General features: G+C 44.4%; 51 protein-coding genes and 6 tRNA genes (2 of these 57 running past the window's edge). 50 read left to right on the forward strand and 7 right to left on the reverse strand.

Annotated features, from left to right (window positions below):
- The 28 genes from mobA to AWB54_RS04160 all read left to right on the forward strand — a co-directional run.
- Positions 1-66: the 3' end of a molybdenum cofactor guanylyltransferase gene (mobA, locus tag AWB54_RS04025; protein ID WP_061213333.1), read on the forward strand. Its footprint begins 564 nt before the window's first position; 66 of the gene's 630 nt are visible here — the last part of the coding sequence; the start codon falls outside the window, past its left edge; its stop codon occupies positions 64-66.
- Positions 66-1076 (forward strand): type 2 isopentenyl-diphosphate Delta-isomerase, encoded by a 1011-nt coding sequence (gene fni / locus AWB54_RS04030; protein WP_235811090.1) that lies wholly within the window; start codon positions 66-68, stop codon positions 1074-1076. The genes mobA and fni overlap by 1 nt, the downstream gene beginning before the upstream one ends.
- A 191-nt stretch (positions 1077-1267) precedes the next feature.
- Positions 1268-2017, forward strand: a complete 750-nt coding sequence (locus AWB54_RS04035; protein ID WP_061213335.1) for a DUF1614 domain-containing protein — start codon at positions 1268-1270, stop codon at positions 2015-2017.
- Positions 2010-3065: a stage II sporulation protein P gene (gene spoIIP, locus AWB54_RS04040; RefSeq protein ID WP_061213336.1), complete on the forward strand. Its 1056-nt coding sequence runs from the start codon at positions 2010-2012 to the stop codon at positions 3063-3065. Before AWB54_RS04035 ends, spoIIP begins: the two co-directional genes overlap by 8 nt.
- Complete coding sequence (locus AWB54_RS04045; protein WP_061213337.1) at positions 3066-3956, forward strand: YIEGIA family protein; 891 nt, start codon at positions 3066-3068, stop codon at positions 3954-3956.
- The gene (locus AWB54_RS04050; protein WP_061213338.1) at positions 3956-4150 is read left to right on the forward strand and encodes a capping complex subunit for YIEGIA; all 195 of its coding nucleotides are present in this window, start codon (positions 3956-3958) and stop codon (positions 4148-4150) included. Before AWB54_RS04045 ends, AWB54_RS04050 begins: the two co-directional genes overlap by 1 nt.
- Positions 4151-4328: 178 nt before the next feature.
- On the forward strand, positions 4329-4799 hold the full coding sequence (locus tag AWB54_RS04055; protein WP_235811084.1) for a DUF3189 family protein: 471 nt from the start codon (positions 4329-4331) through the stop codon (positions 4797-4799).
- A complete protein-coding gene (locus tag AWB54_RS04060; protein WP_061213339.1) occupies positions 4800-5228 on the forward strand; it encodes a DUF3189 family protein in 429 nt (142 codons plus the stop codon).
- Positions 5229-5441: 213 nt separating this feature from the next.
- Complete coding sequence (locus AWB54_RS04065) at positions 5442-6167, forward strand: TetR/AcrR family transcriptional regulator (protein WP_061213340.1); 726 nt, start codon at positions 5442-5444, stop codon at positions 6165-6167.
- A 50-nt stretch (positions 6168-6217) separates the two neighbouring features.
- Positions 6218-6571: a response regulator gene (locus tag AWB54_RS04070; protein WP_082736018.1), complete on the forward strand. Its 354-nt coding sequence runs from the start codon at positions 6218-6220 to the stop codon at positions 6569-6571.
- Between the two features lie 24 nt (positions 6572-6595).
- Positions 6596-8662, forward strand: a complete 2067-nt coding sequence (locus AWB54_RS04075; RefSeq protein WP_061213341.1) for a chemotaxis protein CheA — start codon at positions 6596-6598, stop codon at positions 8660-8662.
- 61 nt (positions 8663-8723) lie between these two features.
- Positions 8724-9221 carry a chemotaxis protein CheW gene (locus AWB54_RS04080; RefSeq protein ID WP_061213342.1) on the forward strand — a complete coding sequence of 166 codons (498 nt, stop codon included), beginning with the start codon at positions 8724-8726 and terminating at the stop codon, positions 9219-9221.
- Positions 9222-9286: 65 nt separating this feature from the next.
- The gene (locus AWB54_RS16225; RefSeq protein WP_235811085.1) at positions 9287-11587 is read left to right on the forward strand and encodes a methyl-accepting chemotaxis protein; all 2301 of its coding nucleotides are present in this window, start codon (positions 9287-9289) and stop codon (positions 11585-11587) included.
- Between the two features lie 70 nt (positions 11588-11657).
- Positions 11658-12470: a CheR family methyltransferase gene (locus AWB54_RS04090; protein WP_061213343.1), complete on the forward strand. Its 813-nt coding sequence runs from the start codon at positions 11658-11660 to the stop codon at positions 12468-12470.
- Positions 12471-12477: 7 nt separating this feature from the next.
- A complete protein-coding gene (locus AWB54_RS04095; RefSeq protein ID WP_061213344.1) occupies positions 12478-13503 on the forward strand; it encodes a protein-glutamate methylesterase/protein-glutamine glutaminase in 1026 nt (341 codons plus the stop codon).
- A 19-nt stretch (positions 13504-13522) separates the two neighbouring features.
- Positions 13523-15811, forward strand: coding sequence for a PAS domain-containing hybrid sensor histidine kinase/response regulator (locus tag AWB54_RS04100; protein ID WP_061213345.1), 2289 nt, complete (start codon positions 13523-13525; stop codon positions 15809-15811).
- A 36-nt stretch (positions 15812-15847) separates the two neighbouring features.
- Positions 15848-16243 carry a response regulator gene (locus AWB54_RS04105; protein ID WP_061213346.1) on the forward strand — a complete coding sequence of 132 codons (396 nt, stop codon included), beginning with the start codon at positions 15848-15850 and terminating at the stop codon, positions 16241-16243.
- A gap of 63 nt (positions 16244-16306) precedes the next feature.
- Entirely contained in the window at positions 16307-17662 is a 1356-nt protein-coding gene (locus tag AWB54_RS04110; RefSeq protein ID WP_061213347.1) for a DUF512 domain-containing protein, read from the forward strand.
- A gap of 57 nt (positions 17663-17719) precedes the next feature.
- Positions 17720-19042 (forward strand): ribosome biogenesis GTPase Der, encoded by a 1323-nt coding sequence (gene der / locus AWB54_RS04115; RefSeq protein WP_061213348.1) that lies wholly within the window; start codon positions 17720-17722, stop codon positions 19040-19042.
- Positions 19043-19215: 173 nt separating this feature from the next.
- Complete coding sequence (plsY, locus tag AWB54_RS04120) at positions 19216-19803, forward strand: glycerol-3-phosphate 1-O-acyltransferase PlsY (RefSeq protein WP_061213349.1); 588 nt, start codon at positions 19216-19218, stop codon at positions 19801-19803.
- A gap of 125 nt (positions 19804-19928) precedes the next feature.
- Positions 19929-20960, forward strand: coding sequence for an NAD(P)H-dependent glycerol-3-phosphate dehydrogenase (locus tag AWB54_RS04125; RefSeq protein WP_061213350.1), 1032 nt, complete (start codon positions 19929-19931; stop codon positions 20958-20960).
- Between the two features lie 158 nt (positions 20961-21118).
- Positions 21119-22597: a stage IV sporulation protein A gene (gene spoIVA, locus AWB54_RS04130; protein WP_061213351.1), complete on the forward strand. Its 1479-nt coding sequence runs from the start codon at positions 21119-21121 to the stop codon at positions 22595-22597.
- Positions 22598-22957: 360 nt separating this feature from the next.
- Positions 22958-25642, forward strand: coding sequence for a PAS domain S-box protein (locus AWB54_RS16130; RefSeq protein WP_061213352.1), 2685 nt, complete (start codon positions 22958-22960; stop codon positions 25640-25642).
- 181 nt (positions 25643-25823) lie between these two features.
- Positions 25824-27239 carry a PAS domain S-box protein gene (locus AWB54_RS04140; protein WP_061213353.1) on the forward strand — a complete coding sequence of 472 codons (1416 nt, stop codon included), beginning with the start codon at positions 25824-25826 and terminating at the stop codon, positions 27237-27239.
- Between the two features lie 173 nt (positions 27240-27412).
- Positions 27413-28711 carry a homoserine dehydrogenase gene (locus tag AWB54_RS04145; RefSeq protein WP_061213354.1) on the forward strand — a complete coding sequence of 433 codons (1299 nt, stop codon included), beginning with the start codon at positions 27413-27415 and terminating at the stop codon, positions 28709-28711.
- 21 nt (positions 28712-28732) lie between these two features.
- Entirely contained in the window at positions 28733-29635 is a 903-nt protein-coding gene (thrB, locus tag AWB54_RS04150; protein WP_061213355.1) for a homoserine kinase, read from the forward strand.
- Between the two features lie 30 nt (positions 29636-29665).
- Complete coding sequence (locus tag AWB54_RS04155) at positions 29666-30886, forward strand: aspartate kinase (protein WP_061213356.1); 1221 nt, start codon at positions 29666-29668, stop codon at positions 30884-30886.
- Positions 30887-30945: 59 nt separating this feature from the next.
- Positions 30946-31023: transfer RNA gene (locus AWB54_RS04160), tRNA-Pro, on the forward strand.
- A 219-nt stretch (positions 31024-31242) separates the two neighbouring features.
- Here the strand turns inward: AWB54_RS04160 and tnpC are convergent.
- The 3 genes from tnpC to tnpA all read right to left on the reverse strand — a co-directional run bounded on the left by tnpC (position 31243) and on the right by tnpA (position 33614).
- Entirely contained in the window at positions 31243-32841 is a 1599-nt protein-coding gene (gene tnpC, locus AWB54_RS04165; RefSeq protein ID WP_082736008.1) for an IS66 family transposase, read from the reverse strand.
- 114 nt (positions 32842-32955) lie between these two features.
- Positions 32956-33318, reverse strand: coding sequence for an IS66 family insertion sequence element accessory protein TnpB (tnpB, locus tag AWB54_RS04170; RefSeq protein WP_061213357.1), 363 nt, complete (start codon positions 33316-33318; stop codon positions 32956-32958).
- Positions 33312-33614, reverse strand: a complete 303-nt coding sequence (gene tnpA, locus AWB54_RS04175; RefSeq protein WP_061213358.1) for an IS66 family insertion sequence element accessory protein TnpA — start codon at positions 33612-33614, stop codon at positions 33312-33314. Before tnpA ends, tnpB begins: the two co-directional genes overlap by 7 nt.
- Before the next feature lie 387 nt (positions 33615-34001).
- Here tnpA and AWB54_RS04180 point away from each other — a divergent pair, with 387 nt between their 5' ends.
- The gene (locus AWB54_RS04180; protein WP_160328906.1) at positions 34002-34880 is read left to right on the forward strand and encodes an Rpn family recombination-promoting nuclease/putative transposase; all 879 of its coding nucleotides are present in this window, start codon (positions 34002-34004) and stop codon (positions 34878-34880) included.
- Positions 34881-35102: 222 nt separating this feature from the next.
- Here AWB54_RS04180 and AWB54_RS04185 read toward each other — a convergent pair whose 3' ends face one another.
- On the reverse strand, positions 35103-35645 hold the full coding sequence (locus AWB54_RS04185; RefSeq protein WP_061213360.1) for a DUF2726 domain-containing protein: 543 nt from the start codon (positions 35643-35645) through the stop codon (positions 35103-35105).
- A 500-nt stretch (positions 35646-36145) separates the two neighbouring features.
- Here AWB54_RS04185 and thrC point away from each other — a divergent pair, with 500 nt between their 5' ends.
- Positions 36146-37648 carry a threonine synthase gene (gene thrC / locus AWB54_RS04190; RefSeq protein WP_061213361.1) on the forward strand — a complete coding sequence of 501 codons (1503 nt, stop codon included), beginning with the start codon at positions 36146-36148 and terminating at the stop codon, positions 37646-37648.
- Positions 37649-37822: 174 nt separating this feature from the next.
- Here the strand turns inward: thrC and AWB54_RS04195 are convergent, their stop codons facing one another.
- On the reverse strand, positions 37823-39037 hold the full coding sequence (locus AWB54_RS04195; protein WP_061213362.1) for a cofactor-independent phosphoglycerate mutase: 1215 nt from the start codon (positions 39035-39037) through the stop codon (positions 37823-37825).
- Between the two features lie 218 nt (positions 39038-39255).
- Between AWB54_RS04195 and AWB54_RS04200 the strand changes: the two genes are divergently transcribed.
- The 9 genes from AWB54_RS04200 (at position 39256) to AWB54_RS04240 (ending at position 43890) form a co-directional block, all read left to right on the forward strand.
- Positions 39256-40119: an NAD(P)/FAD-dependent oxidoreductase gene (locus tag AWB54_RS04200; RefSeq protein ID WP_061213363.1), complete on the forward strand. Its 864-nt coding sequence runs from the start codon at positions 39256-39258 to the stop codon at positions 40117-40119.
- Between the two features lie 194 nt (positions 40120-40313).
- Positions 40314-40389 (forward strand) — tRNA-Asp (locus AWB54_RS04205).
- A 33-nt stretch (positions 40390-40422) separates the two neighbouring features.
- Positions 40423-40498: transfer RNA gene (locus tag AWB54_RS04210), tRNA-Phe, on the forward strand.
- An 8-nt stretch (positions 40499-40506) separates the two neighbouring features.
- A tRNA-Gly gene (locus AWB54_RS04215) sits at positions 40507-40581 on the forward strand.
- Positions 40582-40686: 105 nt separating this feature from the next.
- Positions 40687-40762, forward strand: a tRNA-Cys gene (locus AWB54_RS04220).
- A gap of 193 nt (positions 40763-40955) precedes the next feature.
- Positions 40956-41044 (forward strand) — tRNA-Leu (locus tag AWB54_RS04225).
- A gap of 161 nt (positions 41045-41205) precedes the next feature.
- Positions 41206-41619, forward strand: coding sequence for an RrF2 family transcriptional regulator (locus tag AWB54_RS04230; RefSeq protein WP_061213364.1), 414 nt, complete (start codon positions 41206-41208; stop codon positions 41617-41619).
- A gap of 85 nt (positions 41620-41704) precedes the next feature.
- Entirely contained in the window at positions 41705-43333 is a 1629-nt protein-coding gene (gene hcp / locus AWB54_RS04235; RefSeq protein WP_061213365.1) for a hydroxylamine reductase, read from the forward strand.
- Positions 43334-43371: 38 nt separating this feature from the next.
- Complete coding sequence (locus AWB54_RS04240) at positions 43372-43890, forward strand: CGGC domain-containing protein (protein WP_082736010.1); 519 nt, start codon at positions 43372-43374, stop codon at positions 43888-43890.
- A gap of 464 nt (positions 43891-44354) precedes the next feature.
- Here AWB54_RS04240 and AWB54_RS04245 read toward each other — a convergent pair whose 3' ends face one another.
- Together AWB54_RS04245 and AWB54_RS04250 are read right to left on the reverse strand one after the other, a co-directional pair.
- Entirely contained in the window at positions 44355-45359 is a 1005-nt protein-coding gene (locus AWB54_RS04245) for an ABC transporter ATP-binding protein (protein WP_061213366.1), read from the reverse strand.
- A gap of 11 nt (positions 45360-45370) precedes the next feature.
- Positions 45371-46159, reverse strand: coding sequence for an ABC transporter permease (locus AWB54_RS04250; RefSeq protein WP_061213367.1), 789 nt, complete (start codon positions 46157-46159; stop codon positions 45371-45373).
- Between the two features lie 412 nt (positions 46160-46571).
- Between AWB54_RS04250 and AWB54_RS04255 the strand changes: the two genes are divergently transcribed.
- The 11 genes from AWB54_RS04255 to carB form a co-directional block, all read left to right on the forward strand.
- A complete protein-coding gene (locus tag AWB54_RS04255; RefSeq protein WP_061213416.1) occupies positions 46572-47453 on the forward strand; it encodes an MBL fold metallo-hydrolase in 882 nt (293 codons plus the stop codon).
- Between the two features lie 521 nt (positions 47454-47974).
- Complete coding sequence (locus tag AWB54_RS04265; protein WP_061213369.1) at positions 47975-49381, forward strand: sensor histidine kinase; 1407 nt, start codon at positions 47975-47977, stop codon at positions 49379-49381.
- Entirely contained in the window at positions 49341-49979 is a 639-nt protein-coding gene (locus AWB54_RS04270; RefSeq protein ID WP_061213370.1) for an accessory gene regulator ArgB-like protein, read from the forward strand. The genes AWB54_RS04265 and AWB54_RS04270 overlap by 41 nt, the downstream gene beginning before the upstream one ends.
- Before the next feature lie 16 nt (positions 49980-49995).
- Positions 49996-50100 (forward strand): cyclic lactone autoinducer peptide, encoded by a 105-nt coding sequence (locus tag AWB54_RS16645; RefSeq protein ID WP_368664461.1) that lies wholly within the window; start codon positions 49996-49998, stop codon positions 50098-50100.
- A gap of 150 nt (positions 50101-50250) precedes the next feature.
- Positions 50251-50700: a signal peptidase II gene (lspA, locus tag AWB54_RS04275; RefSeq protein ID WP_061213371.1), complete on the forward strand. Its 450-nt coding sequence runs from the start codon at positions 50251-50253 to the stop codon at positions 50698-50700.
- Entirely contained in the window at positions 50693-51610 is a 918-nt protein-coding gene (locus AWB54_RS04280) for an RluA family pseudouridine synthase (protein ID WP_061213417.1), read from the forward strand. Before lspA ends, AWB54_RS04280 begins: the two co-directional genes overlap by 8 nt.
- Before the next feature lie 141 nt (positions 51611-51751).
- On the forward strand, positions 51752-52303 hold the full coding sequence (gene pyrR / locus AWB54_RS04285) for a bifunctional pyr operon transcriptional regulator/uracil phosphoribosyltransferase PyrR (protein WP_153014653.1): 552 nt from the start codon (positions 51752-51754) through the stop codon (positions 52301-52303).
- A gap of 298 nt (positions 52304-52601) precedes the next feature.
- The gene (locus tag AWB54_RS04290) at positions 52602-53540 is read left to right on the forward strand and encodes an aspartate carbamoyltransferase catalytic subunit (protein ID WP_061213372.1); all 939 of its coding nucleotides are present in this window, start codon (positions 52602-52604) and stop codon (positions 53538-53540) included.
- On the forward strand, positions 53524-54825 hold the full coding sequence (locus AWB54_RS04295; protein WP_061213373.1) for a dihydroorotase: 1302 nt from the start codon (positions 53524-53526) through the stop codon (positions 54823-54825). Before AWB54_RS04290 ends, AWB54_RS04295 begins: the two co-directional genes overlap by 17 nt.
- Positions 54826-54852: 27 nt before the next feature.
- Complete coding sequence (locus AWB54_RS04300; RefSeq protein WP_061213374.1) at positions 54853-55920, forward strand: carbamoyl phosphate synthase small subunit; 1068 nt, start codon at positions 54853-54855, stop codon at positions 55918-55920.
- A gap of 108 nt (positions 55921-56028) precedes the next feature.
- Positions 56029-57671, forward strand: the 5' portion of a protein-coding gene (gene carB / locus AWB54_RS04305; protein ID WP_061213375.1) for a carbamoyl-phosphate synthase large subunit. Its footprint extends 1582 nt past the window's final position; 1643 of the gene's 3225 nt are visible here — the first part of the coding sequence; the start codon lies at positions 56029-56031; its stop codon lies off the right edge, out of view.

Below are 57671 nucleotides of genomic sequence, written 5' to 3' on the forward strand. Positions count from 1 at the left end.
ATAGCCCGGGAAATGGCAGGGAGGCTGATTCCATTAGAAAGCAGCGAAAATCAGAACACCTGGTAATAGCCAATAGACTAAGCGATGGCCCGGTTAGCCCCGGATTTGAGGACATAAGATTAATAAATAATTCGCTACCGGAATTGAGCCTGGACGAAATCGACCTGAGTCTTAATTTCCTGGGTAAAGAACTGCAATATCCTCTCATGGTAAATGCTCTTACCGGTGGGACCAATCAGTCTTTGGCCATTAATCGGGCCCTGGCGCGGATGGCTCTCAAATACAGTCTGCCTATGGCTGTTGGTTCACAGAGTATTGCCCTGGAATCTCCGGAAGCTGGTCCATCTTTTAGCATAGTTCGAGATATTAATCCTAATGGGATAATACTGGCAAATATGAACGCAGCTACCAGGGTAGAAGAAGCTCTGGAAGCTGTTAGGATGATATCCGCTGATGCACTGCAGTTGCACTTTAATGTAGTACAGGAGCTGGCTATGGCCGAAGGAGACCGCAATTTCAAGGGCATAGTGGATAATGTTCGTCAGATTGTTCATGAATGTCCGGTGCCGGTTATTGCCAAGGAAGTTGGTTTTGGTTTTAGCCGGGAAGCAGCCCAGTGTCTATGGGAAGCCGGAATCGAAATCTTTGATTGTGGTGGGCAGGGAGGCACGAACTTCATTGTTATTGAAGACCAGAGAGGAGGAAATTTTGCCGGTGAATTGGATACCTGGGGTATTCCCACCGCCATAAGCCTAATGGAGATATTGCAGCTGCCCGTTAAGCAGGTAATAGCTTCCGGCGGAATCCGAAGCGCTCTTGATGCGACCAAGGCATTAGCATTGGGGGCGGATTTGGTGGGGATGGCTGCTCCCTTGCTTAAAGCTTTTGTTTCTGGTGGTTTGGAAGCCCTGGATCAAAGCCTGAGTGGATTTTTCTTCCGGCTAAAATCGGTCTTTCTCATGTGTGGCGCCCGGAATCTGCAAGAAATACGCCGGAAACCTCTGATAATTCTGGGAGAAACGGCTGAATACCTGCGATTGCGGGGAATTGATCCCAGCTGCTGGGCCAGGCGTTGAGCCGGCTCCAATAAAAATTATCCCGCTTTTATACCAAGGATAAATCCCTTCTATTTATCCCTATTCACACCATAACTCTACTTCTTTCTTTATGTAGAAAGCACATATATTTCAGCATATCATCCACATAATCCAAAACAGAAAGGGAAAGCTAATTAGAGCAAATTTTCTTTTAAGAAAGGGTGGAACTAATGGCAAATTTCCCTTTAGGGCTGATTGCTCTGGTGGTGGTATCCATATTAATTTATTTTGGGGTAGCGCACCGGGTTCTGGATCGTTTGCGCTTAAGTGATAGAGCAGCACTGGGGCTTATAGCCCTGATCATTGTAGGCAGCTTTATTGATATTCCCCTGAGTACCAGAGTAACAATAAATTTGGGTGGAATCATTGCAGTTGGCCTGGCCCTTTATGTAATTATCGGGGCGGGAACTGCCTTTGAAAAAATGAGAGCTGTTTTGGCAGCGGTGGTTACCGCCCTGGCTCTATTTTTGGCAGCCCGTTTCCTGGGAGCGGAACCGGAAAAAATATTCATTGACCCTATTTATATTTATCCCCTGGTGGCAGGAGTCGTGGGTTATCTGGCCGGGCGCTCCCGGCGAGGTGCCTTTTTTGCCGCCGTCATGGGGGTATTGGCTCTGGATGTAGGACAATATCTTTATTTGACCCGTAGTGGAATTCGTGGAGTAGTACATGTCGGTGGAGCCGGTGCTTTTGATTCACTGATTCTGGCAGGAATTATTGCTGTTCTCCTGGCCGAATTAATTGGGGAAACCCTGGAAAGGGTTCAAGGTGGGCCCGAAACGGAAGACAGGCCGCAAGAACTGGTAAAGAACTTGCAGGAACCTGAAGCAGCCCATAAACCTCTTCCCACTGAAGATTATGAGAAAAACGGAAAAAATGAGAAAAGTAGTGGTGAGAACGGAGGTGCTGAAGATGCTTAAACGCATGCTGATTCTTTTTTTAATGGTCCTAATAGGCAGCTGCGTTGGAGGAGGTACTTTCCTGGCTGCTTATGAGGAACAGCCATTGGATAAGTGTTTTACTTTGTTGGATGAAAACAACAATGTAATTCATCAGACGGGAAGTAAAGTATATACCGGTGATGAATACATCAGTGCCAGTAATGGCAGATATAAGGTGGTGGAAATAATAGGCAACACTGCGCGATGTAAATATCAGGGAGATGAAAAAATGCCGGTATTGAGCTATGACAAGAAGAGCAATGCCTGGAATTTTAACAGAAAAGAACAGCCGGTAGTTGCCGGAAAACGGCCTGCGATAGCAGTTTATCATACTCATAGCGATGAATCCTATGTTCCCAGCGATGGTAAAGAAAGCATTGAAGGAAATGGTGGTATCTATGATGTAGGTCAGGTTATGGTGAATAAATTACAAAAACTAGGATTTGAAGTGCAATATAACAAAAACAATCATAATCCTCACGATATCAATGCCTACAATCGTTCACGAAGAACTGCCGCCAGCCTGTTGAAAAAATCCCCTGATACAATAATAGATGTCCACCGGGATGCGGTCCCGGCCACGCAATACCAGGCTCAAGTTAAAGGGAAGGATGTAACCAAAGTTAAACTGGTGGTAGGACGAAGCAATCCCAACATGAAGAGCAATTTGGAATATGCTAAAAAAATCAAGTCCGTAATGGACAAAAAAACACCCGGTCTTTCCAACGGAATCTTCATTGGCAAAGGTGATTACAACCAGGATCTGAGCCCGCGTGCCATGCTGGTTGAAGTCGGAGCTCATACCAACAAAAAAGAAGATGCAGAAAAAGGTATCAGCCTTTTTGCAGAAGCCCTTCCTACAGTTTTAGGTTATTCCAATAATCCTGTCAACCAAGCCCCGGTAGCCAAAAAACCGCTGTCCGGCAACGAAAACCAGGCAGCGGGCACAACTATATTGATGATAGTAATTGTAGTGGCTGCTGCTGTCGGTGGTTACTATCTATTAAACCGGGGTACCAATAAGTAAATGGAAAGATATCTTGTTGCCATTGTGGTAGGGATAGCAGCGGGTTTTCTGGACAGGTTGATTATGCTGCGCAGTGATTATCGCTTCTATCCCACCTATCCCCATGGTTATTTGACCCACCTGGCTTTGGGTTTTATCGCTGCCGGTCTTGGAGCCGTTGCCATACCAGCCATTGCCAAGCCCGATTATGTTGCGGTAACCTTTCTGGCCCTGGCTGCCCAGCAATTTAGGGAGATACGCAGTATGGAGCGCGAAACCTTAAGCAAACTGGAAGAGAGTAAATTAATTCCCCGAGGGCCGGATTACATTGAAGGGATTGCTCGGGTCTTTGAAGCCCGCAATTACCTGGTGATATTAACGGCTATGGCAAGCAGTGCTGTAGCCTATTGGTGGCGATGGGAATATGCCGTAATAGCTGCTCTCCTGTGCATAGTGTTTTCCACTAAACTGATGGGTGGTTCTTATATAGGTGAAATTGCCCAGGTGGAAAAAGGGGAAATAATTTTTGACGGCTCCATTCTCAAGGTAAACGATGTCATTATTATGAATGTTGGATTGACTGAAACCCGTAAAAAAATAATGCGAGAAGGTATGGGAATTATAATTAAACCGCGCGATGATAATGCACGGCTGACCCTGGATGCACCGGGACAGCGAATGGCTATAATCCATGATGTAGTATCCATATTAGGTAGCAAGGTGGATGTATCTGAAACGGAGTTGCGGCCCCTGGCTAGAAAGCAAGCAGATAAAGGTTATCTGGCTTTGTTTTTGGTGGCTAATGAACCGGATCAGGAATATTTTATGGAAATAGTCAAAAGGGTACCGGTTATTGAATCAACCCGGGGTACTGCTCTTAAAAGCTTTTTCGGGAGAAAGGCGGCAGATTAGTGAATAAAGGTTTTAAGGGCGGCATATTAGCCATAGTAACCATGGACAAGGATAAAGTAACTGGTGGTGGTTGTCCGGTATTTCTGGCAGTTGACCAGAAAGAACAAGAAAAGCTTGGCCTTTTCCTGGCGCGTATATTGGATGGCATAGTTCATGATCTGGAAAATGGAGTTTATTTTATTTGCCGGCATTGAGTTGCTGAAGAAGTTCTTAGTTAACTTTAGTTTGCATAAATATACCGCTCAGCTACATTAAAAGCGACCGAAGGGTGTGTAGGGAACGACCCCCGTGTCGTTCAGAATCAGGCTTCGCCAGCGCTTGGTTTATTTATGCAACCCTTATGCAACAAAAAGGAGTTTTTGCGTTAGAGTTATGAAGATAATTTATCATTGTTTTGGCGGCTCACATTCGTCGGTACTGGCGGCAGCATTACATTTGGGCTTAATTGATAAGAATAAGGTTCCCGGAATGTCTGAAATGATGAAAATACCGTATTTTGATAAAACCACTAATGCTGATTTTGGTTCTATTAGATTAATGGGTATTGACGAATACCATAATGAAATATATGTGCTGGGGAAAAAAAACCTGGGAAAGAGGTATGGCAATATTTTAATGGGTATTGCTGAAATCCTGGGGGTAAAAGAGGAATTGCTGACCGTTGATTGCATGAGCCGGGTAAATTGGAGCATGAAAATTGGGGGTTTTACCTCGAGGAGAATGGGATGGGTAAGCCTGGGGCGGCCAGTGTTGGGTAAAGGTACCGAAGCAGCCTTTTTGGATTTGGTTAATCTAGTGGAAATAACCCGGATGAAGGTGATGAAAAAGGTACAGGTGAGATAAATGAAAATTGTTTTTTTGGGAACTACCGGAGTACAACATAGCTTGATTGCAGCTCATATTTATTTGGGACAACTGGGGAGTGAGGATTTTAGATCATTGGAATACTTTTGTGATTTATCCAAGGAATCCAGTGGATTTCCCATTTTTATTGGAGATGATGCCAGAGGGAATCAAGTTTATTCCCTGGGGGTGGGGAAAGATCTGCAAATGGGACAAAAGACTATTGAAAATCTGTTAACTATTCTAGGATTTTCTTCTCAAGACCTTATGCTAAGACCGGTATCAATAAAAGCGGAAAGACTTCTGGCATGTTTGGGGAAAATCCCCCGTTACCTGGGGGGGACAAAGATTAATCTATTTTTTTCTATTATTATTTTGCGGCAAGAACTAGCAGCTATAAAAGAAAATGTAGAACAATTTTGTAATTAGTCAGTGAAGAAAACATTTCCTGTTATCCTTAAGCCCCATTTTTTTGATTTTTAAGTTCGCAGCATTGCTAACATGCAGCACTTTTCTAAAACCCCCATACATTTCTTTTTATTTTCCAAAAAACTATATATACAAAACAGCAATTCGTTGACAGATTAGTTCTTTTATGCTCCAATAACATGTAAGTAATCGTTAACTAACGAGGAGGTTTTTATGGCCAATAATTATATGAAGCGAAAAGACCGGATAATTCTAACTGCTGTTGAAATTATTGATCAATTGGGAGTTCAAGGCCTGACTATCCGGGAGATTGCTTCTCGTCAGGAAATAAGTGAAGCTGCTATTTACCGCCATTTTGCCAATAAAACGGAAATATTGCTGGGAACGATTGATTACTTTTCTTCCTATGACGCTTTATTATTTAGAACGATTGAAAACCAGAATATGAAAGCCTGGGAAGGCATTACCTTTTTGTTTGCTTCTTATATGGAATATTATGAAAACTATCCGGCAATTTCTGCTGTTAATTTTACGCAGGAAGCTTTTCAATTAGAACCCGAAGCTCGGCAAAGAATGGAGAATGTCATAGATGATCGCTTGCGATTTATTAATCACCTGGTTATCAAGGGGCAAAAGGAAGGTGAATTTACCAGAGATATTTGCAGTGAAAGCATGGTAGACGTAATTTTTGGTACCATACAATTTATAATCCTTCGCTGGAGAGCTAAAAATTATAATTTTGCCTTGAAGGAACATGTTCTTTCGACTTTATCTATTTTAATAGAAGCGTTTTCTACAGTTAAATTGGAGAACCGCTTTGCCTGGGGGGGTGTTTTTAATCAGGAGGTTTCAGCTTCCGCGTTTGATAGCGTTTTAACCAGACCCGGGTTATTTCTGGAAAAGGGTAAAGACCAGGTGAATGAAAAAAGTGAGGGTTGATTTTTGCCCTGGGAAAGCTATGCAACATAAGAAATATTGGGGGGAGTATATTGAAAAGTGTTCTTATAGTTGATGATGCTATGTTTATGCGTTATACCCTCAGAAAGATACTGGAGAAAAACGGATTTCTGGTAGTTGGTGAGGCTGAGAACGGGCTTCTGGGTGCCCAAAAATATGGGGAACTGCTGCCTGATATTGTTACCATGGATATTACCATGCCAGAGTTAAACGGTATCGGTGCAGTACAATTAATAAAACAAATCAACCCCCAGGCCAATATCGTAATGATTTCTGCCATGGGTCAACAGCATTTGGTGCGTGAAGCTATTCTTGCCGGGGCCTCCAATTTTTTGGTCAAGCCCTTTAGCGAAGAAAGAGTTGTGGAGGTCTTAAATTCAATATAATTCTTATCAGGGGAGCGTTGACAGATGGACAAAAGCTTGAGCAAAGAACCTATGTTGGAGATGTTCATATTTGAAAATCTGCAGCTCTTGGAGCAATTAGAGCAGACAATACTGGCCCATGAGAAGGAGCGCTGCCTGGAAAATGCAGTCATCAACGAAATCTTCAGGATAATGCACACTATCAAGGGAGCGGCAGCCATGATGATGTATGACGGTATCTCCTCTCTGGCACATGCCATAGAAGACCTATTTTTCTATATTCGCGAATTTCATCCGGATGAGATGGACTATAGCAAGATTTGTGATATAGTTCTGGAGGGTATCGACTTTATCAAGAATGAAATAGGAAAACTGGAACAAGACCAGGAAGCGGATGGAGATTCGTCTCCTTTTGTTGAAAATATCGGGCAATACTTGTTGCAGATAAAGGAAGCTTCCCGGAATAGTAAGCTGATTAATGAAGCTGCAGCCCGGCCTGCCGGGCACCGAAAAAAATTCTACATATCTACCTCTAAATCTCCTCCCACTGAGAGTATAAAACGCTACCATGCTCTAATATATTTCACCCCCGGTTGTGAAATGGAAAATATAAGGGCTTTTAACCTGGTACATAAACTTAAAGATCAGGCAGAACAGATTGATTACATACCGGCAGATATTATTGAAAACAATGATAGTGTTGAATTTATTAGAGAAAATGGCTTTGCCGTTATATTTTCTACTCACCTGCAACAGGAAGCAATAAATGAACTTTTTATGAAGGAGGCTTTTATAGATAGCCTGGATCTACGGGTGATGGAAGATGAAGAATGGGAGATAGAGCAGCTAAGGGCTCGTAATCAGATTGTTCTAGAAGAAGAGCCTTCCGTCAGAAATAATGAAGTCAGGGAAATAGGAGCCAATCTGCATTCAGGCAGCACCCGGCAGAGCTTAATCAGTGTTAATGTAGATAAGCTGGATAGGCTTATGGATATGGTTGGCGAATTGGTAATTAGCGAGACTATGGTAGCATTCAACCCTGATTTGAGAACTGCGGCCAAACTGGACAATTTCCACAAAGCCACTCGCCAGCACCGGAAAATTATCAATGAACTGCAAGATATAGTGATGTCGATACGAATGGTGCCATTGAGCATGACCTTCCAAAAGATGAACCGTTTAGTAAGAGATATGAGCAAGAAACTAAAGAAAAATGTGGAACTGGTAATCATTGGCGAAGAGACCGAAGTGGACAAGAATATTATTGAGCATCTTTCCGACCCGATTATGCATCTTATTAGGAATGCTATTGATCATGGTGTTGAAAGCCCGGAAAAGCGCGCTAGTTTGGGAAAATCACCGGCAGCCCGGGTCTACCTGGAAGCTAAAAATGAGGGCGGAGATGTCTATATTATCATAAGGGATGATGGAGCGGGGTTGAACAAGGAGAAGATACTGGAACGAGCCCGAGCCCGAGGTTTGATTCAGAAACCCGACAGTAATTTGTCTGATGGAGAAATATACTCCACCATTCTACTGCCGGGTTTTTCTACTTGCGAAGAAATAAGCGAGTTTTCCGGGCGTGGTGTGGGAATGGATGTGGTGCTTAAGAATATTGAAGAAGTTGGGGGAACGGTGTTGGTTGACAGTACTCCCGGACAGGGAACTACTATTTCTTTGAAAATACCTCTGACTCTGGCCATTATAAATGGTATGCGGGTAAAGGTAGGGAACTCCATTTATATACTTCCCATTACTTCCATCAAAGAATCTTTTAAAGCAAAGCCTGATAATATCATAGTTGATCCTGACGGCAACGAAATGCTTATGGTCAGGGGTGAGTGTTATCCGGTTCTGCGCTTGCACCAAAAATTTCAGCTTAAGTCAGCATTAAAGAAGATTGCGGAAGGAATCATCGTTATTGTGCAAAACGATTCCGGAAGCATATGTTTATTTGTTGATGCCCTCTTAGGAGAACAACAGGTAGTAGTTAAGGCTCTGCCCAAATTCATTGGCAAAATAGCCGGTATCAGTGCTTGTACCTTGCTGGGGGATGGCAGAGCTTGCCTTATTATTGATGTGGCAAACCTGATTAATCCCAGCAAAGGTTAAATGACTAAAAGCAATGAGTGGGGGAAGTGAGTTTATTAAATTATGGAGAGGGGTGGATAGTGTGTCAGAAATACTGGATGAAGCAGTACTGCAGGAGGAAGATACGCAAAAGGGGAAGTTCTTAACCTTCCTGGTAGGAAAGGAGGAGTATGGAATCGAGATAAAATATGTTACTGAGATAATAGGTGGCATACAAGCCATTACTGAAATACCGGATGTACCGGAATATGTTAAAGGCATAATCAATCTTAGGGGTAAAATCATTCCTGTTATGGATGTAAACCTGCGCTTTAATAAAGAAGCTCGTGACTATAATGATCGCACCTGCATAATAGTTATCGATATTGACGAACTTTCTGTAGGTCTTATTGTTGACAATGTAGCGGAAGTGATATCCATTGCTGATGCAGATATAGTACCCCCACCTGATGTTCGTTCTGGTTTTCATAACCGTTACATAAAAGGTATTGGGAAAATAGGCAGTGAGGTCAAGTTGATTCTCGATTGCCAGCGCTTGCTCAGTACTGAAGAGTTGGAAAACCTTGACTACATAAACTAATAGGATAAGCGGAAGAGAAGTTTAGTGATGAAATCATCGAAACTGGAGAGGAGGCTGAATTAATAATGGCTGGGAAAAAAAGCAATATGGATAGCTCAGAAGAGAAAAACAAAGAAGAAGTGATTGGGAAGGGCAGTGTCCAAAAACAGGATATGGGCAGAGCTTTGCCCGAAAGAACTACAGGGGAATTGCAAGAGGAAATCAACCTGCTGGTTGAGGCGATAAAGGCAGGGCGTTTGGATGTTCGCGCGAATGTGGGAAAGGCCAGTGGGCTTGAAAAGGAGTGTTTGCTGGGAATAAATCAAATGCTGGATGCGGTTATTGGGCCTCTTAATGTGGCGGCAGACTATGTGGAGCGAATATCGCGGGGTGATATCCCACCAATAATTACGGACAGTTACAATGGTGACTTCAATACCATAAAAAACAATTTGAATACCTGTATTGAAGCGGTGAATCTGCTGATAGCTGATGCCAACCTGTTGGCCCGGGCTGCGGTGGAAGGACGGCTGGATACACGGGCTGATGCCGCCCGGCATCATGGTGACTTCCGGGCCATAGTAGAAGGCGTGAACCATACCCTGGACGCGGTTATTGGGCCTCTTAATGTGGCGGCAGACTATGTGGAGCGAATATCGCGGGGTGATATCCCACCAATAATTACGGACAGTTACAATGGTGACTTCAATACCATAAAAAACAATTTGAATACCTGTATTGAAGCGGTGAATCTGCTGATAGCTGATGCCAACCTGTTGGCCCGGGCTGCGGTGGAAGGACGGCTGGATACACGGGCTGATGCCGCCCGGCATCATGGTGACTTCCGGGCCATAGTAGAAGGCGTGAACCATACCCTGGACGCGGTTATCGGGCCTCTTAATGTGGCGGCAGACTATGTGGAGCGAATATCGCGGGGTGATATCCCACCAATGATTACGGATAGTTACAATGGTGATTTCAATGCCATAAAAAACAATTTGAATACCTGCATTGAAGCGGTGAATCTGCTGATAGCTGATGCCAACCTGTTGGCCCGGGCTGCGGTGGAAGGACGGCTGGATACACGGGCTGATGCCGCCCGGCATCATGGTGACTTCCGGGCCATAGTGGAAGGAGTGAACCATACCCTGGATGCGGTTATCGGGCCTATGAAGGAAGTATCGGCAGTGATGAGAGAAATGGAACAAGGCCACCTGGGGGTCAATGTCAGAGGAGATTACAAGGGAGATTTCAAGCTGGTAAAGGACACACTCAACAGTACTATTGAGGCCCTTAAGAATTATGTAAACGAGATTTCCATCGTTTTAACCCAAATGGCCCGTAATAACCTGGATGTAGAAATAAGCCAGGATTTCCGGGGTGATTTTAGCGCTATCAAGGATTCACTTAATTATATTATAACTTCATGGAATGAAACCATGAGCGGTATCAATATGGCTTCTGATCAGGTAGCCAATGGTTCGGCCCAGGTAGCGCGCTCCAGCCAGTTTCTAGCTCAGGGGGCAGCCGAACAATCCAGTGCTATTGAACAGTTAACTGCTTCCATAACCCAGATAGCTGCTCAGACCAACCAGAATGCAGCTTATGCCAACCAGGCTAATGATTTAGCCTTAACTGCCCGTGATAATGCCATAAAAGGGAATGAAGAGATGAAAAACATGCTGGAAGCAATGGAAGCCATAAATGAATCTTCCAACAATATTTCCAAAATAATTAAAGTAATTGATGAAATCGCCTTTCAAACTAATATTCTGGCTTTGAATGCAGCGGTCGAGGCGGCCCGGGCAGGACAGCATGGTAAGGGTTTTGCGGTGGTGGCTGAGGAAGTGCGGAACCTGGCAGCCCGTAGTGCTAGTGCCGCCCGGGAAACTACTGATATGATAGAGGGTTCTATTAAGAAAACCGAAGCCGGAACCAGAATAGCCAACGAAACCGCCGAAGCCCTGGGTAAAATTGTGGAAGGAGTCACCAGAATGGCTGCTCTGGTGGGAGATATCACAGTTGCCTCCAATGACCAGGCTACCGGTATATCCCAGATAGACAAGGGAGTAGAGCAGATCTCCCAGGTAGTGCAAAGCAATGCTGCTACTGCTGAGGAAAGCGCTTCTGCTGCCGAGGAATTGTCCAGTCAGGCCGTTTTAATGAAGGATGAAGTCGGTAAGTTTACCTTAAAGAAGAGAAATGAGCGTGCTGTACAATTGTCCGACCTGAGCCCGGAGATGCTAGCCCTGGTAAAAGAACTGCTGCAAAAACAAAAGATAATGCAAGCGGTAGACAGTAGAGAGACCAGAGCCATAGAAACTGCTTCCCGAGGTAATTCCAGGCTGCAAATCTCTCTGAGCGATAACGAGTTCGATAAATACTAGCTTATGATTCAATCATTTCAATCGGCTTACCTTGCAGGAGGGGGTTCATGTGAAAAGTAGGTGATAGTATATGATAAACTTATCGCAACAGGAGTTTCACTGGCTAGCTGACTATGTTTATAATTATTGCGGTATTGATTTGAAACAGAAAAAACACCTGATTGAAAGCCGTTTGAGCAATCATTTGCTGGAAACGGGGTTTTCCAGCTTTGCCGGCTATTATAAACACTTGTTGCAGGATGCCAGTGGGGAAAGCATTACCGCTATGTTGGATCGCATTACCACCAATCACACTTACTTTATGCGGGAAAGCCAACACTTTGACTTTTTCCGGGATAGGGTACTGCCCGAGCTGTTGAGCAAGGTGAAGAACCGGGATCTCCGTATCTGGAGTGCCGGTTGCAGCAGTGGTGAGGAGGCATATACCCTGGCTATGGTAATTAGTGATTTCTTTAGCTCTAAACAGGCAGCATGGGATACACGGATACTGGCTACCGACATTTCCGCGCGAGCCCTGCAAAAAGCTAAGGAGGCAGTTTATACGGAGGAGCAAATAGAGGCTCTGCCCGCCGGTTGGAAATTATGGTATTTTCAAGAGATTAACCGGAATAGTTTCAGGATAAGAGAAAAAATTAAAAGACAAGTCATTTTTCGCCGGTTCAACCTGATGGAAATTCCCTTTCCTTTTAAACAAGGATTTCAGGTTATTTTTTGTCGCAATGTTTTGATATATTTTGATTCCAGCACCAGGAGCAAGCTGATTCAGCGTTTTTACGACTCTATCGTGGATGGTGGTTACTTTTTCATAGGGCAAGCCGAGTCAATTAATTGGGATAATAATAGATTTAGCTATGTGATGCCAGCCGTTTATAGAAAGGAGTAGTTGCTTCTTGCGGCTCAGAAGAATAAAAACGCTGATAGTGGATGATTCACTTCTGTTCAGGGAAACCCTGGCCCGTGGCATTTCCCGTGATCCGGCCATAGAGGTGGTGGCAACTGCAGCCGATGCCTTTATGGCCAGGGATATGATTATCAAACATAAACCGGATGTAATGACCTTGGATGTAGAAATGCCGCGTATGAGCGGTATTGAATTCTTGCGGAGGCTTATGCCCCAGTACCCATTGCCGGTAGTAATGATCAGTGCTCTCAGTGAGAGTGTTTTTGATGCTCTTAACGCCGGGGCAATAGACTTTGTAGCCAAACCGGATATGAACCCGAATCGGGATCTGGATGCCTTTTTCAGCGAGTTGATTCTTAAGATAAAGATTGCTTCCGTGGCCCGTTTGGGACGGCGAGCGGAGGTTTCAAAACTACTGCCGACGGGAAAATCACAGACCGATCAGGGTTGGGTTATTGCTATCGGTGCATCCACCGGTGGACCTGAAGCTATTTACCAAATTGTTAAGAATTTTAACCAAGACACTCCTGGAGCAGTAATAGTGCAGCATATGCCCGCCGGATTTACCAGAATGTATGCAGAGCGCTTAAATGATACGTGTTTGGTTGATGTCAAGGAAGCGCAAAATTATGACCGGGTAAAAATGGGACAAGTGTTAATAGCCCCGGGGGAATATCAAATGCGCCTGAAGCAAAAAGCTGGTGATTATATGGTTGAATGTCATCCGGGTGAAAAGGTAAATGGTCATTGCCCGGCGGTAGATGTACTATTTGATTCAGTGGCCCAAAGCGCTGGAGCCCGGGCGGTGGGAGTCATATTAACCGGTATGGGCAGTGATGGAGCCCGGGGACTACTGGCCATGAGAAAGGCGGGAGCCAGGACAATTGGCCAGGATGAAGCCTCCTGTGTGGTTTATGGCATGCCGAAGGTGGCTTATGAATTAGGGGCGGTAGAAAAACAATACTCCTTGAATTATATAGGACAAGCGCTGTATAAGCTCATAAACCAACTATAACGTATTAGGGTGATGTTTGATGCTGGAAGCAGATAAGCGGGAATATGCGAAAACCATAGCCAGAATTCAGGAGGAGAGGGATAATTTACAGATTATCCTGGAGAGTATAGGTGATGGTATCATTATTACTGATATGGACGGTTATATAAGTATGATGAACCCGGTGGCGGAAAAACTGACCGGGTGGAGTCGGGAGGAAGCCCTGGGAAAACACCTGGATGAGGTTTTCAGGATTATTGATAATACGAGTAAACAGCCGTTGGAGAACCCTTTCGATAATGTTTTTACCCGAGGTTCGAGCCAGGGACTGCTTAGAAATTCAGCATTGCTTGACCGTGATGGAAAAACGCGATTTGCTTCTGCCTGTGCTTCGCCTATTATAGATAAGAATCAGAAAATGGCGGGTATGGTAGTGGTATTTCGCGATATTGACCGGATTAAGAAAAACGAGGACGAGATTCGTTGCTTGTCCTGGGTTTTGCAGCTAAGCTCCAATGCCATAATTATTTTTGACACCCAGGGCATAATCCAGTTCATAAACAGCCGTTTCACCCAGTTGACCGGCTATGAAGCATGTGAAGTGCTTAACCGGAATTTGAGCCTTATCAATAACCTGCCGTTAGATGTTGAAAAAATATTTGCCCGATTGCGGGCAGGTGAAGAGTGGCATGATGAAGTTTTCTTCCACAAACGCCAGCTGGAACCCTGCTGGTGGTCAATATATTGTACTGCGGTCAGGGATGAGGAAGATAAGATAACAAGTTATTGTAGTATTATTCAAGATATAAGCGAGCATAAGCTGGCTGAAGAAAACTTGAAAAAGGCCAAGGAAGCGGCGGAGGTGGCCAATCGCGCCAAGGCTGAATTTTTAGCCAACATGAGCCACGAAATCAGAACTCCCCTGAACGCTATTATTGGCATGACCAGTTTGAGCCTTTTATCCAATCCTGAACCAGATCAGAAGGAAAACCTGGAAATTATCAAAATGGCCGGTGACACCCTGTTAAGTATTATTGATAATATTTTAGACTTTTCTAAAATTGAAGCCGGCAAATTGACTATTGAAAAAATTGATTTCAACCTGCATGAACTGGTCGAGAAGAACATCACCATACATAAAGCACGAGCACAGGAAAAAGGACTGCTTTTGCTCTATTGCATAGATCCTGCCATACCAGTCCAGGTAAACGGAGATCCCTACCGTCTGCAACAGGTTTTTAACAACCTGATCGGCAACGCCATCAAGTTTACTGACCAGGGAGAAGTTGAAATACGATTAAACTTACTGGATATATTAGAAGATCGTATTGTTTTACAAGCATCGGTGGCCGATACCGGAAGAGGTATAACCGCTGGTCAGCAAGAAAAGATGTTTGAAAGTTTTTACCAGGGGGATAGTTCAATAAGCCGTACTTATGGGGGTACCGGCCTGGGCCTTAATATCTCCAAAAAAATTGTGGAAATGATGCAAGGCAAGATTTGGCTGGAAAGCGATATCGAGTCAGGCAGCACCTTTTATTTTACAGTTGAATTGGCAATCCCGGAACCGTCTAAACTGGAGACTGAATCAAGACAACTAATTAATCAAAAAGCTGATGCTGAAAAAATCCCTTTCCTGTCCATACTGGTAGTTGAGGACAACGAAGTAAACCAAATGGTGCTCTCTAACTTGCTCCGCGCTCAGGGTCATCAGGTGGAGGTGGCTGCCAATGGAGTCGAAGCCCTGGAACTGCTGGATAAAAACAACTATGACCTGGTTTTTATGGATATATTAATGCCGGTAATGGATGGACTGGAAACAACCCGCCGTATTCGTGAACAGGAAGAAATAACTGGATTCCATATTCCCATCGTCGCTATAACCGCTCATGCTATATATGGCGACCGGGAGAAATTCCTGGCTGCGGGTATGGATGATTACCTGGCCAAACCGGTTCAAATGGAGGAACTCAACCAGGCCATAAGCAAAATGATTAAAAAGGCCAGGTCAACGACAACAACCAATCATATGGATATAGAACCCTTAAGCCCCAAAGATCTTTTTTTTAAGGTTGACAGCAGCTTTTTGGAGCAGGTTGAGAAAGCTATTTTGAAAATTGATCTGGCATTATTGAGCCTTGATTTGCAGCAGGTGGAAAAGCAGGCTCATGAGATAAAGGAACTGGCCTACCAAATGGATGAGATTACTATTAAGAACCTGGCTTTTAAGATAGAACTTGGCGCCCGCAAAGGGGATCTGGATCAATGCTGGAGTCTCTTTCGGAAATTGCAGGAAATATATGCATATCTTTCTTCTTTGGGATCTTGATATTAAAGATATTTGGTTAAGGAGGTTTAATTAATAATGAAGGTATTGATTGCCGAGGATGATTTGGCCAGTCGCAAATTCCTTTATAAATTCCTTTCCCGATACGGTAACTGCGATATTACAGTAGATGGTATCGAAACCATAGATGCTTTTTTGTTGGCCCATGAAGAAGGCCAACCCTACGATTTGATATGTTTGGATATAATGATGCCCAAATTAGATGGGATAAAAACCTTAAAAACCATAAGGGATTTGGAGAAGCAACGTGGATTGCAAGACTCCGAGCTGGTGAAAATTATAATGACCACCGCCCTTAATGAGCCTGAAACGGTTTTTAATTGTTTTGATTCAGGATGCGAAGCTTATGCAGCCAAACCCATTGACACTGATAAGCTCTTGGAGGCTATAAAGCGCCTGGGATTGTTGGACTAGAGGAAGCACGACGGGAAAGGCAGAGGGGGAAAGGTATACAAACTTGCGCAGCCAGGTTTTTTGATGGATAATGGTTTTCAGGATTCTGCTGCGGAGGAAAAGATTTTGACTGCACCTATAAAAGGCATCATGGAAAACAGCATTGCCGGGGAAATGGATATAGAACCCGGAGATATACTTTATAGCATTAATGGTCATGAGATAAATGATATCCTTGATTACGAGTTCTATTCCCAGGAAGATAATTTGCTGGTGGAAATTGAAAAGGCCAATAGCGGGGAATTATGGGTCCTGGAGATTGAAAAAGAGTACGATGAAGAGTTGGGCTTGCTTTTTGATGGGCTTATTTTTGATAAGATGAAGTTGTGTCAGAACCGCTGCCTTTTTTGTTTTGTAGACCAGCTACCGCGCAAAATGAGAAAAACCCTCTATGTAAAGGATGACGATTACCGCTATTCATTTCTGCTAGGAAACTTTATCAGCCTGACCAATCTGAGTGAAAAAGATTGGCATAAAATCCTTTCTATGCGACTAAGTCCCCTTTATGTTTCGATACACTGCATGCAGCCTGAACTAAGAGCCCGTCTTTTCAACAACCCCCGGGCGGCTAATATAAAAAGTGAGTTGAAGCGGCTGCAAGAAGCTGGAATAGAAGTACATACGCAAATAGTACTCTGTCCCGGCATTAATGATGCTGAAGTTTTACAGCATAGTATAAACGAGCTGGCCCAGTTCTTTCCTACAGTGGCTTCGGTTGGGGTGGTACCAGTGGGCTTAAGCGGGCATCGCCAGGGGCTTCCTCCTCTTCGGGGATTTACGGTGGATGAAGCCATAAAGACTATCGAACTAGTCGATAGCTTCCAGGATGAATTCCGACCCCGCTTGCGACGAGGGTTTGTTTATGCCGCTGATGAGTTTTACCTAAAAGCCGGAAGAAATTTTCCGCCTGCTCTCTATTACGATGACTATTGCCAGGTGGAAAATGGGATAGGCCTGGCTCGTATATTTGTAGATGATTTCGCTGAAATCGAAGCCAGTTTGCCTTTAGTGGTAGAAAGGCAGGAGGTCTATCTGATAACCGGTGTTTCGGCTGGACCGGTGCTGGAAAAAGTAGTCAGCCGGTTAAACCGGATAGAAGGGTTGGAGTTGAAGATAATACGAGTAACCAACCGCTTTTTCGGTGGCGGGGTTACAGTTACCGGTCTCCTGACTGGTGCTGATATTATTGCCACCCTGAGCCGGGATTTTGCAGGTAAAAAGCTAATAATACCCGAAATAGTATTTAAAGAAGGACAAGATATCATGCTGGATGATACCAGCCGAGAAGAACTGGAAGAAAAAACTGGAGCCGAAATAATTACGGTTGATGGCAGTGCTCGCTCTCTGGTAAGAACAGTGCTATCGCTTACGGAGGTATAAATCTGAAAGAAAATCTTTCATGACGTTTTGTGCCTCAAGAAAGGAATGGAAATAACAATGAAACCGGTTGTTGCCATTGTAGGCCGTCCCAATGTAGGAAAGTCTACCTTATTCAATCGCCTGGCTGGAGCCCGGAAGGCGATAGTGGAGGATATACCCGGGGTAACCCGGGATAGATTGTATGATAGTTCGGATTGGAACGGCCGGGATTTTATCATTATTGACACCGGGGGTATTCGTTTTAATGAAGGGGATATTTTTGCCCGCGAAATCAAGCTGCAGGCTGAGCTGGCAATTGAGGAAGCCGATGTCATAATATTGGTACTGGACAGTAGAGAAGGCATCACTGCTGAAGATGAACAGGTGGCCAATCTTTTAAGAAAGTCCAATAAACCGGTAGTACTGGCGGCCAACAAGGTCGAAGAATTCAAAAAACAATTGGATTACTACGAGTTCTATAAATTGGGACTGGGTGACCCCATACCGGTTTCGGCTATGCATGGTTATAATACCAATGAATTGCTGGATGCGGTAATTTCCTATTTTAAACCTGCCAGGGAATATGAAGAAGAAGGGGATGCTATTAAAATTGCCATAGTGGGGCGTCCCAATGTAGGAAAATCATCACTGGTAAATGCTTTATTGGGAGAAGAAAGAGTTATAGTCAGCGATGTACCAGGAACTACCCGGGATGCAATTGATACCCCTTTTCAATATAAGGGACAAAACTATCTATTGATTGATACTGCCGGTATGAGAAGAAAATCGCGCATCAAAGAGACAACGGAGAGATATAGTGTCATTCGGGCTCTAAAAGCGATTGAACGGGCTGATGTAGTGCTGATTATGCTTGATGCCACTGAAGGGGTAGCGGAGCAGGACAAAAAGATTGCCGGTTATGTGCATGAGCAATCCCGGGCCAATATAATAGTAGTAAACAAGTGGGACCTGGTGGAAAAGGATGGGCAAACCATGAATCGCTTTGATAAAGATATTCGCGAGGAACTCAAGTTTCTATCCTATTCTCCCATAATGTATGTTTCTGCCCTGACCAAAAAACGGATATTTCAAGTACTGGAGATAGTAAACTTTGTGGCAGAACAGCACCACCGCCGGGTAAATACTGCGGAGCTTAATCAAGTGATTAATGAGGCCATGATGCTAAATCCCTTGCCCGGAGGAGGCGGCAAAAGAATAAAAATACTATATAGCACTCAAGTTCGTGTTGCCCCGCCTACTTTTGTTTTTTTTAGCAATAAGCCGGAAATGGTGCATTTCTCTTATTTGCGCTATTTGGAAAATGCACTGCGCAAGAACTTTGGTTTTGAGGGAACTCCCATTCGCCTGTTGCTGCGCCAGAACACGGAGCATGATAATTGATAATATATAACTCACTTTTCATTGGTGGTTGTGGCCCCTGGGCCATGGGGGGTTAGTAGGAAAATGTTTTGATATAGAGGAACAGTGTTGTCAACAACCCCGTCCCCGTGTCACGTGACACGCGTGAAGCTAAAAACAATTATTAGAATCAATGACTCGGAGGGGAGATTTATTTGCAAGAGGCAGCCTTACTTTTTTTATGTTATTTGTTGGGCTCAATACCTTTCTCTTACTTATTCACCCGCATGCTTACCCGGCAGGATATCCGCAGCAAGGGCAGCGGCAATGTTGGTGCTACCAATGTTTTTCGCACCTCAGGCCCCGGGGTAGCCTTGCTGGCTTTCCTTGGCGACCTGCTAAAAGGACTACTGGCAGCTTGGATTGGCCAATCCACCGGCAGCCAGTTTTTGTTGATATTCTGTGCAGTTCTGGCCGTAATAGGCCATATCTATCCCGTCTTCCTTGGTTTTAAAGGAGGGAAGGGAGTAACCACATCAGCAGGCATCATCCTTTTCCTGATGCCTGATGTAACCGGCATATTATTATTGATTTTCCTGGCCATAGTTTATTTTACTCGTTATGTTTCCCTGGGTTCGATTTCTGTTGCCTGCCTGCTTCCTTTGGTGAGTCTGGCTATGGGCAAGCCCTGGTCTTATATAGTAATTGGTATTTTAGTGGCTGTTTTGGTAGTTTATCATCACCGGGAAAATATTGACCGGCTTAGGAATGGCAGTGAAGCGAAAATAACTGACAAAGCCTAGTAAAACGGAAGACGGAGGACGGAAGGCGGAAGACGGAATATAAGTAAAACGGAGGGCGGAGGACGGAAGTGTTGTTAGGTATCGGGGATAAGTTTAAATAATATGGAAATAACGGAGAGTGGGAAATGCCTAAAATATGTATTCTGGGGTCTGGCAGCTGGGGGACAGCCCAGGCTTTGTTATTGAGCAGTAAAGGATTTCAGGTAATTCTCTGGGGACGGGTTGAAGACGGGGTGGATAGCCTGCAGCAGGAAAGGGAAAACAGGCGCTTTCTGCCCGGGATTAGGCTTTCGGATAGCATAGTGGCCACCAGTGACCTTGCCCAGGCTCTAAAAGGAGCTGATATGGTGGTTATGGCTGTTCCCTCACAATCGCTCAGGGAAGTCTTGGAAAAGGCCCGGCCTTACCTGGAGAAAGACAGTTGCCTGGTAAATACTGCTAAAGGGCTGGAGATAAGCAGTGGCATGAGAATGAGTCAGGTAGTGGAGGATGTGCTGGGCAGCCAAAGCAGAGAACGTTTTTCTGTTTTATCAGGCCCCAGCCATGCTGAGGAAGTAGCCAGGAATATTCCGACGGCAATAACGGCAGCATCTTACCACAAAGAGATTGCTTTTCTAGTACAGGATCTTTACATGACTCCCTTTTTTCGGGTATATACCAATCCAGATGTAGCTGGGGTTGAACTGGGTGGGGCCTTGAAAAATATTATCGCCCTGGGCACCGGAATCGCTTCCGGCTTAGGATACGGAGACAACACCCAGGCGGCTTTGTTGACACGGGGTTTGCATGAAATAATTCGCATGGGCGAAGCTATGGGGGGTGAAGCCCGGACTTTTTCCGGGTTGAGCGGTATTGGAGATTTAGTGGTAACCTGTAGCAGCAGGCATTCACGAAATCGTCAGGCCGGGATATTGGTCGGCCAGGGATATAGCCTGGAAGAAACCCTGATGCAAATCGGTATGGTGGTAGAGGGAGCCCACACCATAAGAGTGGTCCATCGTTTGGCTACCCAATTAAAAATAGATATGCCTATTTGCACTGCTTGCTATAATGTTTTGTATGCTAATAGAAAAGCAAGAGATGAAGTCGATGATTTAATGCGACGACAAAAAAAACACGAGATAGAAGAGATAGTAAAAAGAAAAAAGGAATGGTGAAAAGTGGGGTGAAAACCACACTTTTTTTCTTTTCTGGTTATATTACCGAATATTGATAAATATACTTATACTGTTATAACGCAGCTATGGTTTAAGGTACTCATAATCGAAGGGAGGGTGCCTTTTAAAAGTCTAAATCAAGGGAGGGAAAATGAGAAGTGGAAGGAAACAACATCTTAAAGGATATTGCCGAAAGAACTGGAGGTGATATCTATCTGGGTGTGGTGGGGCCGGTTAGAACGGGCAAGTCAACTTTTGTGAAACGCTTCATGGAGTTAATGATACTACCAAATATACAAGACATTTTTGAGCGTGATCGGGCTAATGACGAGCTCCCCCAGAGCGGATCGGGTAAAACCATTACCACCACTGAACCCAAATTTGTACCCAATGAAGCAGTGGAGATAACCACGCAAAATGGCATAAGCCTCAAGGTAAGGCTTATTGACTGCGTGGGGTATTCTGTTGACGGGGCTCTGGGTTACGAAGAGGATGAAGAACCTCGCATGGTTAGAACTCCCTGGTTTGACTATGAGGTTCCCTTCGAAGAGGCAGCCGAAATAGGAACCAGGAAGGTTATTACTGATCATTCTACTATCGGTATAGTAATTACCACTGATGGAAGCATAAGCGATATCCCCCGGGATAATTATGTTTCAGCTGAAGAGAGAGTTATCAATGAACTCAAGGAACTCAATAAACCATTTATTGTTCTCTTGAATTCGACCCGTCCGTACGAAAAAGAAACCCTTAATTTGGCCGAGGAACTCAGCGAAAAGTATGAAGTCAGCATTATCCCCGTGGATGCTGCCAGAATGAGTACAGAGCAAGTATATGGTATCTTGGAAGAGGCATTGTATGAATTCCCGGTTCAAGAGGTTAATATCAAGCTGCCGCAATGGGTAGACGAATTAGAAGAAGACTTCTGGTTGCGCCAAAATATGGAGACGTCTATCCGTGAAATTCTTAATGCTATACGCAAAGTCCGTGATATCGACCGGGCCGTGGAGCAGCTTTCCGACATGGAGAATGTCAGTTATGTCAGCCTGGAAGAGATGAATTTGGGTACAGGAACTGCCAGGATAGAGGTAAATGTACCGGAAGAGCTCTTCTATCAAGCATTGAGTGAGGTTAGCGGTTTCGGAGTGGAAGGAACCCACGACATTATGCGTATTATGAAGGATCTCAGTGTGGCCAAGAGGGAATTCGACAAGATTGCCTCGGCTCTGGATGAAGTGAAGGAATCGGGTTACGGAGTAGTAACCCCGCGCCTGGAAGAAATGTTCCTGGAAGAACCGGAACTGATCCGGCAGGGTAGCCGATTTGGAGTCAAGTTAAAAGCCAAGGCACCCTCATTACACATAATAAGGGCTGATATAACTACGGAAATTACCCCTATTATTGGAACGGAAAAGCAATGTGAAGAACTGGTGCGCTACATGCTGGACGAATTTGAGGAAGATCCAGGGAAAATATGGGAGTCCAATATTTTTGGCAAATCGCTACATGATTTGGTAAGAGAGGGAATCCAAAACAAATTGCACCGTATGCCGGAGAACGCCCAGCACAAGCTGCAGGATACCTTACAGAGAATTGTTAACGAGGGCAGCGGAGGCTTGATCTGTATCATAATTTAAGGATTATAGATAAACTTTATAGTATTAGTAAAAAAAGCCGGTATTGCAACCGGCTTTTTTTAAAGAGTTTAATCTTCTAGACCGTTATGCGGTAAAAAAGGATATATGTAGGATTGTTGCGGGTAAACACCTATAATTATTTCCAAAATACCACTAAGCGCTGCAGGATTTTCCTGATATCTGTCGAAGGAATACCCATTATCCTGATGCTATCCATCAAGCTTGCTAACCTACCCGCTAATATTCGCTGTGTTTAGTCATTTAGATATATAACAATGTGGTTTGTAAGTTATCGTAATGCTTTTTAGCTTTGGTACCTTAAAGTTTAGTATTTAAATCAAGCAAGGATGTGTTTATTTGATGCCAAAGGACAGGCCTGCTATGGAGTTCACGAACAACTCGAAAGAAATTAAACTGGAATCGAATAATGGCGGGCTTTATATATTGGAAAACATTAATGGATTAATCCTTTGTTGTAACAGCAGCGGCAGTTTAACTTTTGCTAACAAAAAGGCCCGGGAGATGATGGGCATTAAGGTTGAAGAGGTACCGGAGTTAAATATTTTCGACTTAGTTACTCCACAGGAACATAATCTGCTAGAAAAAAAAGTGTTTACTGCCTTACAAGAACATGTTTCATTATCTTTTGAATCCTGTATTTTGGATGCAAAGAAAATCCCTAGACTTCATCGACTGAATATTTCAGTGCCGGTTGATGGGAAAAAAGATGAAGATGTAGTTCTTATTCTCCTGGAAGATCTAAGTGAAAGAAGACAGATGGAAGAAGCCTTCGTAGAATCAGAACACCGCCTGGTCCATATAATTGATTTCCTGCCTGATGCTACCCTGGCCATTGATTGTAATGGCCGGGTAATAACTTGGAACCGGGCCGCCGAAGAAATGACTGGAGTCAGAGCCAGAGAGATTATAGGCAAAGGTAATTATGAATATGCTCTGCCTTTTTACGGTTATCGCCGTCCGCTTTTGCTGGATCAGGTGCTGTCAACCAGTACTGAGTGGGAGCAGAGTTATACATTATTGGAGAAAAAGGCTCGCAGCTTGAGAGCAGAAAATTTTTGCCCCGCTGTTGGGGAGAGTGGAGCCTATCTCCGGTTAACGGCAGCGCCTTTAATAGATGCCGATGGTAAACGTATCGGTGCCATAGAATCGATTCAGAATGTAACCCGGAAAAAACGGGCAGAAGAGAATACGGCTATACAGCGGGACCTGGGTATTTCTATGATAGCAATTAATGGAATGGAAGAAGCTTTGTCCATTTGTCTAAACTCGGCATTAAAAATCAGCGGAATGCATGCTGGGGCTATATTCCTGGTGGACAATGGAGGCGACAAGTTGACCTTATCGGTGCACAGAGGTCTTTCTCCAGGATTTGTTGAACAAGTAAAGACTTGCGCTTTTAATACTAATTCTTCTCTTTATGCCCAGGCTTTATATTCCTCTGCAGATAAACTGACGGCCTATTTTGGTGATATTGTTCTCCAGGAAGGCTTAAAGAGTATAGCGATAATACCCATATATCATAAAGATAAGATGCTTGCTTCTCTGAAGCTTTCTTCCCGTATAATCAGCGTAGTTCCAGAGCATAGCCGTCAGGCCATAGAGAATGTGGCAAATTACATAGGATCTATAATAGCTCGCCTGCAGGTGGAGGAAGAGTTGCGGGAGAGCGAGGAGAGATATCGGCAATTGGTTGAGGTTTCACCCGATGCTATCGCTGTTCACATAAACGGTCGGATAGTTTTCATAAACCATGCCGGCGCCCGACTGCTGGGAGCAGAAAAGGTTGAGGATATTCTGGGTAGAAGGATAATAGAGTTTATACATCCGGAAAGTCGCCAGATATACATTGATTTGATGGAACCATTAGCTGCTAATGGAGTATTCCCTTTAACGGAAATGAAGGTAATATTAATAAATGGTAAAATTATTTATACTGAAGTCACCGGAGCCGCTTTGGTATTTGAGGGTACGCCTGCTGTGCAAATCATTGTACGTGATATTACAGTGCGTAAAAAAGCACAGTATGACCTTTCTCGGGAAGTATACAAACTTCGGGTGCTATATGACTTGGCTGTGGCTATGTCATCCAGTCAAAGCATGGACGAAACCCTGAAGCTCACCGCAGACAAGAGCAGGGAACTTTTCGCGGCTGATTGTATCTTTATATTCTTGATAGATGAAAGCAAGAATGAAGCAATTCCCCATACCCTGTCCGGCAATAAATTGACAGATTGGCTAGAAGTCAGGATACCTTATGGAAAAGGCCTGATTGGTATGGTTGCCGCCAGTGAAAGTGGATATATCTTAGAAGATTACTTTAGCAGTACTCTTTTTACCCATATTTATGATGAACTGGTGCTGCAAGAAGAACTGCTTTGTGGTTTGGCAGCTCCTATTATTACTGGAAATAGTCGCCTGGGAGTATTGGTGGTAGGCCATAGAAAACGAACTGTGTTAACCGAGGCCAATCTGGACACCCTTACTTTGATTGCCAATCTGCTAGCAGTGGAGATTACCCGTGACCGGGCTGAAGAAAGCCTGCAAAAGAGTTTGGAACATTTAAAAACAGTGTTTGAATGTACAGTCAACGCTCTTTCCATAACTGCAGAGAAGAAGGATCCCTATACTGCAGGGCATCAGCGTAGGGTAGCTTCCCTGGCATGTGCAATTGCCCAGGAAATGAAACTTCCCCAATACTATATTGATAATGTCAGGACCGCTTCTATTTTACATGATATTGGCAAGTTGCAGATACCTACAGATATACTTACCAAACCCGGAGGCTTGACAGAAATAGAAAGACTACTGGTAAAAACCCATCCTCAGGCAGGATACGAGATTGTTAAGACTATTCCCTTTGCCCAGGCGATATCCACTACTTTATTACAACATCATGAGCGAATGGATGGTTCTGGCTACCCCCAGGGTTTGTCCGGTGAGGAGATTCTTTTGGAAGCCAGAATACTGGCTGTAGCTGATGTGGTGGAAGCCATGGCGTCCCACCGGCCTTACGGCCTGCATTAGGAATTGAAGCTGCCCTGGATGAGATAAGATACGGAGCTGGAATAAAATATGATGCAGAGGTAGTGGAAGCTTGTCTGAAGGTTTTTTCCAGTAATAATTTTACTTTTGAATGATTTATGATACTGCTATGATTTGCTTTATTCCGGTAACAGGAAAACATAATTGTCCGGGGAGGTTGCGAATGATTAATAGGGCTTTGATTAATAATGCCAAAAAGTTTCTGAATATTCTGGCAAGTATTGAGGATGGCTATTATGAAGTAGATAAAGCGGGAAACCTGGTTTTTTTCAACCAATCTTTGCAGGATATGCTCGGCTATTCCAAAGAGGAACTGCTGGGTATGAATTATAAGCACTACATGACAAACGAGGATGCTAAAAAGGTTTTTAAAACTTATAACCTGGTCTTTCGTACCGGAGAAGCGGCTAAAGGATTTGACTGGCAGCTAATAAGCAAGTCAGGAAAAAAGCTCTATGTTGAAACTTCGGTTAGTCCCATTTTTTCTGCTGATGGGGAAATTACCGGTTTTCTGGGGATAATTCGTGACATTTCCGAGCGGAAAAGAGCGGAGCAGCAAATAAGGGAGTCAGAGCGCCGATTGGCGGGTATTATCAGTTTTTTGCCTGATGCCACCTTTGTAGTAGATATAAGTGGTAAGGTTATTATTTGGAATCAAGCAGCGGAAGAAATGACTGGGATTAAGGCCGAAGATATAATTGGTAAAGATGACTATGAGTACTCAATACCTTTTTATGGTTATAAAAAACCCATGCTAGTAGATATTGTAATGGAGGAATCGACTTATGCACATAACTTAATAGCTGATGTAGAAAAAAAAGGACACACCCTTATCAAGGAAGTATTTTTTCCGGCTGTGGGCGATTCCGGGCTTTATTGCTGGGCCGCAACGGCCCCGCTTTTTGACAGCGGTGGCAATCAAACTGGTGCCATAATCTCATTAAGAGATATTAGCCGTCGCAAGCAAACCGAAAATGCTTTACAAGAAAGTCTTAAAAAAGCGCAAACTATCCTTAGAAGTACAGTAAATGCACTGGCCATAACCACTGAAAAAAGAGATCTTTACACGGCGGGGCACCAGCGCAGAGTAGCCCAATTGGCCACTGCCATTGCCCGGGAAATGCAATTTCCCGACAACATAACCCGGGGTATTTATATGGCAGCTACTTTACACGATATCGGTAAAATGCAGATATCTTCAGACATTTTAAGCAAGCCGGGTGAACTAAACGATATAGAAACCCTTTTGGTAAGAACTCATACCCAGGTGGGTTATGAGATTGTTAAAACTATTCCTTTTGAGCTGCCGGTAGCTGATATGGTCATCCAACATCACGAGAGAATGGACGGTTCTGGTTATCCACAGGGCCTGGCCGGTTCTCAGATTATGCTGGAAGCTCGTATTTTAGCAGTAGCTGATGTGGTTGAGGCCATGTCTTCACACCGGCCCTATCGACCAGCCCTGGGTATAAACCTGGCTATGGAGGAAATCCGGCGCCATCGGGGAATCTTATATGACCCGGATGTAGTAGATGCCTGTCTGCGACTTTTTGCCCGCGGGCAAATTGACTTTCTATAAGCTTCTTCTTTTTTCACCTTTTTTTGCCCACTACTTTCTTCATTGACTAGCTTATGTTACTATTTCTTTGAGTATCGATATTAAAGCCTCCATAAAACAGCTGGCAAAATGATTGGAATAAGTGCCGGGTTTTGGTTCAAGTTTGTATATCAGTAAAAACAGGAGGAAATCAGATGATTGGTGTAGCTTTGCTCGGATGCGGTACTGTAGGCTCCGGGGTAATTAAATTGTTGCAAAAGAATAGTGAAATAATTGACAAAAGAATTGGGGAATCGATTGTAATTAAAAAAGTCCTGGAAAGAGACACAGAGAAATGCCGGTTGCTGGGAATTAAAGATGAGGCGATAACTCAGGATATCCAGGAGATTCTCGATGACCAGGAAATTGCCATAGTGGTTGAGTTAATTGGGGGAATAGAACCTGCCTTCTCCTATATCATGGCAGCTTTAGCCCGGGGAAAGCATGTGGTAACAGCCAATAAGGATCTGATAGCAATAAAAGGGAAAGATCTTTTCGATCAGGCCAAGGAAAAAAGGGTAGATTTCTATTTTGAAGCCAGCGTTGCTGGGGGAATACCCATAGTATATCCCATGAAGCAATCCCTGGCTGCCAACCAGATCCAAGAGGTTATCGGCATCTTAAACGGCACCACCAACTACATACTCAGCAAAATGAGCCGGGAAGGTCGTGATTTTAATGAAGTTTTGGCTGAGGCTCAGCAACTGGGTTATGCTGAATCCGACCCGTCCGCAGATGTAGATGGACTGGATGCGGCTCGCAAGATTGCCATTTTATCATCTATTGCTTTCAACAGCAGGGTTACCCTGGATGATGTATATGTGGAGGGAATACGCTCGATTACGGCAGATGATATCCAATATGCCAAAGAATTAGGTTATGTAATAAAGCTTTTAGCCATAGCCAAGGAAAACCCGCAGCAAAAAATAGAAGTTCGGGTGCACCCGGCTTTTCTACCCAAAACTCATCCCATGGCCGGAGTAAACGATGTATTTAACGCCGTATTTTTACGTGGAGATGCTGTGGGGGAAATTATGCACTACGGGCGGGGAGCAGGACAAATGCCAACTGCCAGTGCAGTATTTGGGGATATTATTGAAATCGCTCGCAATATCTTGTATCACAGTAATGCGCGCATCGGTTGCAGTTGTTATGATAATAAGGCAATTATGGACATCAAAGAATTGGAAGGCGAGTATTATATAAGAATGATAGTAGAGGACCGGCCAGGAGTTTTAGCGGGCATTGCCGCTGTTTTTGGGAATAATAATGTCAGTATCGCAACCGTCTTGCAAAAGACGAGCAAGCAATGTTGGGCTGAGCTTATTTTAATTACCCACCGGGTTCGGGAGATGCATCTAAGGGATTCGCTTACTCTACTCAAAGGGCTTAGTATAGTAGGTGAAATTAAAAATGTGATTCGTTTGGAAGGAACAGATAGAGAAGCAGACTAATATTATACAAGAAGGAGTGCTATGTTTACTGTTAAGGTTCCGGCCACAAGTGCCAATCTAGGACCGGGCTTTGATACTCTGGGTTTGGCCCTGCAATTATACCTGGAGATCAAGGTAAAAATAATTCCGCCAAGCGGCGGGATTAGATTTTTTGTCGATGGAGAAGAATATCCAGAAGAAATCTTTGGGGATAACCTGCTTTACCAGGCCATGAAAATAGTATTTGCGGAAGCTCATGTTGTAGAAGTGCCTGGACTGGAGCTTACTATCAATAGCTCCATTCCACCGGGAAAAGGCCTGGGAAGCAGTGCCGCTGCTATTGTTGCCGGTCTATATGCGGCCAACGAAGTTCTGGAGAAGAGATTTGCCCAGGAGGACTTAATTAGCTGGGCGGTGGAAATGGAAGGGCATGCTGACAATGTTGTTCCCGCAGTGGCGGGAGGACTCACCACCGCCATGCTTTATAGGAAAAAGGTGTATTATCAGCAATTTTCTTTTCCCCCGGAATTAAAGCTGGTTGTTGCCGTACCTGATATCCCAATATCCACTGATGAATCAAGGCAACTACTGCCGAAAAAGATTAATTTTAAGGATATGGTAAATAACCTGCAACGGGCCTCCTATTTGTTGGCCAGTTTGATTAAACATGATTTTCGCCATTTGCCAGCGGCTATGGATGATGCAATTTTTCAGCCCCGGCGCAAACAGTTAATTCCCGGTTTTGACAGGGTGTTTTCTCAGGCTCTGGGAAATGGAGCCCTGGGAGTTGCCCTTAGTGGTTCAGGATCTTCTATCATCGCTTTTTGCCAGCAAGAGGAAAAGAGAGTGGCTCAAGCTATGCAAGATGCCTTTGCTGTGTCCGGGGTCCAAAGCCAGTTAATGATATTGGCAGCCGATCCGGATGGAGTTAAAGTTTTGAGGTAGTATAATCTTATGGATTTGGAGTGAATTATCTTGTCACTAATTGTAGCAAAGTTCGGTGGAAGTTCAGTCGCATCAATTGATAAAATCAAGCATATTGCCGGTAGAATCAAAGAAATACGAGATAAGGGCGATGATATAGTTGTAGTTGTCTCCGCTATGGGTGATACCACCGATGAACTGATTGAGCTGGCCAGTCTCACCGGCCATGATTTATGCAAACGAGAAATGGATATGCTTCTGGCCACCGGAGAGCAGCAATCAGCAGCCTTATTGGCCTTGACCCTTAATAATTATGCTTGCCCTTCTGTTTCACTTACCGGCTGGCAGGCTGGAATAAATAGCGATGACAGCCATAGCAAGGCGCGGATTACCGGGATTAAAACCGATCGTATAAAAAATGAAATAAAAAGGGGTAATGCGGTCATTATAGCTGGTTTTCAGGGCCTGTCTCCCTTCGGCGATATCACCACTTTGGGGAGAGGGGGGTCCGATACTACTGCGGTGGCATTAGCTGCCAGTCTTGATGCTTTGCGCTGCATGATTTTTACCGATGTAGAAGGAGTGTTTACCGCTGATCCCCGAATAGTAAAAGAAGCCCAAAAACTGCCGCAGGTATCATATGAAGAAATGCTGGAAATGGCCAGCCTGGGAGCGGGAGTATTACAACCCCGGGCAGCGGAATTTGCTATGTTGTATAATGTTGATGTGGAGATTCTGAGCAGTTTTAGTCGTAATCCCGGAACCATAATAACGGAGGTAGTCAATATGGAAAATCATAGAGCAGTAAGTGGGATAGCGCATGATTTAAATTGCGCTCGTTTTGCTTTGTTTGATGTACCCGACCAACCGGGTATAGCCAAAACCCTATTTAAGACCCTGGCTGCTGAAAGCATAAATGTAGATATAATTATCCAGAGCGCCATGAGAGATGGAAGGAATGATATTGCCTTTACAATCGAAGAGAATGATCTTAGCCGGGCTGTTCCAGTGGTGAAAGAACTGGTGGAAAGTATCTGTGCTTCGGGTATGGCCTACGGCAAAGATGTAGCCAAGGTATCGATTGTCGGAGCCGGTATGCAGAGTAATATCGGCGTCGCCGCTGCCATGTTTGAAGCTCTGGCGGACGAAGGTATCAACATACATATGATAAGCACATCAGAAATCCGCGTTTCCTGTGTTATTGACGAGTGCCATATCAAAACTGCGGTTAAAGCTCTACACCGGAAATTTGAACTGGATAAGATAGAGTAAATATAGGGTTTGGAGTTCTTGACGAATACCGGCTTTATGTTATACAATATTCTTTGCGTCGGGGTGTAGCTCAGTTTGGTATGAGCGCTACGTTGGGGACGTAGAGGCCGCTGGTTCAAATCCAGTCACTCCGACCATTTAAAACTTAATCTTTGATACAATGAAAAGCTCTGTAATACAGGGCTTTTTGGTGTTTCTGGGGTATTGCTGGGGTATTTTTATCAGCTTTTTTATCTATTTTGCGTAATTGTGCAGCGGAGGGATGCATTTTATTTGTAAGCGCTCAATATTAAGGTGCATGGCAAAGCAAACCCCGGTACGATATGATAATCGCACCGGGGTTTTTGTAATCCTATTTAATGTTTGGTGTTGTGGCAATAGTCCGGCAGTTTGGGCGACCAGGGCATGAAGTCCTCAAGCAGCACTGGATTACTCCTGAAATCTATGCCCGGCATCATGGTGAATAGATAAACCAAGTACATATATATATTGAGGTTATTTGCCTTAGCCGTTTCTACAATACTGTAAACGACTGCACTGGCTTTGGCTCCCTTGGTTGTATCCGAGAAAAGCCAACCTTTTCTTCCCACAACAAAGGGTCGGATCGCATTCTCAGCGCGATTATTAGATAATTCAATACGCCCATCCTCAAGAAATGTGCTTAGTGAATTCCTTTGATTTACTGAGTAGGTAATAGCCTCACCGAGTTTGGAGCCCATGAGAACATTTACAGTTTCAATCCATGACCAATAGGCATCAAGAACTGGCTTGGAACGTCCCTGACGCTGTAGTTTCCGCCCATCCGGCGGTAGCTGCTCCAACTCCTTCTCAATGGAAAACAGCTGATTGCAGTAGTCAAATCCTATTGCGGCATTGGAGCCTTCTATTACTCCATTTTTAGGCATTGCTTCTTGATATCGTCGTCGCAGGTGGGACCAGCAGCCACATCGGGTTACGTTGGGCACTTTGTCATATCCCTTGTAGCCATCGGTTATCAAATATCCATGAAAGCCTTCCAGGAATCGCCTGGCATGCTCACCCGATCGCGTAGGCTGGTATTCAAACAGCACTATTGGTTTAGTCTCGGTTTTCCCTGAACAGTATACCCACATCCGCGATTCTGAGGAGGGTTTCTTTCCTTCCTCTTTGAGCACTTGGGTCACCGTCTCATCAGCATGAACCACAGCCTGTTTCACTAGATGAGTTTTCATAATTTCCCACAGGGGCAACAGCCAATCGTTTGCTGAGCGTATAATCCAATTGGCTAATGTTGCTCTGGAAAGAACAATCCCTTGATTGGCCCAGTCTTTTTCCTGCCGGTACAGTGGCAGGCCATTAACATATTTTTGATACATGACATGAGCCACAGTTGACGCTGAGGCCAAGCTCCGTTTTATGACCGGCACGGGAGTGGGAGCTTTTACAATCGTGGCTTCTCCCGTTTCCAGTTCGCAACGTTCGCAGACGTAGCTGTATCTAATATATCGAAGTCTCTTTACCCTTGCCGGTATTATCTCTAATTCTTCGCGAACGGTCTCTTTTCCGAGAACCCGCATTTTCCCGTCGCATACTTCGCAGGTGAGTTGTTCTTCATCCAGTTCGCAGAGGATCTCCTCTACAGGAAGGTCTGCGGCCAGTTCTTCTTTGGTGCGTTTGGGTTTCCTGGCATGCCCGGATACAGATACTTGGTCGGGTTCCGGTGCATTCCGGTTTGCTTCAAATTCTGCTTCATTGAATAGGGAAGGCTGAGGATTATCCTCTCCCAAAATATACCTGCGTTTTTCGCTGGATTGACCATACATACCCTTTTGTAATGCAGCCACTATATCCATAAGTCGGTCGATCCGCAAATTCTTTGATTCTATGGTTTTGGCCTGTTCGTCAATCTGTATTTTGAGGCCTGTAATATATTCTTTTACATCAGGCGAAAGCCCCGTCAAATCTATTGTTTTCATACTTTAATTATATCATGAAAATGCCCAATAATCCAGTATTATCGGGGTTTTATGCTGTTTTAATAAAGATAGTTTAGTATCTGAAACAAGTGATTTCAGATACTAAATCATCCTTTAGTAGAAAGCCCTGGCTGTAATGTCACCAAACCCCCTCGGGGGGTCTATTGACATCCCTTCCATAAGTAAGCGCAGTTGCTTAACCGTTATATTTCTTACTTCAATGGGCTCATTTGGCCATTTGAACCGGGCTCCTGCTCCATCCAGGCGTTTGTAATACAAGACAAAACCGTTGCGATCCCAGCTTAGAGCTTTAAGCCGATTGCGGCTCCGGTTACAGAAGAGGAAAAGATAGTTGCCAAAAGGATCCATCTTGAATTCCTGCTTCACGATGATGGCTAGCCCATCTACCGACCGCCTTAGATCTGTAGCTCCACAGGCTAGATAAATGCTATCATAATCTAAAATGTCCTTCAGCATACGGTATCTACGACCTTGAGTATATCCGCAAGCAATGTAGGACTAAACCCAGTTGCTACGCAGATTGTCCATTTACCGCATTTGAGCTTGATTTCATCGTTGGCAATTTTATCTGCCGCTATTGCCATCGTGATGTCTGCCCACTGCTGTGATTTGTCCTGAGCTTTTCTGTTTACTCGGGTTGCCCAGTTAACATAACGCCGATATTCGATGCCCTTTGCTTCGCACCAGGTCTTCGCTTTCATCCCGCTGGCCCTGCATTCAGTCACCAGTGCCTTCTGTTCTTCATAGGTCACCGTTCATTAATACCCCCATTCCTTTTTTCTATGGGTATATTGTCTCATGCTTGCTGCAGCTTTACCATGCACCTGATTATTGAGCGCTTACTTTTATTTGTAAGAAGCTTTGGGGACAATACCCTTACTGGTGATAAAAAAAGTTTTGAACCCACTGTAAACAAGATTTTAGAGCTGTTCTATCCAATGAAGGTTCTCTATATCAAAGGTGGTACTGTAAAACGTTTTTTGCCGGAGCGATAATGTCTGGAACTCGGCATGGCACTAAGAATGATCGGTTTTAAGATGGAGGAGGAATGAAAATCTAAATCGGATGCTTTTTAAAAGAACAGTTCCAGAAATCGGATGTTTTATGATAAAATAAACATAAAAGAGGTGGTGACCGGCTTGCCCGAGAGACTGGATCCCAAAGTAGATGTGGTCTTTAAAAGGGTCTTTGGTTCTGAAGAAAACAAAGACATACTGATGAATTTACTAAATGCTGTATTGGGTTTGACCGGGAAACAACAGATTGTAGCGGTGAAATTACTAAATCCTTACCTAGAACAGGAGTACATTGACGATAGCTACGGTATACTTGACATAAAGGTTCAATTGGGTAGCGGGGAACTGGTGGATATAGAAATGCAGATTGGTGACCGGGCTAATATGGAAAGGCGCAGCGCCTTTTATATATGCCGAATATTCGGAGACCAGATAATCACCCGCGGAAGATATCAGGACCTCAATAGAGCCATAGGTATAAACATACTGGACTTTGTCCGCATCAAAGACAGCCAGCGCTACCATACCAGCTTCAGGCTGCGGGAGCGCGATGAAAATATAGATTTGACCGATGCCATCGAGATACACTTCATCGAATTGCCCAAATTGAATGAAGAAATGGCAAGTTATGATAACCCGCTGGACCGGTGGGCAATGTTTTTGAAAGGATGGGATGACATGGAACTGCTGGAGAGATTGTCCAAAGAAGACCCGGCCATAGCACAGGCCAGGATAGCTCTGGAAAAAATGGCATCTGATCCCCGAGCCAAAGAAATCTATGAACAAAGATTAAAAGCCATCATGGACAGAAATTCTGATCTCTATGAAGCTGAACTGAGAGGCAAGAGGGAAGGCAAGAATGAAGGCAAAAGAGAAGGCAAGAGGGAAGGCAAAAGAGAGACAGCCCGCGCTGCTTTGTTGGAAGGTCTGGAGCCGCCCATTGTTGCCAAAATCACAGGCCTGCCACTGGAAACTATACAGAAGCTGAAAGCCAAACTATAACGAGGTGAAATATTGTCCCCCGCTTCTTTATACCAAATACCCCTATAATGGATACCGCAGAATCACTGCGGAAATGCAAGCCAGGGGGCGGCAGATAAATCGCGAGCGGTTCCGTAGACTTATGGGTATAATTATTTTATCGCCGGCGGTAGCGGCGAGATGTAAGTAAATATGAGCAAGCCAAGTAATAAGGTCTCAAAATCATTCAGGGGCGACTATTAATTATATATTTAATCCAGCTTCGCGTAGCTTTTTTAGCAGGCTACTGGAAGAAGGTAAGTCATCCAACTTAATTATCAAATAGCGAAGGCCAGCTGTTTCTATGCTCTGTATACTAAGCTGGTCAGGTTCAGCTTTCTTGTTTTGCCAACCTTTGGTGAGGATTAATAACAGCGGCTTCAGGTTTTGCTTTTCCACTATTAGCAGGTCAACCACCCTTTCCCGGAGACGGCGCTTGTATTCCGCCCGGTTGGGGATATTGGGGTTTGGGGTTAGCAGGTCAGCCAGCCTAACTTTGGGAAAAACCTGATAATTACTGTTGACCAGGATGCTATCAAGCATCTGGAAAAGCAAGATTTCCTCTTTGGAAAGCAGGCTTTCACGCTGGCGACTGGAGATTTCACTCAAGTCTACCCAGGTATCACCCAGGTCTATAATGGGTCCCGGAGAAGATGTTTTCTTGCTACTGCTTATATTTTCCTTGACAACATCTAAGATTAACTTGGCCAGAATCAGACCCAGGACGGCGATAATGGCTTGTCCCACAGAAATTACCTCCTCTAAATTCAATTCCAATCTCTTGCCAAAAGCTTCATGGATAAAGGTGCTCGCCTTCGCCGGGTGTCGCATTCATGCTTCGCCAACGCTCACTTTGTATATTTATGCAACCCCTTCTGCAAGAAAAGGGGTTTTTGCAGTGGAGTCAATTAAACGCTCTCTTCTTATGGTCAAGCAGTTTAAAAAATTTCGTTGCATTTACCTGCGGGGTTTTTAAGTATAGAATATAGAACAGAATTCTCTTGATGTTTGCGGCAGGAGGAGAACTAACTGTCTCTTCTCCTTTTGTTTCTTTATTTAAGCATCGGAAGAAACTGCGGAGCGGTTTCAACACAACGCTGCAACGAGGCGGGGGATTAGAACCCACCGTATGTGTTGTTAATAGGAACCCGGCCACTTAAAGAATCGGGACATATTTTACCTCGTTATAATAATTATACTGATTAGTATATCCTTTTCCCAGGATAGTCTTGAAGGAGGAAAAAATCGTGAAATATGAGAGTAGTCGAGGAAAATACCATTCCGTCACCGCCGCCGAGGCTATAAAAATGGGGATTAGCCCGGATGGAGGTCTTTTTGTTCCTGAATCTATTCCCCATCTGGATGACAAGCAATTAACTGCCATGGCCAGTGGTTCATACCAGGAAAAAACGTTTCATATTATCAGGCAGTTTTTGAGTGATTTTAGTGATGATGAGATTAAGAGCTGCATTGATGGAGCTTATAATCAGGACCGTTTTGATAACGAGAGAATAGCACCTTTGGTAAAACTTGATACAGGAGTATATATTCAAGAACTGTGGCATGGCCCTACCGCCGCCTTCAAGGATATGGCCTTACAGATGCTCCCACAGCTTTTAACCAGCAGTGCTCGTAAAACGGGAGAAAAGGCGGAAATAGTCATCCTGGTAGCAACCTCCGGGGATACCGGTAAGGCGGCTTTAGAAGGATTTAAAGACGTGGCGGGAACGAAAATTATTGTCTTTTATCCGGATGAGGGTGTAAGTGAAATACAAAAACGTCAAATGCTGACCCAAGAAGGCAATAATGTTTATGTGGTTGCAGTTCGCGGTAATTTTGACGATGCCCAGAACGGGGTTAAAAGGATTTTTTCCAACGAAGAATTTGCCGCCCGGCTGCTGCAAAACGGGCAGAAATTGTCATCGGCCAACTCCATTAACTGGGGACGGTTATTGCCCCAAATTGTATACTATGTGGCGGCCTATCTTGAATTGAAGGCTACTGGGATACTTGGGGAAGCGGAATCAATAAATATAGTGGTGCCCACCGGGAATTTCGGGAATATTCTGGCGGCTTATTATGCCTCCCGGATGGGGATTCCAGTAAAAAGGCTGATCTGTGCATCAAATGCCAATAATATTCTGACTGATTTTATCCAGACTGGTATCTATGACCGCCAGCGCAAGTTTGAAAAGACTATATCCCCATCCATGGACATTCTTATCTCCTCCAACCTGGAAAGGCTTTTATTTGAAGTAACCGCTCATGATGCCAGGCGAGTTGTTGCCTGGATGGAAGACTTGAAGAATAGGGGACGATACGAAATAGATACTGCTACTCGTAACGCTGTTCAGGACATATTCTGGGCGGATTTTTGCACCGACGAAGAGACCATTGCTACCATTCGCGACATTTGGCGGGAGCGGGGTTATTTATTAGATACCCATACGGCTGTGGCCGTAAATGTTTATCAAAAATACCGCTCTGAAACCGGGGATAAGACTATAAGTATTATTGCTTCCACCGCCAGCCCCTTTAAATTTGCCAGCAACGTGGCTCAGGCTGTTTTGGAGACTGAAGAGATGAGGGGCAAGGATGAATTTGAATTAATGAAGTTGCTCTCACAGCATACCGATGTAACTATACCTGCAGGATTGCAAGAACTGGATAGAAGGGAAATCAGACATCGCAGTGTCTGCTCCCAGCAGGGGATGGAAGAAATGCTTATGTCTTTTTTGCAACTGGGATAAACCGGCTTTGTCGGGTAATTCTCATACTGGCAGGCATAAGTCGCAATAAAAACAGAGTGAGGGCCAAGGGGGATAACCTCTTATTGCCAGGCTTTTTCCTCACTTTTTCTTAAAACACTGAAAGCAAAAGGAACATCCCTTTTGCTTTCAGTTTCAGTTATTATTACAGCCCCTTTATAATTTACCGCGAATGAAAAAATCCATGAGCTCATGGCCCTGCTCAATAATCATACCCTGACTGCCATTAATTTCATCATAAACCCCCGCTGGATTTTCCTGCGGACGGTTCTTGTCAAAAAACAGGAAAGGCACGGGTTCGGATGAGTGGGTCTGGATGGTCAGGGGAGTGGGGTGATCCGGTAGAATCAATACCCGCAGTTCCTCGAACTCATCCATTTCTTTTACTACCAAAGATACCACCTCTTTATCGAGCTGCTCTATGCTCCAGATTTTTTTCTCCAGATTGCCCTGGTGGCCGGCTTCATCAGGTGATTCAATATGCAAGTACACAAAATCCTGGTCCTGTTTTAATTCGTTTAAAGCGGCTCTGGCCTTACCGGCAAAATTGGTTACTATGCCGCCGGTGGCTCCTGCTACCGATACCGGTTTAAGCCCGGCAGAAATGCCTAATCCTTTTACCAGGTCTACTGCTGCTACTACTGAGCCATGAAGAGCGAATTTCTCTTGAAAGCTCGGCAGTGAAGGTTTACTCCCTTCCCCCCAGAACCAAACCGAAGTAGCCGGATTATGTCCAGCCTCCAGGCGAGACCGGTATAAGGGATGCTGCTGCAGGATAAGAGAGCTTTTTCTCATTATTTCCAGGAGGGGGGCGGAATCGCGTCCCTGAGGCAGGTATTCTTTAATTGGGCGTCCGGAAATATCATGAGGGGGAGTTAAGATTATTTCTCGACCTAATCCGTTTTTCCATAGCAGTAGGTGCCGGTAACTGATACCGGGATAAAAATTAAAACTAGCACTGCCCAATTCTTTTTCCAGGAGCTGCAACAACACGGCGGAATCCCGGGTATCAATTTCCCCCGCACTGTAATCGAGCATCTTGCGCTCACTATATTCTGATTCAGTTGACAGGCATACCAGGTTGCAGCGTAAAGCCAGGTCTTCATCCCCCATTTCCACCCCCATGCTTACTGCCTCCAGGGGGGATCGTCCCGTATAATAACGGCTGGGATCATAACCCATTACTGAGAGATTAGCCACATCGCTTCCCGGGGGAAAACCGGGTGGAATGGTATTGACCTGGCCGATAACGGCTTTTTTGGCCAGCAAATCTATATATGGGGTATAGGCATATTGCAGGGGAGTTTTATCCCCTAGTTCCGGAATAATATAATCAGCCATCCCGTCTCCCAGGATTACTAAATATTTCAAAGACTATCACTCCTGTAGCTTTTTTTATAGAGTATAACATTATTAAGGAAACAGTTGAAAAGATTGTTGAAGAAACCCGTAGTTGGGTATAATTAATAAGAAAGTAAGGAGTGAGGGGTAAGGTATGAGGAGCAGGAACATCAGTGTTTTTGTCTCTGGACTATAATATAATAAGTTAATTAACTTTAGTTGCTATAGATTATTTTATGGGGGTTCTTATGCAAAACGAATTTTACGATATTACTATACTGGGATGTGGCCCGGCGGGCTTATCTGCAGCCATAAATGCGACCATACGAAATAAAAAAGTATTGATAATCGGGGCCGAGATATGCAGCCCGCCCTTACACAAGGCCCAGAAAATCGATAATTACTTGGGTATTCCCGGAGTTAGAGGGGAAGAACTGCTGAATCGCTTTATGGAACATGCTCTGGACATGGGTATTGAAATCATCAGCACTAAGGCAGAAGCCATAAATGAAGCTGAGGGAGTATATAATATACTGGTCAAGGGAGAATTGCTAAAGAGCAAGGCTATTATCATAGCCACAGGCATCCCCTATAAACCTACACTACCCCGGGAGGAAGATATGCTAGGTCGGGGATTGGGCTACTGTGCTACCTGCGATGGTCCCATTTATCGGAGCAAGGATGTGCTGTTAATAGCACACAGCAGCGAAGCGGAAAGTGAAGCTAATTATATGGCGGAGATCTGCCGGAAGGTTTATTATTTGCCTCTCTACCAGGAAACAATGGAACTCGACCCTAGAATAGAGACTATAAATGGAAAACCAGGGGAAATTATTGGTTCTGACTTTGTTCAAGGGTTAAAACTAAAAGATGGTAGTGAAATAAGGGTTGAAGGTTTATTTGTTTTGGGCGGAGAAACGGCCCCTGATCGCTTAATTCCTGGCCTGGAGATAAGCGATAAACACATAAAGGTTAACCGGCAACAGGAAACCAATCTTCCCGGAGTATTTGCCGCCGGGGATTGTACCGGTCCTCCCTACCAGGTGGCGAAGTCAGTAGGAGAAGGACAGGTGGCTGGCCTTAATGCCAGCAAATATGTGGGAAAGAAATAATCAAAGTTGCGGAGATGATAAATATCGCTCACCTTCATAAAAAGAGTTTTCAGAGATGTCATAATTATAGGAGAATTATTATATAAAAGGATACAAAGGCAAAGGTGCTCTATACTAGAATTATAGGATTAAAACAAAGTGGGCTGTTAATGGTTGACTAAAATAGAGGCTGATGCTATAATAAACTTCGTTGCGGAGCCGTGGTGTAGCGGTTAACATGCCGGCCTGTCACGCCGGAGATCGAGGGTTCAAATCCCTTCGGCTTCGCCATAATACGCTTATTTTTTCGAGGGAGATAAACCTGCCTCGGTAGCTCAGGTGGTAGAGCAGCGGACTGAAAATCCGCGTGTCGGTGGTTCAAGTCCGCCCCGAGGCACCATGAAAAATGCGGAAGTGGCTCAGTGGTAGAGCATCGCCTTGCCAAGGCGAGGGTCGCGAGTTCGAATCTCGTCTTCCGCTCCATTGAATTCCAGGCGTTACGAAGTAACGCTTTTGTTTTGAATAGTATTTTAGTGAATTATTTGTTATAATAACATCGCATAAGCGAGGCATAGCAGTAGAGATTTTGGGCGGGTGGCGAAGAGGCTAACGCTGTGGTCTGCAAAATCACCATTCACCGGTTCGAATCCGGTCCCGCCCTCCATAATAGTAACTAAAGCCTTCCGTTTTTGGGGAAGGTTTTTTTATGCAAAGAATCTCTCATTTTTTCATGTTATTAGAATATAAAATTGCTAAATCGGAAAGCGAGCCAGTTACTCATTTTGCTTGCAAAAAGAAGGATGTTTTGATAAACTAATTCATGCGCTAGAGATAAATACGAAATGAGAAAACTACATGCCCGGGTGGCGGAATAGGCAGACGCACGGGACTTAAAATCCCGCGAGGTTTACCCCTCGTGCCGGTTCGACCCCGGCCTCGGGCACCATGAAATTAATAAATCCATCGTCTATACGGTGGTTTTTTTTTATTTAAACGGGATTAATATTTGCAAGAAAAAGATAATAAAGTACTTGCCATTCTTTTAAAAAATGATTATATTATAAACAATACCAAGAAGACAAACTTAGTCTGAAAAGGAGTTGCACCATGCAGATCACACGCCAGACCGAATATGCTATTAAGATATTAATTGAACTTGCTAAATCTCCTTTTGGAGAATTGATACCCAGCAAGCTTATTGCCGAGCAACAGGATATACCCGGCATGTTTTTGCAAAAGACGGTGCAACTTTTATCACGGGCTGGATTAGTCAGTACGCAACGGGGTATTCAAGGGGGGGTGAGACTAACAGTATCTGCAGACAAGATTACTACTGCTGATGTGATAACTGCAATCGAAGGACCTCTAGCTTTAAATCTTTGTTTATCGCCGGGTTATTCTTGTCCTAATATGGCAGATTGCCAGGTGAGACGTATTTTGGGGCGAGCCCAGGCGGCTTTGTTGCACGAATTACAGCAGGAAAGTATAGCAGATATAGTAGAAGGGAAACTGGCCAAGTGATGGATAAGAGCCCTTAACCTGGGCGGTATTACCACAAATAAGACAAACATAATCAACAATATCTTATAGAGAGGGGAAATATATGATGTTTTGTAATCAGTGTGAACAGACTTCCAAGGGTGCAGGTTGTACTGTGGTAGGAGTTTGTGGCAAGAATTCTGAGGTGGCGGTTTTGCAGGATCTCCTAACATTTTCCTTGCGGCGTTTAGCTATCTACGCCAGGGCCGCTCATCAAGCCGGCTTGATTACTACGGAATTAAATTATTTCATTACTGAGACTCTCTTTAGCACTTTAACCAATGTTAATTTCGATGCCAGCGATTTTATTAGCTGGTTGGAAAAAGCGGAGAAGAAGATAGAATTATTAAAGGAGAAGCTGATGCCGCTGGGGGTTGAGGTAGTCTTGCCAGCTTCTATGGAATCATTTGTTCTGGCAAAAGAGATGCCGCAGATGTTAGAACAAGGACAAGATCTGGCGGGCTTGGAAAAGCTGTCAGGCGATCCTGATTTGAATTCATTGCAGCAGCTTCTGCTTTATGGAGTTAGGGGAATTGCCGCTTATGCACACCATGCAGCTATTTTGGGACAGGAAGACCAGTCTGTTTATGATTTCATCTACGAAGCTCTGGCTGATTTGGGAAGCGAAAAGGATATGAACGAATGGTTAACCTTGCTTATGAAATGTGGTGAAATTAACCTGCGGGCCATGGAACTATTAGATGCCGGTAATACCGGATCATTCGGGCATCCTGCCCCTACTCCGGTGGCTCTGGGGACGAAAGCTGGAAAATGCATTCTGGTCTCCGGGCATGATCTAAGAGATCTCAAAATCCTGCTGGAGCAGACTGATGGCAAGGGAATAAATATTTATACCCATGGTGAAATGCTGCCGGCTCATGGTTATCCGGAACTTAAAAAGTATAAACACCTGGTCGGTCATTATGGTACAGCCTGGCAAAATCAGAAGAAGGAATTTGCTGCTTTTCCGGGGGTTATATTGATGACAACCAACTGCATTCAGGAACCCCAGATAGCTTATGCCCAAAATATCTTTACTACCGGGCCGGTAGGCTGGCCGGGAGTTGCTCATGTGGAAAATAAGGATTTTAGTGTAGTAATAAATAGAGCCTTGGAATTGCCAGGTTTTGAATATGATAGTGATAAGGGCATGGTTTTGGCCGGATTTGCCCACTCAGCCGTGCTGGGAGTAGCCGGAGCTATTGTTGAAGCTGTGAAGAATGGAGCGATTAAACATTTCCTGCTGGTAGGCGGTTGTGATGGTGCCAGGGTTGGAAGAAGCTATTATAGCGAACTGGTGGATAAGGCTCCCAACGATACAATTATTCTCACCCTGGGTTGTGGAAAATTCCGTTTCTTCGACTATCAGTTGGGTGATATTCAGGGTATCCCTCGTTTAATCGACCTGGGCCAGTGTAATGACGCTTACTCAGCGGTGCAAATAGCCGTTGCTTTGGCGAAGGCCTTTGATTGTGAAGTCAATGACCTGCCCTTGTCCCTGGTTCTGTCCTGGTATGAACAAAAGGCGGTATCCATTCTCCTCAGCCTTCTCTATCTGGGAATCAAGAATATTCGCCTGGGGCCATCTCTTCCGGCTTTTGTATCCCCTGGAGTATTGCAATTTCTGGTAGATAACTTCGGTATTAAACCCATTAGCTCGGCAGAAGAAGATCTTCGGGCCATACTGGCTGGATAATTATATTAATAGTCAACATAAAGAAGGTGAAATCAACTATGAAGTGGACCAAGGAAGCTGAGCTTGAACTTAAAAAGGTACCGGTATTTGTTCGCAAAATGGCAAAAAAAGCGGTGGAGATGGATGTGGGGAATGCTGGCAGAGACCTGGTAACAGCTGAGGATTTAAAAATTGCCCGGGAAAAGCATATAAGTTTTGCGGAAGAGCAGCCGGAACAGGATGGTCCAAAGCCCACTCGTATAGCCATTGTACGCTGTGAAACGGTTTCTGAGGTATGCCCGGGCGTAGCTTGCTTTAAAGCCTTTAAGCAGAGGCGGGCATATTTTAAGGATTACGGACCGGAAACTGAAATAATTGGGTTTTTTACTTGTGGGGGGTGTCCGGGAAGGCGGGTATCAAGATTGGTAGAGAAATTAAAGCCTTTTAACCTGGACATACTGCATCTTTCTTCCTGTATGTTGTTGGAGAATTCTTATCCTGCTTGCCCCCACAAGGAAGAAATTAAAAAGATAGCAGAAGCTATGGGTGTCAAGGTAGTAAGCGGAACCCACCACTAAATTAGCGCAAGGACGGGAGCGACCGAGCCAGGTCGGGTGCGATGCCCACCGGGTAGGGCCTGCCAGCCACCCGTAGCCAGCAAAAGCGGTTTCATCGGCGGCTACCCTGACAGCAGCTTCCGGCCCAGGGATACACGACCAAAGCAGAAGCGGCCGCAACGATTGTGAAACTGCTGTAAGCTGTGAAATAGAGGCAAATTATGAAGGGGAAACATGCAAAGGGATGCCTTTAATTAATAAAGCGGTATCCCTTTTGCATTAAACATGCTTTGAGAAAAATATTCGAATAAATAAGGAAAGGACTTTTATAATTAACGTAACAAAATATCTCACATCGAGTTTATCTTTATAAGATCTGATAGTTGTCTAATCACTCAAAATCCGATACTTTTTAGCGTATTCCGAATAACGCTAAAAAGTATCGGATTTCCGCAAAGAAGTGTGAACCCTATATTTTATAACCCCTATCTACTTTTGCGGTTCAAACGGAAGAAGGAAGAAATAAACCCTGAACGTCGTTCGGGCAAATCACTCACGTCGCTCTTGACCAGTCGTAACAAGATATCCTCCAAGCTGCTTTCCTGTAAACCAAAGGACAATACTCTGGCATCATGTGCTAAAGCCTCCTGCATGATGCGAGGCCGGAGTTCCTCTTGCTTGGTGGCATTGATGTATAACCTGTCTCCACTCTCTTCAATACGATTAACTCCAGGTATTTTATGCAAAGCTTCTGCCACCTGTTGATTCGGACCTGCCATAGATAGTTCAATATTCAGGCTATCGCTTGCGGTACTGCGCAGATGGTCAATGGTATCCATAGCCACCAAATGGCCGTGGTCGAAAATTCCCACCACATCGCAAATAGCCTCAACTTCCGGCAGGACATGAGAGGACATCAGTACGGTTACTTCCCTCTCTTGGCGCAGCCTCAGAATTAATTCCCTCATGTTCTTCGCACCAAGCGGGTCTAAGCCCAGTGTAGGCTCGTCTAAAAAGAGAACTTGAGGGTCTGAAAGCAACGCCTGAGCCAAACCTAAACGGTGCCTCATTCCTCTTGAATAACCTCCCACCAATACGTTCTTCTTATCCATCAGCCCAACAAGTGCTAACGCGTAGTCGATACGCCGGTTTTGTTCATTAATCGGGACGTCCAGCAGACGGCATATATAGCGCAAAGTTTCCAATGTGGTCATCCGAGTGTAGAAAGCTGGGTTTTCGGCTACATATCCTATGTGAGAGCGTACCATCATAGGGTCCTTAACCACATCATACCCCGACACGATTGCAGTTCCGCTGTCGGGACTGATTAAACTGACCATCATCTTAAACGTAGTGGTCTTGCCCGCTCCGTTTAGCCCCAGCAAGCCGAAAGAACCGCCCTTCTTGACTGAAAAGCTCACATTGTCCACTGCTTTAAGGTCGCCATACCATTTCGTTAATCCTTTAGCATCAACTGCGAAGTCGTTCATTGTGCCTCCTCCTAATTCTTAAAGGTTACGTTCTGCCGCTCGAAAATAATACTGGCTGACAGCAGCACAACAAATGTCATGATTAGCAGCGATGCACAGGTAAGTCCGGCATCATCGGGAACGGAAAGTGCGTACTTCTGATACTTGGAGAAAACACTCAGAAAGAATTTTACTATGATCGACAGCCCGGCAAAACTGTCAATATGCAATCGCAGGCCGACTTGTCTAAGGAATTCTCCCCCGAGAGGATGGGCAGGGGCCATGAAGACTAAGGCGCAAAGTGCTGTGGTGGCTGTAGTCGGTGCAAACATTGATATCAGTATCGTAATTGCCAGGAATAGCAAAGATACGCAGGTAATGATTGCCACAAACGTCATCCATTGGCTGAAGGAAGGCATGGGAAGATGCCAGCGGTACTGAGAAATACCCGATAGCTGTGCCCAGAAATAAGCGGCGATTAATTCAGCAACCAGAAAGGGCACAATCATGAATACATAAGCCATGAATTTGCCCAGGAGTAAAGAACGGCGAGGTAACGGTTTGGACAGAACCAGTTCCATCGTACCCTTCTCCTTTTCGCCGACTACTGCATCCATTGCAGTAAGAATGCCGATCATGGGGCACAGAACCGCAAACAATTCAAAGAAGGGGTCCAACACGTTCTTAGAGTTGGCCGTAGGCCCCACTTCCGTATACAGCGCCATTAGTATGGCACCAAAAATAAACATCAGTAAAAATGCAGTTTTATAGTTTCGCATATTCTCCCGAAGTTCCCATTGCATCACCGCCAGCGTCTTCAACGTTAATCATCTCCGTTTTGTAGCACAAATTATCCAGCACACTCAAGCGTGCAATACTATTGACGGTACCTTTCATATTACATTCTAGCAGTAAAGTCGGAAGTTGACTATAGTACCGCGAAGACACAGTCCAAAACTAGCGTCTGTCAATCCGTATATTTACTAATTCTCCAGAAAACTATTTACCATAAAGTTGTATTTATAAAAAGAATACCAGTCAAGAATCGGGTTATGAATGAGATTAAAACAGGCAGGGGGCAGGATAGCTGTTGAATAACCATAAATCAAGTTAAGAAAGCGGACAGAAGCCGGCTGTATATAGTAGAATAAGCTTAATGGGAGAAATATCGGTATTTACAGAGAATGAAGAAAGAAGGCGTGAATGGGAGAAAAAATGAAGGGGGATTATTTGATGAAAAAGCTTTCCGAGAACGTAATGGTATTGGGTAATGGTTATTTCAACTTCTACCTGGCAGGAAAGGAAAAAGCAGCCTTGCTGGAATGCGGGACCAGAGCCGGAGCAGCAATATTTAAGGAGCAGTGGTCCCAACTGCAGGATAAGCCAGAGGTAAAGTACATAGTAATTTTGCATTCTCATTTCGACCATTCCTGTGGTGTGCCTATTCTAAAAGAAATCTTTCCCGAGGCTCAGGTACTGGCCAGTGCTACGGCTCAGAAACTGCTTTCCAAGGAGCGGATAGTAAAGGATTTATACCGCAATGATGCGATAGTATCGGAATCTTATATTAAAAACGGTTTTTTAAAGGAAAAACCGGATACCTCAGAATTGGATAATATTCCGGTGGATCGTACGGTAGGTGAAGGTGATATTGTGGGTCTGGGGCAGGGGTTGCAGCTTAAAATACTGGATGCTCCCGGTCATAGTGTTTGTTCCATTGCTGCTTATCTGGAAACGGATCAAGCTATGTTTCTATCTGATGCCGCCGGTTATCGCAGCAGCGAAAGCGAGATTTCTCCGGTCTTTTTCCAGGGCTATGATAACTATATGAATACTCTTAATAAGCTTATGTCCTATCCGGCTAAAATCCTGGGAGTAGCACATGGCGATATTCCGCTTGGTGATGAAGTGGATAAGTTCTACCAGCAAACAATACAAGCAGCAGAAAAAGGATTTGAGTATATCAAAAATTGCCTGAATGAAGGGGTCGGGGAAAAGGACTTGGCCGACAGGCTCTTTAAACGCTATATCAAGGGAGGACTGGCTTATTACCCCGAAGCTATGATGCTGGGGGCCATGCAGCTTTTAATTGCTAGTGTAAAGTTGAAGATGTAATATGGATTAATAGGGTATTTGAGCATGAAAAGGGTATTCTGTTAATGTGTAAAAAGTGAGGAGCAGGGGGTAGGGAGCGAGGGTTTAATTCAAATCATCCCTTACCTATACAATTTTTACAAAATGAATCTATTCTGATATGGTGCTTTATAGCAAGAATATGCTGACAATTGTTTTACCAGCAAGTAGTCATGCAGGTACTGCTTTTACTAGAGTTAGCGCAGTACCTGCATGACTTTTTCAAGAAAATATTACTAGTATTACGAGCTAGAATAAAGCTCTTAATAGTTATAAATATATTTGTTGTATATTACAAGCTTCGGGCAGTACAGATGTTATTCTGTGGGTATTATATATTCTACAATATAATTGAAAATTCGGGAGCTACCCAAAAAAATACAAGAAGCAGAATGATAAATGGAGTAATCGGTTGAAAAATCAGGGAAAATAACCCATACTAGTTGCAGGAAAAACAATAAGTGTTTTAGAAGATTTATAATGAGAAAAATGAGGTGGATTTGATGCTTCCATTTCCGCTATGTCTGCAATTGGGGTTTGGGTTCGTTTCCGGTGCTTTGTCGGCTAGTTTAGGCCTGGTGCTGGTAAATATTTTTCCCCAGCCGAAAAAGATAGTGTTGACCGGTTTATGTTATATGGTAGCGCTAGCGTTGGTAAGAAGTTTGGATCTGCCTTTTGGGGTTCCCTTTACTATACTTACACTGTTTTTGGCCGTAATAATTATGCCTATTTGGAGGCTATCCCTGTTCAGGTCTGTTTTGGTAACTGTTATTGGCACTCTTATCCTGGTGCTGGCTGAATCAGTATTTTCTCCCTTGATACTTAATTTTATGAATATTAACTTTGACGACATAGTATTGCAGCCTCAACTGGCGGTTTTTATGCCTCTGCCACAAATTGTTCTATCAAGTATCATCATTTTCGTATGTTTGAAGTTTAATCTACATATTTTTGATTTCAGGGTTATGAAAGTGAGCGATTCCCTTCACTTAAATGGCAAAAGGTTTAATATAGTACTGGGATTGGTATTTTCCCTGTTATCCCTTATTATAGTGCAGATTGTTTGTAACGCAACGATATTTAATGTTCAACCAAACTATGTATTCAAGACACTGTCCAGTGCAACAATAGGTTATATTACCAATGTTGCTGTGGTATTACTTTTTATCATTATTATCTTACTAATAATACAATTTATTGAATTAACCGACAAGGAAAGCCAATTTATAATCCAGTCATCGTATTTAGATTCAATCGAGGAGTTGTACACGGCGCTAAGAGCCCAGAAACATGATTTGGCAAATGATTGGCAGGTTCTTTATGGATTGATGCAATTGGGGGATTTGAAGGAAGCTCAAAAATACCTGGAAGAATTGATGGGAAAAAGTATTTCCTCCGATAGATTTGTTGTTACTGGTGAACCGGGCCTGTCCGCTCTCTTGTATATCAAATCCGGGATAGCCCTGGCTGATGGCATCAAATTTGATGTCAGTGTCGAAGCCCTTATGGATCAAAAACATATTTCTACCTACGAACTGAACCGGGTAGTGGGGAATTTAATCAACAATGCCTTTGACGCGGTGGCAAGTCTGGAAGAGAATAAAAGATTGGTGCAGGTAAGGATTTTTGAGGATGAGGACAAGCAGGTGGTGGAGGTGGCTAATTACGGTAAGATAGATGATGAAATCAAAGAAAGGGTATTTCAAAAGGGCTTTTCTACCAAAACAGGTAAACATTCCGGTTTGGGGCTGTATATTGTAAAAGAACTGGTGGAGCAAAGAAATGGTCAGGTACGAGTAGAGAATCGGGGAGATATGGTTGTCTTTGGTATTTACCTTCCTAAGGGCCCAATAAATAAGGGGGGAGTTCATGCACTCTCTAGCCGAAAGTATCGCGAAATGGCTGGTTAGCAAATCTGAGCATCCTTTTAATCAAGAGGAAATCCGCTATGGAACTGAAGTATTCCTGGGAACTGCGGTTCAAATAGCCCTTATACTTTCTATTGCTTTTTTACTGGGATTATTTAAAGAAACCGTATTTTTGTTTTTTTCAGCAGCAGTGTATAGACGTTATTCAGGCGGGATTCATTGCGAAAAATATTATCGTTGTACTATTACCAGCTTAGCAGTATTTCTTTTTTTAGCTTATTTGCTTAATTTTATTGTTTTGAGCAGTTTTATTTGGATATTTTCTATGGCATTGCTTGTTTCAATTGGAGCAATAATTTTTCTGGTACCGGTTGATGATCCGAAAAACCCCATAGTTGACCAGGAGAAAAAAGAAAGCCTAAAACACAGGACTGCTTTGGTTCTTCTTGGTCTTTTTTTAATGGCTTTATTGGCTGCAAATATTTTGCATGACTTTAATATGGCATACGCTATACTGATAGGGGTATTATGGCAATCTTTTACGTTAACCGCTTGGGGACAAAGATCTGTTTCCACTTTGGATCAGGTTTTTGCATATATAGAAAAAATATTTATACGGAAGGAGGGTCAAAATGTTTAGCAAAATTAGTTCTTTGATGTGTACTTCATTAGCCGCCTTCTTTGCACTGATCACACTAAGCAATGCTCAAATATGCTGTCCTTTATTTCTTTACCAGCCCGAATTGCCCAAAAAAGAATAGGAAACCATACTTTGCATCTTTAAGTTGATGCTATATTCAGGGGATTAATCCCCTGAATTTTTTAGGGAGAAGAGCTTGATTATATTATATCAATTGCTTACACTGATGGTACTTTACCGCTATTGCCAATGCTAAAACTGGAGGTTTATTTTGCGATTTTGGAGTAGTTTTTTGCTGGTCGTAATACTGGATAGAATAAGCAAAGCCTGGGTTCTGGCGTCGTTTTTGCCGGGGGAAAGCCGGATAATTGTTGAAGGGGGCATTTATTTAACCTATGTACAGAATAGAGGAGCAGCTTTTGGCCTGATGCCAGGGAAGTCATGGCTGTTTTTTATTTCTGCGCTCCTGGTTATAACGGCTTTAGTGGTTTATAACTGGCGCGGTAAGGCTTCACCGCTTGAAGCACTGTCTACCGGTCTTATCGCTGGTGGTGCCCTGGGAAATCTTATTGACCGCTATTTCTATGGTTTTGTAATTGATTTTATTGACCTGGGTTGGTGGCCGGTTTTCAACCTGGCCGACAGCGCTATAGTCTGTGGGGGAGTATTACTGCTAATATTGATTTTGCTTGATGGAAAAAGAGAGGAAAGAAATGCCTAGAACTGAGATCCTGCTGGTGGACGAAGAAATGGAAGGCGAGAGACTGGATGCCTTTGTCGCAGAACAATTGGATGAACTTTCCCGCTCGCTGGTTAAAACCCTGATTGAAAATGGAGAAATTAGGGTTGATGGCAAACAGCAGAAGCCCAGTTACCGGCTTAAAGCCGGGGAAGAGATAATAGTGGAGATACCCGCTGTACGGGAGCTTAAACTTAAAGCTCAGGACATACCTCTGTCTTTTATATACCAGGATAAAGATATTGCGGTAATTGATAAGCCCAAAGGAATGGTGGTACACCCGGCCCATGGCAACTGGGAAAACACTCTGGTAAATGCCCTGCTTTTTCATTTAAAAGACCTTTCCGGTATAAATGGAGAATTGCGGCCCGGAATCGTACACCGCCTGGATAAGGATACCTCCGGGGTTATGGTGGTAGCGAAAAACGATATGGCCCACCGCCAACTGGCGGCGCAAATCAAGGATCACAGTATAAACCGGGAGTATATTACCCTGGTTCATGGAATAATAAAGGAAAATCTGGGTAGTATTGAAGCTCCCATAGGGAGGAGCAAACTGGATCGAAAAAAGATGGCAGTTATCGCCGGGGGGCGTGCAGCCGTTAGCCATTATCAGGTATTGGACAGATTGGGCAACTATACTCTATTAAAAGTAAAGCTCTTAACCGGGCGTACCCATCAAATAAGGGTTCATTTTGCCTATATCAAGCATCCGGTAGTAGGGGATCCTCTTTATGGTTCGGGAAAAAAGCAGTTAGGGCTTGATACCCAGGCCTTACACGCCCATTTGTTGGGTTTTAAACATCCGAGCAGTGGAGAGTACCGTGAATTTAGGAGCGAAGTGCCCCCTTATTTTGAATGTATACTTTCTGATTTGAGAAACAAACGTTGACAAATATTCCATAGTTTTAGTAGAATCAGTTAGGACCTTTAAGTTGGCCCCGTGAGGCTAGCAAGGAATGATGAAGAGCAGCACCTGCCTGGCCTTATGCTTGGCAGGTTTTTGTTTTAACGAGGTAAGGAGGCGTTATTATTGGTCTTAAGAGAAAAGCATGCCATCATGGATGAGATGGGTATGAAGAGAGCCCTTACCCGTATTGCCCACGAGATCATTGAGAGAAATAAAGGCGTGAAGAATGTAGCAATAATCGGCATTCGCCGGAGAGGAGGGCCTCTGGCCCAGCGCCTGGCCCTGCGCATAGAAGATATTGAAGGAATCAAGATACCGGTAGGGATTCTGGATATCACCCTCTACCGGGACGACCTTACCACCCTGGCCCAACAACCTCAGGTTCACCGAACGGAAGTAAATTTTGATATCAACGGCAAAAGGCTGGTTTTGGTGGATGATGTTCTATATACCGGCAGAACTATACGGGCCGCATTGGATGCTTTGATTGACCTGGGGCGGCCGGAATGTATTCAGCTTGCGGTATTGATAGATCGAGGGCACCGGGAGTTGCCCATAAAAGCAGATTTTATAGGTAAAAATGTACCCACTTCGCGACAAGAGAACATCGAAGTATATGTAAAAGAACTGGATGGAAAAGATGGAGCGGTGATACAAGAAATAATAGACTCGTAGGATTTACCCTTTAAACTGGTCCCGAGAGGCCGGCAAGGGAAAGGTTCCAGAGTATCGACTGAAAGCTTTCCTTGCTGCCCGGCAAGGAAAGCTTTTTTAACTTGGGAGTGAACTAATGACAGCTTCATAAAGGGGAATATTAGTATCAGGTTTATCCGATGACTAACTCGCTCTAAGACTCCCGCCTCTATAGGCGGGAGTAAGAGCGACTAAGTCTCTGGATAAGTGCGACTAAGCTTCAGATGGAGTTAAAACTCCACCTGAAGCAAGTCTTACTTCATTGAGAGGGGGCTTTAGTTTGAAGCTGGATAGAAAAGACTTGTTGGGACTGCGAGATTTGAGCCGGGAGGAAACGGAACTGATTTTGAATACGGCCATACCCATGAAAGATGTTATTGGCCGGGATATTAAGAAGGTGCCTACTTTAAGAGGCAAAGCTATGGTAACGGTGTTTTATGAGAACAGCACCCGAACCCGCACCTCTTTTGAATTGGCCGGCAAATATTTGAGCGCAGATACGGTTAACCTGTCGGTATCCACCAGCAGCGTGCAAAAGGGCGAGAGCCTGAGAGACACCATCAAGACTATTGAGGTAATGGGTTTTGATTTAATAGTAATGAGGCATGCCATGAGCGGTACCCCCCATTATGTCGCCCGCAATACCCGGATGAGGGTTATTAACGCTGGGGATGGAGCCAACGAACACCCCACCCAGGCTTTGTTGGATATGTATACCATCAAAGAAAAGAAAGGAACTCTGGAAGGCTTGAAAGTAGCTATAGTAGGGGATATTCTGCATAGCCGGGTAGCTCGTTCCAATATTTACGGTCTGAGTAAATTCGGCTGTGATATCCGGGTGGTAGGCCCGGCTACATTAATGCCCCCTGGTGTGGAAAAATTGGGGGTCAAGAGCTATTACAGCCTGGACGAAGCCATCGATGGGGTTGATGTAATAAATATTTTGCGTATTCAACGAGAGAGACAAGCGAGCGGTCTTTTTCCTTCGCTGGATGAATATGCCCAACTCTATATGCTAAGTCCCCAGACCCTGGCCCGGGCCAAGGATGATGTTCTGGTTCTTCATCCCGGTCCCATAAACCGTGGAGTGGAAATATCCAGCGAACTGGCCGACAGTACCCAGGCCCTGATCAACGAGCAGGTAACTAACGGGGTGGCGATCAGGATGGCTCTTTTGTTCCTGATGATGGGAGGTGGGCGAGATGAGATTACTTATTAAAGGGGGAAGGCTAATCGACCCCTTCAAACGCATTGATGCTGTTCAGGATCTATTGGTGGAAGACGGTAAAGTCCGGAGTCGGGGTGATCAGCTGGATGATAGCGGCTGTGAAATAATCGATGCCAGCGGGAAAATAGTCTGCCCGGGTTTTATCGACATTCATGTTCACCTTCGGGAACCCGGTTTTGAATACAAGGAAGATATAGCTTCCGGTAGCAGAGCAGCGGCTTGTGGGGGTTTTACTACGGTTTGCTGTATGCCCAATACTGAGCCGGTGATAGATAATGAAGCGGTGGTAGGTTTTGTCAAGGAAAAAGCTCGAAAGGTCGGCATAGTCAATGTTTTGCCGGTGGGAAGCATTAGTAAAAAGCAGTCTGGTGTGGAATTAAGCGAAATTGCCGAGTTGGTAACGGCCGGATGTGTGGCCATATCCGATGATGGCAAGCCCGTCATGAAGGCCAATATTATGCGTAATGCTCTGGATTACGCCAAAATGTTCGGCCTGCCGGTATTATCGCATTGCGAGGATCTTAACCTGGTAAACGGGGGATTGATGCATGAGGGCTACTACTCCACCATTTATGGGTTAAGAGGGATACCAGCTGCAGCTGAAGAGGTAATGGTAGCTCGTGATATTATTTTAGCCCGGTTGACTGGCGGGCATTTGCATATTTGCCATGCTTCCACGGCAGGTTCCATGGCCCTGATTCGCCAGGCCAAAGCTGAGGGATTGAAGGTAAGTTGTGAAGTGACTCCCCACCATTTGACCCTGAGTGATGAAATAATAGACGGCTATGATGCCGATACCAAAGTAAATCCCCCCTTACGCTCCGAGGAACACCTGCTGGCTTTGCGGGAGGCCTTGCTTGATGGCACCGTGGATTGTATTGCCACCGATCATGCTCCTCACCATTTTGAAGCCAAGGACTGTGAATACGAGTTGGCTGCCTGCGGAATATCCGGATTGGAAACGGCGATAGCAGTAATAATGGATAAGCTGGTGAGGCCTGGACTTTTGGATATTAAGGATATGGTCAAGTTGTTTACTACCGGGCCGGCCAGGGTGATGGGACTTGATAAAGGCACTTTGGGAGAAGGGAAGCCGGCAGACATAACGATTATAGACCCGGAAATGCTCAAAACCGTGGATCCCCGGACTTTCAAATCCAAAGGCAAGAATACACCTTTTAAGGGTATGGAACTCCAAGGCTGGCCCTGTATGACTCTGGTTAACGGGGTGCTGATAGCGCAGAATGGTGAAATATTACTGAAGAAACAATTCTAATGACTTGACTAAGGGAGTGATTACCGGGTGAATGGATATCTGGTTCTAGAGAATGGCCGGTATTTTCGGGGCAAACTATTGAATGATTGTCGCATGGCTGGAGGGGAAGTGGTGTTCAGCACGGCTATGATAAGCTACCAGGACATTATTACTGATCCTTCATACTATGGACAGATAGTGGTTATGACCTACCCGCTGGTAGGAAATGTAGGTTTTAATGAAAAAAGCTTCGCTTCCCGGGCAGCCATGGTTAAAGGGCTGGTTTTAAGGGAAGCTACCGATTTCCCCAGTCATTATGAGATGGAAACTGATCTTATTTCCTTTCTTAATAAGAGTGAAATTCCCGTGCTTACCGGGGTGGACACCCGGGCCTTGACCCGGGTTATTCGTCATGAGGGAAGCATGGGCGGCCTAATTATCGATAATCTCGATGATAAGGAATGGATGATGGAAAAAGCGAGACTGGCTGCGGAAGAATTGCAGGGTGACTTGGTTCGCTTTGTCAGTCGTAAAAATATTATGAAATTTGGCAATGGTACTAAAAAAATAGTTTTACTGGATTTGGGAACCAAAAAGGGGGTAATTGATTCTCTGGTACGCCGGGATTGTGAAGTGATTGCTGTTCCCGCTAATACCGGAGCTCGGGAGATATTAAGGCTTCATCCTGATGGAATACTGGTTTCCGATGGGCCGGGAGATCCCGGAGCTATTGGCTATGCGATTGATACCTGTCGTGAGCTCTTGGGAAAGGTAGCTCTTTTGGGAGTGGGTCTGGGTCATCAGATTCTAGCCCTCGCCATGGGGGCCAGTATACTGCGCCTGCCTTATGGTCACCGGGGAAGCAATCACCCGGTTAAGAACCTGGAAAACAACCGGGTATATATCACCACGCAGAATCATGGTTTCAGCCTGGAGGAATCTTCGCTTAGCGGTACCGGAATCGAAGTAACTATGAGGAGTTTGAATGACGGTAGTATTGAGGGAATCAGACATCAGGAAATGCCGGTGTTTTCACTGCAATTTGATCCGGAAGGTTACCCGGGATTCAGTGAGACTGGTTTTTTCTATGATGATTTTATCAGACAAATAGGCTAATAAGGAAAGAATGTCATTAAGGAAAGGGGACACACCTGCTGCGCAGGAATGTCATTAAGGAAAGGGGACACACCTGCTGCGCAGGAATGTCCCCATGGAGGAGATTGTATGCCGATTAAGGAAGATTTGCACAAAGTACTGGTAATTGGATCAGGGCCTATTATCATAGGGCAGGCAGCCGAATTTGACTATGCTGGCACCCAGGCCTGCCGGGCATTAAAAGAGGAAGGCATCGAAGTAGTGCTATTAAACAGCAATCCCGCTACGATAATGACTGATGCCAATATTGCCGATCATGTTTACTTCGAGCCCATAACGGTGGAAACGGTCAATAAGATTATTGCCCGGGAAAAACCGGATGGCATAATTGCCAATCTGGGCGGACAGGTAGGTTTAAATATGGCTTTGGCTCTTGATAGGGCGGGAATATTGGAGAAAACGGGAGTTCCTTTGCTGGGTATGCCGTTGGATGCCATTGCCCGGGCTGAAGATAGGGAAAAGTTCAAAGAAACTATGCAAGAAATCGGCGAACCTATCCCCGAAAGCGACATAGTACATTCAGTGGAAGAGGCCATTCGTTTCGCCGAGAAGATTGGTTACCCGGTTATTGTACGCCCGGCATATACCCTGGGAGGAACCGGGGGAGGCACGGCCTATGATAATGAAGAGCTACAGCAGATAGTGGTTAAAGGCTTGAAAAACAGCCCCATAAATCAAGCCTTGATTGAAAGAAGTGTAGCCGGCTTTAAAGAAATTGAATTTGAAGTAATGCGGGATGCCAATGACAACTGTATAACTATTTGCAGCATGGAAAATGTTGACCCCGTTGGCATACACACCGGGGACAGCATAGTGGTAGCACCAGCTCAGACCCTGAGTGATGAAGAATACCAAATGCTGCGGGCTTCTTCTCTAAAAATTATCCGCCACTTGAAAATAGTCGGGGGTTGCAATGTTCAATACGCTCTGGATCCTTTCAGCAAAAAATATTATGTTATTGAGGTTAACCCCAGGGTAAGTCGTTCCAGCGCCCTGGCCTCCAAGGCAACCGGATACCCTATTGCCAGGGTTACCACCAAATTGGCTATTGGTTATATGTTGGATGAAATACCCAACGCAGTAACCGGTAAGACCACCGCCTGTTTCGAACCGGCTATAGATTATGTGGTTCTTAAGGTACCCCGCTGGCCCTTTGACAAGTTTGTTTTCGGTGACCGCAAACTGGGGACTCAGATGAAGGCTACCGGCGAGGTTATGGCCATCGACCGCAGCTATGAAGCGGCTTTCCTAAAATCCATTCGCTCCTTGGAAATAGGCCTGAACGGCCTGCGACTGCCGGTACTGCAAGAAATGAAAGACGAAGAGCTGCGCCAGCGTTTGGAACATGCGGATGATGAAAGGACCTTTATTATTGCTGAAGCCTTGAGCCGGGGATTTTCCCTGGACGAAATCTGGGAGATTACCAGGATAGATAAATATTTCCTGAAAAAAATGAAAAACATTATAGATTTTGCCCGGGTACTGGAAGAGAAAGAACTGGATTATGAATTATTGCGAGAGGCCAAGAAGATTGGCTTTTCCGATTTTGAAATAGCTGCAATCAAGGGACAAACGGAAGAAGAGATGCGAAAACTAAGAAAAAAAGCGGGGATTCTTCCAACTTATAAACTGGTGGATACCTGTGCGGCTGAGTTTGATGCTGACACCCCTTATTTTTATTCCTGTTATGAAGAGGAGAATGAGGCCTGGCA

It is taken from the genome of Syntrophomonas wolfei subsp. methylbutyratica, assembly GCF_001570625.1.
GTDB classification, from domain to species: Bacteria; Bacillota; Syntrophomonadia; order Syntrophomonadales; family Syntrophomonadaceae; genus Syntrophomonas; species Syntrophomonas methylbutyratica.

What these genes read in the sequence shown, in the direction of transcription:
- AWB54_RS04240 (WP_082736010.1), top strand. Translation starts at nt 43,372, where the DNA reads ATGAAGTGGACCAAGGAAGCTGAGCTTGAACTTAAAAAGGTACCGGTA.
- AWB54_RS04055 (WP_235811084.1), top strand. Translation starts at nt 4,329, where the DNA reads ATGAAGATAATTTATCATTGTTTTGGCGGCTCACATTCGTCGGTACTG.
- AWB54_RS16645 (WP_368664461.1), top strand. Translation starts at nt 49,996, where the DNA reads ATGTGTACTTCATTAGCCGCCTTCTTTGCACTGATCACACTAAGCAAT.
- hcp (WP_061213365.1), top strand. Translation starts at nt 41,705, where the DNA reads ATGTTTTGTAATCAGTGTGAACAGACTTCCAAGGGTGCAGGTTGTACT.
- AWB54_RS16225 (WP_235811085.1), top strand. Translation starts at nt 9,287, where the DNA reads ATGGCTGGGAAAAAAAGCAATATGGATAGCTCAGAAGAGAAAAACAAA.
- tnpC (WP_082736008.1), bottom strand. Translation starts at nt 32,841, where the DNA reads ATGAAAACAATAGATTTGACGGGGCTTTCGCCTGATGTAAAAGAATAT.
- AWB54_RS04200 (WP_061213363.1), top strand. Translation starts at nt 39,256, where the DNA reads ATGCAAAACGAATTTTACGATATTACTATACTGGGATGTGGCCCGGCG.
- AWB54_RS04060 (WP_061213339.1), top strand. Translation starts at nt 4,800, where the DNA reads ATGAAAATTGTTTTTTTGGGAACTACCGGAGTACAACATAGCTTGATT.
- AWB54_RS04125 (WP_061213350.1), top strand. Translation starts at nt 19,929, where the DNA reads ATGCCTAAAATATGTATTCTGGGGTCTGGCAGCTGGGGGACAGCCCAG.
- der (WP_061213348.1), top strand. Translation starts at nt 17,720, where the DNA reads ATGAAACCGGTTGTTGCCATTGTAGGCCGTCCCAATGTAGGAAAGTCT.
- AWB54_RS16130 (WP_061213352.1), top strand. Translation starts at nt 22,958, where the DNA reads ATGCCAAAGGACAGGCCTGCTATGGAGTTCACGAACAACTCGAAAGAA.
- AWB54_RS04245 (WP_061213366.1), bottom strand. Translation starts at nt 45,359, where the DNA reads ATGAACGACTTCGCAGTTGATGCTAAAGGATTAACGAAATGGTATGGC.
- AWB54_RS04075 (WP_061213341.1), top strand. Translation starts at nt 6,596, where the DNA reads ATGGACAAAAGCTTGAGCAAAGAACCTATGTTGGAGATGTTCATATTT.
- AWB54_RS04090 (WP_061213343.1), top strand. Translation starts at nt 11,658, where the DNA reads ATGATAAACTTATCGCAACAGGAGTTTCACTGGCTAGCTGACTATGTT.
- AWB54_RS04140 (WP_061213353.1), top strand. Translation starts at nt 25,824, where the DNA reads ATGATTAATAGGGCTTTGATTAATAATGCCAAAAAGTTTCTGAATATT.
- AWB54_RS04270 (WP_061213370.1), top strand. Translation starts at nt 49,341, where the DNA reads ATGCACTCTCTAGCCGAAAGTATCGCGAAATGGCTGGTTAGCAAATCT.
- AWB54_RS04145 (WP_061213354.1), top strand. Translation starts at nt 27,413, where the DNA reads ATGATTGGTGTAGCTTTGCTCGGATGCGGTACTGTAGGCTCCGGGGTA.
- AWB54_RS04035 (WP_061213335.1), top strand. Translation starts at nt 1,268, where the DNA reads ATGGCAAATTTCCCTTTAGGGCTGATTGCTCTGGTGGTGGTATCCATA.
- AWB54_RS04100 (WP_061213345.1), top strand. Translation starts at nt 13,523, where the DNA reads ATGCTGGAAGCAGATAAGCGGGAATATGCGAAAACCATAGCCAGAATT.
- thrB (WP_061213355.1), top strand. Translation starts at nt 28,733, where the DNA reads ATGTTTACTGTTAAGGTTCCGGCCACAAGTGCCAATCTAGGACCGGGC.
- AWB54_RS04230 (WP_061213364.1), top strand. Translation starts at nt 41,206, where the DNA reads ATGCAGATCACACGCCAGACCGAATATGCTATTAAGATATTAATTGAA.
- AWB54_RS04110 (WP_061213347.1), top strand. Translation starts at nt 16,307, where the DNA reads ATGGATAATGGTTTTCAGGATTCTGCTGCGGAGGAAAAGATTTTGACT.
- AWB54_RS04065 (WP_061213340.1), top strand. Translation starts at nt 5,442, where the DNA reads ATGGCCAATAATTATATGAAGCGAAAAGACCGGATAATTCTAACTGCT.
- AWB54_RS04295 (WP_061213373.1), top strand. Translation starts at nt 53,524, where the DNA reads ATGAGATTACTTATTAAAGGGGGAAGGCTAATCGACCCCTTCAAACGC.
- AWB54_RS04255 (WP_061213416.1), top strand. Translation starts at nt 46,572, where the DNA reads ATGAAAAAGCTTTCCGAGAACGTAATGGTATTGGGTAATGGTTATTTC.
- AWB54_RS04105 (WP_061213346.1), top strand. Translation starts at nt 15,848, where the DNA reads ATGAAGGTATTGATTGCCGAGGATGATTTGGCCAGTCGCAAATTCCTT.
- AWB54_RS04280 (WP_061213417.1), top strand. Translation starts at nt 50,693, where the DNA reads ATGCCTAGAACTGAGATCCTGCTGGTGGACGAAGAAATGGAAGGCGAG.
- tnpB (WP_061213357.1), bottom strand. Translation starts at nt 33,318, where the DNA reads ATGCTGAAGGACATTTTAGATTATGATAGCATTTATCTAGCCTGTGGA.
- AWB54_RS04265 (WP_061213369.1), top strand. Translation starts at nt 47,975, where the DNA reads ATGCTTCCATTTCCGCTATGTCTGCAATTGGGGTTTGGGTTCGTTTCC.
- AWB54_RS04045 (WP_061213337.1), top strand. Translation starts at nt 3,066, where the DNA reads ATGGAAAGATATCTTGTTGCCATTGTGGTAGGGATAGCAGCGGGTTTT.
- spoIIP (WP_061213336.1), top strand. Translation starts at nt 2,010, where the DNA reads ATGCTTAAACGCATGCTGATTCTTTTTTTAATGGTCCTAATAGGCAGC.